Source organism: Streptomyces roseicoloratus, assembly GCF_004117935.1.
GTDB lineage: Bacteria > Actinomycetota > Actinomycetes > Streptomycetales > Streptomycetaceae > Streptomyces > Streptomyces roseicoloratus.
In genome coordinates this window covers 56,866-103,960 of record NZ_SDOY01000062.1, presented here as the reverse complement: position 1 = coordinate 103,960, position 47,095 = coordinate 56,866, and the positions used below count along the sequence as shown (strand labels likewise).

Annotated in this window: 36 protein-coding genes and 1 riboswitch (1 of these 37 cut by a window edge); of the genes, 9 read left to right on the top strand and 27 right to left on the bottom strand. The window is 73.4% G+C overall.

Annotation, left to right across the window (positions count from 1 at the left end):
* Positions 1-189: 189 nt before the first annotated feature.
* Positions 190-1,017 carry a sulfurtransferase gene (locus tag ESG85_RS05630; protein WP_128976906.1) on the bottom strand — a complete coding sequence of 276 codons (828 nt, stop codon included), beginning with the start codon at positions 1,015-1,017 and terminating at the stop codon, positions 190-192.
* 240 nt (positions 1,018-1,257) lie between these two features.
* On the opposite strand from ESG85_RS05630, the gene ESG85_RS05625 reads away from it, so the two are divergent.
* Complete coding sequence (locus ESG85_RS05625; protein ID WP_128976905.1) at positions 1,258-2,079, top strand: VOC family protein; 822 nt, start codon at positions 1,258-1,260, stop codon at positions 2,077-2,079.
* 55 nt (positions 2,080-2,134) lie between these two features.
* Positions 2,135-3,145, top strand: coding sequence for a GlxA family transcriptional regulator (locus ESG85_RS05620; protein WP_128976904.1), 1,011 nt, complete (start codon positions 2,135-2,137; stop codon positions 3,143-3,145).
* Positions 3,146-3,223: 78 nt separating this feature from the next.
* Here ESG85_RS05620 and ESG85_RS05615 read toward each other — a convergent pair whose 3' ends face one another.
* From ESG85_RS05615 to ESG85_RS05600, 4 genes are all read right to left on the bottom strand, one after another.
* On the bottom strand, positions 3,224-3,874 hold the full coding sequence (locus ESG85_RS05615; protein ID WP_128976903.1) for a thymidine kinase: 651 nt from the start codon (positions 3,872-3,874) through the stop codon (positions 3,224-3,226).
* Between the two features lie 232 nt (positions 3,875-4,106).
* Positions 4,107-5,312: an alkaline phosphatase family protein gene (locus tag ESG85_RS05610; RefSeq protein ID WP_128976902.1), complete on the bottom strand. Its 1,206-nt coding sequence runs from the start codon at positions 5,310-5,312 to the stop codon at positions 4,107-4,109.
* The gene (locus ESG85_RS05605) at positions 5,312-5,905 is read right to left on the bottom strand and encodes a DUF5998 family protein (protein ID WP_128976901.1); all 594 of its coding nucleotides are present in this window, start codon (positions 5,903-5,905) and stop codon (positions 5,312-5,314) included. The genes ESG85_RS05610 and ESG85_RS05605 overlap by 1 nt, the downstream gene beginning before the upstream one ends.
* A gap of 280 nt (positions 5,906-6,185) precedes the next feature.
* The gene (locus ESG85_RS05600; RefSeq protein WP_128976900.1) at positions 6,186-9,284 is read right to left on the bottom strand and encodes a bifunctional acetate--CoA ligase family protein/GNAT family N-acetyltransferase; all 3,099 of its coding nucleotides are present in this window, start codon (positions 9,282-9,284) and stop codon (positions 6,186-6,188) included.
* A 407-nt stretch (positions 9,285-9,691) separates the two neighbouring features.
* On the opposite strand from ESG85_RS05600, the gene ESG85_RS05590 reads away from it, so the two are divergent.
* On the top strand, positions 9,692-9,973 hold the full coding sequence (locus ESG85_RS05590; RefSeq protein WP_128976898.1) for an HPr family phosphocarrier protein: 282 nt from the start codon (positions 9,692-9,694) through the stop codon (positions 9,971-9,973).
* A 266-nt stretch (positions 9,974-10,239) separates the two neighbouring features.
* On the opposite strand, the gene ESG85_RS05585 is transcribed toward ESG85_RS05590, so the two are convergent.
* The 4 genes from ESG85_RS05585 to ESG85_RS05570 form a co-directional block, all read right to left on the bottom strand.
* Positions 10,240-10,923, bottom strand: a complete 684-nt coding sequence (locus tag ESG85_RS05585) for a GntR family transcriptional regulator (RefSeq protein ID WP_128976897.1) — start codon at positions 10,921-10,923, stop codon at positions 10,240-10,242.
* Between the two features lie 189 nt (positions 10,924-11,112).
* Positions 11,113-11,883, bottom strand: a complete 771-nt coding sequence (locus ESG85_RS05580; protein ID WP_128976896.1) for a M23 family metallopeptidase — start codon at positions 11,881-11,883, stop codon at positions 11,113-11,115.
* A 12-nt stretch (positions 11,884-11,895) separates the two neighbouring features.
* Positions 11,896-12,059: riboswitch (cyclic di-AMP (ydaO/yuaA leader) on the bottom strand.
* Positions 12,060-12,262: 203 nt separating this feature from the next.
* Positions 12,263-13,630, bottom strand: a complete 1,368-nt coding sequence (locus ESG85_RS05575; RefSeq protein WP_181018971.1) for a M16 family metallopeptidase — start codon at positions 13,628-13,630, stop codon at positions 12,263-12,265.
* A 26-nt stretch (positions 13,631-13,656) separates the two neighbouring features.
* Positions 13,657-15,003 carry a M16 family metallopeptidase gene (locus ESG85_RS05570; RefSeq protein WP_128976894.1) on the bottom strand — a complete coding sequence of 449 codons (1,347 nt, stop codon included), beginning with the start codon at positions 15,001-15,003 and terminating at the stop codon, positions 13,657-13,659.
* Positions 15,004-15,188: 185 nt separating this feature from the next.
* Here ESG85_RS05570 and ESG85_RS05565 point away from each other — a divergent pair, with 185 nt between their 5' ends.
* Positions 15,189-17,645 carry a DNA gyrase/topoisomerase IV subunit A gene (locus ESG85_RS05565; protein ID WP_128976893.1) on the top strand — a complete coding sequence of 819 codons (2,457 nt, stop codon included), beginning with the start codon at positions 15,189-15,191 and terminating at the stop codon, positions 17,643-17,645.
* Between the two features lie 223 nt (positions 17,646-17,868).
* Here the strand turns inward: ESG85_RS05565 and ESG85_RS05560 are convergent, their stop codons facing one another.
* Positions 17,869-19,008, bottom strand: a complete 1,140-nt coding sequence (locus tag ESG85_RS05560) for a CobW family GTP-binding protein (protein WP_128976892.1) — start codon at positions 19,006-19,008, stop codon at positions 17,869-17,871.
* A gap of 120 nt (positions 19,009-19,128) precedes the next feature.
* Here ESG85_RS05560 and ESG85_RS05555 point away from each other — a divergent pair, with 120 nt between their 5' ends.
* Together ESG85_RS05555 and ESG85_RS05550 are read left to right on the top strand one after the other, a co-directional pair.
* Complete coding sequence (locus ESG85_RS05555; RefSeq protein ID WP_128976891.1) at positions 19,129-20,880, top strand: sensor histidine kinase; 1,752 nt, start codon at positions 19,129-19,131, stop codon at positions 20,878-20,880.
* The gene (locus ESG85_RS05550; RefSeq protein ID WP_128976914.1) at positions 20,877-21,569 is read left to right on the top strand and encodes a DUF7342 family protein; all 693 of its coding nucleotides are present in this window, start codon (positions 20,877-20,879) and stop codon (positions 21,567-21,569) included. The genes ESG85_RS05555 and ESG85_RS05550 overlap by 4 nt, the downstream gene beginning before the upstream one ends.
* A gap of 6 nt (positions 21,570-21,575) precedes the next feature.
* Here ESG85_RS05550 and ESG85_RS05545 read toward each other — a convergent pair whose 3' ends face one another.
* From ESG85_RS05545 to ESG85_RS05535, 3 genes are all read right to left on the bottom strand, one after another.
* On the bottom strand, positions 21,576-23,168 hold the full coding sequence (locus ESG85_RS05545; protein ID WP_128976890.1) for a solute symporter family protein: 1,593 nt from the start codon (positions 23,166-23,168) through the stop codon (positions 21,576-21,578).
* Positions 23,165-23,680 (bottom strand): DUF485 domain-containing protein, encoded by a 516-nt coding sequence (locus ESG85_RS05540; protein WP_128976889.1) that lies wholly within the window; start codon positions 23,678-23,680, stop codon positions 23,165-23,167. Before ESG85_RS05540 ends, ESG85_RS05545 begins: the two co-directional genes overlap by 4 nt.
* 118 nt (positions 23,681-23,798) lie before the next feature.
* Complete coding sequence (locus ESG85_RS05535) at positions 23,799-25,913, bottom strand: DNA gyrase/topoisomerase IV subunit B (protein ID WP_128976888.1); 2,115 nt, start codon at positions 25,911-25,913, stop codon at positions 23,799-23,801.
* A gap of 432 nt (positions 25,914-26,345) precedes the next feature.
* On the opposite strand from ESG85_RS05535, the gene ESG85_RS05530 reads away from it, so the two are divergent.
* Complete coding sequence (locus ESG85_RS05530) at positions 26,346-26,576, top strand: DUF7455 domain-containing protein (RefSeq protein ID WP_046910811.1); 231 nt, start codon at positions 26,346-26,348, stop codon at positions 26,574-26,576.
* Between the two features lie 153 nt (positions 26,577-26,729).
* Here the strand turns inward: ESG85_RS05530 and ESG85_RS05525 are convergent, their stop codons facing one another.
* The 8 genes from ESG85_RS05525 to ESG85_RS05490 form a co-directional block, all read right to left on the bottom strand.
* The gene (locus ESG85_RS05525) at positions 26,730-27,548 is read right to left on the bottom strand and encodes a serine protease (protein WP_128976887.1); all 819 of its coding nucleotides are present in this window, start codon (positions 27,546-27,548) and stop codon (positions 26,730-26,732) included.
* Positions 27,549-27,725: 177 nt separating this feature from the next.
* On the bottom strand, positions 27,726-29,270 hold the full coding sequence (locus ESG85_RS35710; RefSeq protein WP_281287992.1) for an RNA polymerase sigma factor: 1,545 nt from the start codon (positions 29,268-29,270) through the stop codon (positions 27,726-27,728).
* 370 nt (positions 29,271-29,640) lie between these two features.
* Entirely contained in the window at positions 29,641-30,579 is a 939-nt protein-coding gene (locus tag ESG85_RS05515) for a FadR/GntR family transcriptional regulator (RefSeq protein ID WP_281287991.1), read from the bottom strand.
* 106 nt (positions 30,580-30,685) lie between these two features.
* Positions 30,686-32,518 (bottom strand): ATP-binding cassette domain-containing protein, encoded by a 1,833-nt coding sequence (locus tag ESG85_RS05510; RefSeq protein WP_128976884.1) that lies wholly within the window; start codon positions 32,516-32,518, stop codon positions 30,686-30,688.
* 121 nt (positions 32,519-32,639) lie between these two features.
* Positions 32,640-33,410: an NUDIX hydrolase gene (locus ESG85_RS05505; RefSeq protein ID WP_128976883.1), complete on the bottom strand. Its 771-nt coding sequence runs from the start codon at positions 33,408-33,410 to the stop codon at positions 32,640-32,642.
* Positions 33,411-33,487: 77 nt separating this feature from the next.
* The gene (locus tag ESG85_RS05500; RefSeq protein WP_128976882.1) at positions 33,488-35,548 is read right to left on the bottom strand and encodes a glycogen debranching N-terminal domain-containing protein; all 2,061 of its coding nucleotides are present in this window, start codon (positions 35,546-35,548) and stop codon (positions 33,488-33,490) included.
* Positions 35,549-35,726: 178 nt separating this feature from the next.
* Positions 35,727-37,532, bottom strand: coding sequence for a DUF4192 domain-containing protein (locus ESG85_RS05495; protein ID WP_219825161.1), 1,806 nt, complete (start codon positions 37,530-37,532; stop codon positions 35,727-35,729).
* Positions 37,533-37,845: 313 nt separating this feature from the next.
* Positions 37,846-40,032, bottom strand: a complete 2,187-nt coding sequence (locus tag ESG85_RS05490) for a RecQ family ATP-dependent DNA helicase (protein ID WP_128976881.1) — start codon at positions 40,030-40,032, stop codon at positions 37,846-37,848.
* Positions 40,033-40,363: 331 nt separating this feature from the next.
* On the opposite strand from ESG85_RS05490, the gene ESG85_RS05485 reads away from it, so the two are divergent.
* Complete coding sequence (locus tag ESG85_RS05485) at positions 40,364-40,990, top strand: hypothetical protein (RefSeq protein WP_128976880.1); 627 nt, start codon at positions 40,364-40,366, stop codon at positions 40,988-40,990.
* A 149-nt stretch (positions 40,991-41,139) separates the two neighbouring features.
* Here ESG85_RS05485 and ESG85_RS05480 read toward each other — a convergent pair whose 3' ends face one another.
* From ESG85_RS05480 to ESG85_RS05470, 3 genes are all read right to left on the bottom strand, one after another.
* Positions 41,140-41,763 (bottom strand): hypothetical protein, encoded by a 624-nt coding sequence (locus ESG85_RS05480; protein WP_128976879.1) that lies wholly within the window; start codon positions 41,761-41,763, stop codon positions 41,140-41,142.
* Between the two features lie 143 nt (positions 41,764-41,906).
* On the bottom strand, positions 41,907-42,617 hold the full coding sequence (locus ESG85_RS05475; RefSeq protein WP_128976878.1) for a ribonuclease HII: 711 nt from the start codon (positions 42,615-42,617) through the stop codon (positions 41,907-41,909).
* A 303-nt stretch (positions 42,618-42,920) separates the two neighbouring features.
* Positions 42,921-44,387, bottom strand: coding sequence for a DUF4153 domain-containing protein (locus ESG85_RS05470; RefSeq protein WP_342781147.1), 1,467 nt, complete (start codon positions 44,385-44,387; stop codon positions 42,921-42,923).
* Here ESG85_RS05470 and ESG85_RS35705 point away from each other — a divergent pair.
* The gene (locus ESG85_RS35705) at positions 44,380-44,538 is read left to right on the top strand and encodes a hypothetical protein (RefSeq protein WP_246094819.1); all 159 of its coding nucleotides are present in this window, start codon (positions 44,380-44,382) and stop codon (positions 44,536-44,538) included. The two genes, ESG85_RS05470 and ESG85_RS35705, sit on opposite strands and share 8 nt — an antisense overlap.
* Before the next feature lie 790 nt (positions 44,539-45,328).
* On the opposite strand, the gene ESG85_RS05465 is transcribed toward ESG85_RS35705, so the two are convergent.
* The 3 genes in view from ESG85_RS05465 to ESG85_RS05455 are tightly spaced (at most 33 nt apart) and all read right to left on the bottom strand, a layout consistent with a single transcriptional unit that may run on beyond the window.
* On the bottom strand, positions 45,329-46,240 hold the full coding sequence (locus ESG85_RS05465) for an ADP-ribosylglycohydrolase family protein (RefSeq protein WP_128976876.1): 912 nt from the start codon (positions 46,238-46,240) through the stop codon (positions 45,329-45,331).
* Positions 46,241-46,252: 12 nt separating this feature from the next.
* Positions 46,253-46,912: a phosphoglycerate mutase family protein gene (locus ESG85_RS05460; RefSeq protein ID WP_128976875.1), complete on the bottom strand. Its 660-nt coding sequence runs from the start codon at positions 46,910-46,912 to the stop codon at positions 46,253-46,255.
* Between the two features lie 33 nt (positions 46,913-46,945).
* A protein-coding gene (locus ESG85_RS05455) for an ABC-F family ATP-binding cassette domain-containing protein (protein WP_425471162.1) crosses the window boundary here: on the bottom strand, positions 46,946-47,095 show its 3' portion. It continues 1,479 nt past the right edge of the window; only the last 150 of its 1,629 coding nucleotides appear in the window; its start codon lies beyond the right edge, outside the window — the gene reads right to left on this strand; its stop codon occupies positions 46,946-46,948.

Here is a 47,095-nt window from a genome sequence, read left to right as displayed (position 1 = left end):
GCGGGACGAATGCCCACAACGAGACGACGGGCACGGCCCCACGGGCCGAGGCCACAACGAGATGGCGGGCGGCGCACAGCGGGCGGGAGGTCCGCACGACGGGGTGGTCGAGCGGCGCCGTTCGGCTGCGCAGCGGGCCGCTCGTGAGGGGGCGGCGTTCCTGGAGGGGCGGAGGCGGAGCCTCGGGGGCTACTGGGGGTCCGGGCCCACAGCCACCGGCCGGGTGGGGTCCGAGGACCATGCGGACCAGGAGCCCGCGTAGAGGGCGGCGGGGATGCCCGCCAGCTCGAGGGCGAGGACCTCGTGCGCGCCCGAGACTCCCGAGCCGCAGTAGACGGCCACCTCCGCACCCGGCGTCGCCCCCAGCGCCGCGAAGCGCGCCGCCAGCGCCTCCGGCGCCAGGAAGCGGCCGTCAGGACCCACGTTCTCCGTGGTCGGTGCCGACACGGCGCCGGGGATGTGGCCCCCGACCCGGTCGATGGGCTCCACCTCGCCCCGGTACCGCTCGCCGGCGCGCGCGTCGAGCAGCAGACCCGACCGGGCCAGCGACGCCGCACCGTCCGCGTCCAGCAGCCCCAGCGCGCCCGGCCGCGGCTCGAAGTCGCCCGGCACGGGCTCCGGCACGTCCTTGGACAGCTCGCCGTTCCACGCGGCGAGACCACCGTCCAGCACCCGGACGTCCGGGTGCCCCGCCCAGCGCAGCAGCCACCACGCGCGCGCCGCACCCCAGCCGAGACCGCCGTCGTAGACGACGACCGGGGTGTCCGCCGAGACACCCGCACGGCGCATGGCGGCGCCGAACGCCGCCACGTCGGGCAGCGGGTGCCGACCGCCGGACCCGGGCGCACCGGCGAGCTCGGTGTCCAGGTCCACGTACACGGCGCCGGGAAGGTGCCCGGCCTCGTACTCCGGCCGTCCGGGCGGGCCGCCGAGGGACCAGCGGACGTCCAGGAGGACCGGCGGCTTCGCCCCGGCCGATTCGCTCACGAGTTCGCTTGCGGAGATGATGGGCTTCATGGGTGCCATCCTCGCGCAGCCCGCCCCGTGAACGACGGCACCCGCCCGGAAACAACGGCAGCACCCGAATCGTCCCCGGGGCGCGCGGCACGCCCCGCAGTGCAACCATCGGGAGGGGGACGTGCGCCGGCGCATGTGTACGGCGGGCGTGGCGCGGGCAGGACCCGGCCGAAAGCCCCGTACGGCCCGCCGGCCCCGCCGGCCCCTCGCGTACGGCCACTGGCGAGAAAAGAGTGACGGATGACCGAGGCGACTCGGCGTACACCCGGCACGCCCTGTTGGGTGAGCCTGATGGTGCATGGACTGGACGCGACGTGCGAGTTCTACGCGGCGCTGTTCGGCTGGGAATTCCTGCCGGGGCCGCAGCCCCTCGGCCCGTACGTGCGCGCACTGCTGGACGGCCGGGAGGTGGCCGGCATCGGCCAGCTGCCGCCGGACCGGCACCTGCCGATCGCCTGGACGACCTACCTCGCCACGGACGACGCCGACGAGACCGCGGAGACCATCCGCTGCTGCGGCGGCACGGTCGCGGTCGGCCCGCTCGACGCGGGCGAGGCCGGCCGCATGGCGATCTGCTCGGACCCGGCGGGCGCGGTCTTCGGCGTGTGGCAGGCCGACGCCCACCACGGCACGGCGGCGGCCGGACCGGCGGGCACACCGGTCTGGAACGAGTTGCTGACGTACGAGACCGCCTCGATGGGCAAGTTCTACCAGTCGATCTTCGACTACGAGATCGAACCGGTCGTCTCGGCCGACTTCGACTACCTCACCCTCCACCTCGACGGCCGCCCGGTCGCCTCGCTGCACGGCGTGGGCACGGCGCTGCCCCGGGACCGGGGGGCGCACTGGATGACGTACTTCGAGGTGGACGACGTGGACGCCTCCGCGCGGCTGGTGAGCGAGCTGGGCGGCCAGGTCCTGCGTCCGCCCCGCGAGGGCACGGCGGGACGGCTCGCCCTGGTGACGGATCCGGAGGGAGCGGTCTTCACACTCGTACGCTCGGCCGAGCGCTCCTCCTGGGCGGCCGAACGCTCTTCCCGAGCTGCCGAACGCTCCTCCTGAGCCCCCGAGCACTCGTCCGGAGCACCCGGACGCCCGGCCCGTACGATGCGGGTTCATGAGCAGCACCGTCGGTCGACTCGTCGTCATCGTTCTCTTCGAGGGCGTCGACCTGCTCGACGTCACCGGGCCACCGGAGGTGTTCGCCCTGCTGCGGCGCGAGATTGACGACCCGACCAGTTACGAGGTCGTCCTCGCCGCCGCCTCGAAGGATCCGGTCACCACCTCGGCCGGCGTCCGTGTCCTGCCCGACGTCACCTTCGAGGAGGCCGCCGCCCGGCGGATCGACACCCTGATGGTGCCGGGCTCGGTCGAGACGGACGCCGGGCGGCGGGTGCGGGCACTCGTCGACCCCGAGGTGGTCACCTGGGTGAAGACCCTGGCCGCGCGGACCCGCCGGGTCACCTCCGTGTGCGTCGGCGCGCACATCCTGGCCGCCGCCGGTCTGCTCGACGGCAGGCGGGCCACCACGCACTGGTCGACCGCGGGACAGCTGGCCGCGGAGCATCCGGCCGTGGAGGTGGACGCCGATCCGATCTTCATCCGCGACGGCGACGTGTGGACGGGCGCCGGCATCAGCTCCTGTCTCGACCTGTCCCTCGCGCTCGTCGCCGACGACTTCGGCGAGACCGCGGCGCTGCGGGTGGCCCGGCAGCTGGTGATGTACCTGAAGCGGCCGAGCGGCCAGAGCCAGTTCAGCGTGCCGCTGGAGCCGGTCTCCGCCACCCGTCGGGTGGAGGACCTGCGTCACCACATCACGCGTCATCTGGACGCCCGGCTGACCCTCGCGGACCTCGCCGAGGTCGCCCACGGCAGCGAACGTCAGCTGACCCGGATCTTCAAGGCGGAGCTCGGTACGACGCCGAGCGCGTACGTGGAGTCGGCGCGCGTCGAGCGGGCCCGCATCCTGCTGGAGTCGACGGACGCGACCCTCGAACGCATCACCACCACCTGTGGTTTCGGCAGCACGGACACGCTCGTCCGGGCCTTCCGGCGCAGGCTGGACACGACGCCGATGGAGTACCGCCGCCGGTTCCGGGCCGTCCCCGCTCAGCCGTTCCCCGGCTGACCGCACCCGGCTGACCGCACCCGGCTGACCGCACCTGGCCGACCGCACCTGGCCGACGGACCGACCGCCGCGCGAGTCCTACGAGCCGTCCGGTACCGGCAGGACGTCCGGCGACAGGGCCGCCGCGCGGGCGGTGGCGGCGGTCATGCGGCGGCGGTGGTGGCGTCGGCACAGCACCTCGTAGCCGACCTCGTCGCCCGCGTTGACGTCGCCGACCACGACCTGCTCGCCCTCGACGACCATCTCGCCGCCCACGGTGCGGGCGTTGTGCGTGGCGCGGGCGCCGCACCAGCACAGGGCCTCCACCTGGAGCACCTCGACCCGGTCGGCGAGCTCGACGAGCCGTTGCGAGCCGGGGAAGAGCTTGGACCGGAAGTCGGTGGTGATGCCGAAGGCGAAGACGTCGAGTTCGAGGTCGTCGACGACGCGGGCGAGCTGGTCGATCTGCTCGGGTGCGAGGAACTGGGCCTCGTCGGCGATGACGTAGTCGCAGCGGCCGCCCTTGGACAGATGGGCGACCAGGTACGCGTAGAAGTCGAAGCCCTCGGCGGCCTCGACGGCGTCGGTGACGAGGCCGAGCCGCGAGGACAGCTTGCCCTCGCCCGCGCGGTCGTCCCGCGTGAAGATCATGCCCTGGAGGCCGCGGGCGGAGCGGTTGTGTTCGATCTGCAGAGCGAGGGTGCTCTTTCCGCAGTCCATCGTTCCGGAGAAGAACACCAGCTCGGGCATGGGAGGTCGGAGACCTTTCGGGATCGTCGGGATCGAACGGGTCGAAGGAAGGAGGACGGGAAAGGGACGGAAGAGGGACGGGGAGAGGAACGAGGACGGGAACGGGGACGGGGACGGGAGCAGCCTGGGTGGCCGGGGCGGGACGTGGGTGTCCGGGGCCGATCGGCCGGTCCGGTCCGTCCGGCTCCCGGGCGGTGAGGGTCCCGCCGGGGCCACCGGGCCGCCCGCCGCCTCAGGAGCGTACTTCGAGCAGGGGGACGAACTGCTCCGCCGCGGTCATGGAGCCGTGCATGCCCGCCATGGCGGACTCGTTCGGCTCGTTGACGGAGGCCGTGATGGCGAGGTCGCCATGGGCGGCGGCGACCACGTCGCCGATGCGCCCGTACACCCGCTCGTCGATCCGGTCGCCGAACCAGCCGAGCGCGATGGCCTCGTCCCGGCCAGCGACCCAGAAGCGGTCGCCGAGGACCTCCCGCCAGCAGGTGAGGACGTCCGCCTCGGCGCCGCGGACGGCGTAGACGTGCCGGGCCCTGCCCTCGCCGCCGAGCAGGGCCACGCCGGCGCGCAGCTCCCAGTCCTCGTCGAAGTCGATCCGGTGGTCCTCGTCGAAGGGGATGTCGACCATGCCGTGGTCGGCGGTGACGTAGAGGGCCGCGCGCGGCGGGAGCTGCTCGGCGAGCCGCTGGACCAGCCGGTCGACGAACATCAGCTGGCCGCGCCAGGCGTCGGAGGCGACGCCGAAGCGGTGTCCGGCGCCGTCGAGCTCGCTGTAGTACGTGTAGACGAGGGAGCGGTCGCCGGCGGCCAGCTGCTCGGCGGCGACGTCCATCCGCTCCTCGCCGGAGAGCCGTCCGTGGAACGTGCCGCCGCTCAGCGCGATCTTGGTGAGCGGCGTGTCCTGGAAGGCCGGGGAGGAGACCTGGGCGGTGTGGATCCCGGCCTCGTCGGCGCGCCGGAACAGCGTCGGGTACGGCTGCCAGGCGTGCGGCGCGGTCCAGGGCTTCCAGCGGAGCTGGTTCATCAGCTCGCCGGTGTCCGGGTTCCGCACGGTGTAGCCGGGCAGGCCGTGGCTGCCGGGGAAGAGTCCGGTGCCGACCGAGGCGAGCGAGGTCGCGGTGGTGGCGGGGAAACCGGCGGTGAGCGGACGGCCGGTGCCGCCACGGCAGGTGGCGAGCAGCGAGGTCAGGTAGGGCGCCTCGTCCGGGTGGGCCTTGATCTGCTCCCAGCCGAGCCCGTCGATGAGGAAGACGCAGTTGCGGTCGGCGGGCGTGAGCTCGGCGATCCGCGGCTCGCAGCCGGGCACTCCCTGGCCGGCGACGAGCGTCGGGAGCAGGTCGCCGAGGGAACCGCTGCCGTATTCGGGGAGCGGAGCGGTGGCGGGGTCGAGCGGCTCGGGCTCGTCCGGCCAGCCCTGGGCGACGGCGGCGGGCTGGACCATCAGCGGGCGGACGGGGTCGACGCGGTGGCCTCGGAGAGCGCCTGGGCGAAGGCGAGGGTCTGCCGGACGGTGTCCGGGCCGTCGCCGGCGTCGCTGACGCGGAGGCTGAGGTCGTCGGCGGTGGAGTTGCCGGTGTAGCCGTGGTCGGCGTCGCAGTTGGGGTCGCCGCAGGCGGCGGGCTCCAGGTCGATCCGGGACACGGCGCCCCAGCCGATGGTGAGGACGACCTCGCGGGGCAGGGTGCCCGGGGTGTACGACTCGGGGTTGGAGACGACGCGGCTGACGACGACCGAGGAGATCCGGTCGAGCTTCACGGACTCGGTGGAGGTCGTGGCGTACGGCGTCGGCGAGCTGTTGTCTGCGGCCTGCTCGTCGGTGTGGCTCACGATGAACCGGTTGGCCGTGAGGACGAGGACGGTGACGTGGCGCCGGACCTCGTTCGCGTCGAAGGTCGTCTCCTGGTGGACCACGTACGACGTGACGGCCTCGCCGCCGACGGCGGACTCCACCGCCTCGGCCACGAGGGCGGGGTAGTAGCCACTGCGCTCGATCGCCGCGCGCAGCCCCTGGGTCGTCGTACCGGTCTTCGCCATGGGCTCCATCCTAATCCGTGCGTAAGGACGGCTTGGCCGATTGTGAAGCCGGTCGGGTCGTCCGAGAGCGTCAGGGCTGTGACATCCGGCTCCATCCGGGCTCGTGAAGCCTTCCCGTGAGTGCGGGTCGCCTGCGAGGCGGAGCAGGAACGGGAGTACGACCGGCATCGCCGACGACCACGAAGGCTCGGCTTGACGAGACAAGCGCCTGAGGTGTCTGCGGGGCCGCGGGGCCCCTCCGGCCCTCCTGCGGCGCTCGTCGGCTCGGTCACGGGCCTGGTCAGTAACTCGGGAGGCGGCGCGGGCCGAGGTCCGTGGTGGGCGGGGGCGGGGCGAGGCGGACGGTGGCGCCGAGGACGGAGAGGCCGCGCGCGGCGACCACGACGGGTTCGAGGGACACGGCGACGACCTCGGGGTGGTCGTCGACCAGCCGGGAGACCCGCAGCAGCAGCTCCTCGAGGGCCGGGGTGTCGACGGGCGCGGCACCGCGCCAGCCGAAGAGGAGCGGGGCGGTACGGATGGAGCGGACGAGCTCGGCGGCGTCCCGGTCGGTGGCGGGGACGAGCCGGTGGGACATGTCGCCGAGGAGTTCGGAGGCGGCGCCGGCGAGCCCGAAGGAGAGGACGGCGCCGACGGCAGGGTCGATCGCGGAGCGGACGACGGTGTCGACGCCGCGCGGGACCATCGCCTGGACGACCGGCAGGAGCTCCTCGGGCTTGCCGAGGGTGTCGGTGAGCTCCTGGTAGGCGGTGCGCAGCTGCTCCTCGGTCGCCAGGTCGAGGCGTACGCCGCCGAGGTCGGGGCGGTGGCGCAGATGGGGCGCGGTGGTCTTGAGGGCGACCGGGAAGCCGAGCCGTGCGGCGGCCCGTACGGCCTCGTCGGCACTGGGCGCGGGCAGCGTGGGCCTGACCTCGATGCCGTACCGGCCGAGCAGGTCGATGGTGTCCTCGGTGCCGAGCGTGACGCCGCGCTCGTCGGCGCCGGGCGCGCCGAGGGCCCGCTCGACGAGGGCGGCGGCGCCGGGTTCGTCGATCCGGTCGAACTCGGGGACGCGTCCGGGCTCGGCGGCCTGGCGGCGCCACTGGGCGTAGCGGACGGCCTCGGCGAGCGCGCGGACGGCGCGCTCGGCGGCGGGGTAGGCGGGGATGACGCCGGGGGCCGGGGCCTGGGGCTGGGGCGAGGTTGGGGTGGGGCCTGGGGCCGCGGTGGGGGCGGGGGTTGGCGCCGGGGAGGGCTGTGGGGCGGCTGTCGGCGTCGTGCGCGGCCGGAGCGAGGCGGCCGGGGTCGGGGGCACGGGTGCCGTGGGCGGCATGGGCGGGGCGGGCGGCGTGGTGGGTGCGGGTGCGCTCGTCGGTGCGGGCGCTTCGGGTCGGGCAGGCGCCGCAGGCCCGGCGGGCGCCGCAGGCCCGGCCGGCGTCACGGTCGTCACGCCCGACGTCACGGTCGTCGTGCCCGGCGTCACAGTTGTCACGCCCGGCGTCGGCCGGGTGCGGGTGGCCTGGGACAGGGCTTCGGCGAGAGCGCCCATCTCGACGTGGACCACGACGACCGGCTTCGCCGGTCCGGTCCCGGGTGCGGCGGTGACGGCGGAGCGGAGCGCGGCGGCCAGGACCTCGCCGTCGCCGGACTCGGTGGCGCCGTTCTCCCCCACCCACGGGATGGCGGTGACGACGACCGCGTCACTGGCGTCGTCGGCGAGCGCGGCGGTGAGCGCGGCGCGGAAGTCGGCGGGCGTGGCGCCGGTGGTGAGGTCGACGGGCCTCAGCGGGCGCAGCCCTTCGGTGAGGCAGGCGTCGTAGGTGAGCAGGCCGAGCGACTCGGAGTTGCCGAGGATCGCGACGCGCGGGCCCGCGGGCAGCGGCTGCTCGGCGAGCAGCAGGCCCGCGTCGACCAGCTCGGTGACGGTGTCGACGCGGATGACGCCGGCCTGCCGCAGCAGGGCGGAGACGGTGGCGTGCGGGATGCGGGTGACGGGGACGCGGTGGCCGGGCGGGGCGCTGCCGCTGTGCCGTGCGCCCTTGACGACCACGACGGGCTTGGCGGCGGCGGTCCGGCGGGCGAGGCGGGTGAACTTCCGCGGGTTGCCGATCGACTCCAGGTAGAGCAGGACGACGTCGGTGGCGGGGTCGTCGTACCAGTGCTGGAGGAGGTCGTTGCCGGAGACGTCGGCGCGGTTGCCGGCGGAGAGGAACGAGGAGAGTCCGGCGCCGCGCCGGTGGAGTCCGGCGAGGAGGGCGATGCCGATGGCGCCGGACTGGGTGAAGAGCCCGATCCGTCCGGTGGCCGGCATCTGCGGCGCGAGCGAGGCGTTCAGCCGTACGGGTTCGGCCGTGTTGATGACCCCGAAGGCGTTCGGCCCGATGATCCGCATGCCGTACGAGCGGGCCTGGCGGACCAGGGCGCGCTGGCGTTCGCGGCCCTCGGGCCCGCTCTCCGCGTATCCGGCGGACAGGACGACGAGGCCGCGGACGCCGTGCTCGCCGCAGTCGGCGACCGTCTCGGGGACGCGCTCGGCGGGGACGGCGACGACGGCGAGGTCGACGGGCTCGCCGATGTCGGCGACGGAGCGGACGGCGGGCACGCCCTCCAGCTCGTGGGGGCGGCCCGGCTCCAGTGCGGCGTTCACCGCGTGGACGCGGCCGGTGTAGCCGCCGTCGAGGAGGTTGCGCAGGACGGTGCGGCCGACGCCGCCGGGCGCGCGGCCGACGCCGACGACGGCGACGGAGCCGGGGGCGAGGAGCCGCTGCACGGATCGCGCCTCGGCGCGCTGTTCGCGGGCGCGCTGCACGGCGAGCGAGCGGTCGGTGGGCTCCAGGTCGAGGTGGAGCCGCACGGAGCCGTCCTCGAAGCTGCGCTTCTGGGTGTAGCCGGCGTCGGTGAAGACCTTGATCATCTTGGTGTTGGCGGGCAGCACCTCAGCGGCGAACCGCCGGATGTCGCGCTCGCGGGCGACCGCCGCGATGTGTTCGAGCAGCGCGGAGGCGACGCCGCGGCCCTGGTGGGCGTCCTGGACGAGGAAGGCGACCTCGGCCTCGTCGGCGGGTGCCGAGGCGGGGCGGCCCAGCTCGTTGATGCGGTCGTAGCGCACGGTGGCGATGAACTCGCCGCCGACGGTCGCCGCGAGCCCGACCCGGTCGACGAAGTCGTGGTGGGTGAAGCGGTGCACGTCCTTGGCGGAGAGCCGCGGGTAGGGCGCGAAGAAGCGGTAGTACTTCGACTCGTCCGAGACCTGCTCGTAGAAGCTGACCAGGCGCTCGGCGTCGTCGGCGGTGATGGGCCTGATCCGCGCGGTGCCGCCGTCCCGGAGGACCACGTCCGCTTCCCAGTGGTCGGGATAGGCGTGCTCCGGCTGCCCCGACTGTTCCGACGCGCTCTGCATGGGGCAAGCGTACGGCCGGGGTACGACGGCGGCACCGGCCGTGCGGGGCACGGTCGGACGGCACACCGGCGCATCGCTCGCGCCCGGGGTGGGCGCCGTGCAAGGTAGGGAGGGCCGTACGGCCCGTACCGCGGCGGACATCCGTTCCGGACACCCGCGCCGGACGGCTGCCGGTCCCGGGTCGGAGGTCGGTACCGGGTCGGAGGTCGGTCCCGGGTCGGAGGTCGGCACCGGTTCGGAGGTCGGTAACGGTTCGGACGGGAGGTCCGTCACCGGCACTGGGTCGGACGGCCCGCCGATCACGGGTCGGAAGTGGTCGCCCGACTCGGGCCGGAGGTCGGTAGGAGCATGACGCCACCCGTGAGAGACTGGTCTAGACAACCGCTGAAAGTTGAAGGGCAACCACCATGGCTGAGCGCCGCGTCAACGTCGGCTGGGCCGAGGGCCTGCACGCCCGCCCCGCCTCCATCTTCGTCCGTGCCGCCACGGCCGCCGGCGTCCCCGTGACGATCGCCAAGGCCGAAGGCAACCCGGTCAACGCCGCCTCCATGCTCGCGGTGCTCGGCCTGGGTGCCCAGGGCGGCGAGGAGATCGTGCTCGCTTCGGACGCCGACGGCGCCGAGGCCGCGCTCGACCGCCTGGCGAAGCTGGTGGCCGAGGGTCTCGAGGAGCTCCCCGAGACCGTCTGACCCGTCTCCTCCCCGACGACGGATCGCGAAGCGGCCGTGTCCTCCGGTTCTCCGGCGGGCACGGCCGTTTTCCTTCCCGGGGCCACGGAGCCAGGCGGAAGGAGTCCGGCGCTCGAGGCCCGGGGTCGACGGGAATCCGTGAATGCCCGAATCCGGGGAGGAATTTCCGCCCGCGCGGCCACTCTCCCACGCCTCACGGAATGGAATTCCGGGCAGCGCGAATCAGCGGGAAGAAATAGCCCGGCTCTTTGTATACGACGCTCGCGTTAATTCTTCGGTCCCGCACTGTTTACGGCATGTTGCGAAACCCTCACACGTGGCCGGTCCGTCTGTTTCAGCCGGTACAGCGGGAGGGCGCGCTCCACGTGCAGCGCGGTCAGCGCCCGGGCTCGCTCGGCGTCGCGGCGGGCGACGGCGTCCACGATCGCCCCGTGCTCCGCCCACGGCTCCGCGGGCCGCTCGGCCGGCTCGACCGCGTACATCCAGGCGATCTTGTGCCGCAGCTGGGTGAGCAGCGCCGTGAGCGGCGGGCTGCCCGAGGCCTGGGCGAGCGTCTCGTGGAACCAGCCGCCGAGCGCCGCCAGGTCCGCGCCGCGGTCGCTCCTGGCCCGCTCCTGCCCCAGTCTGACCAGGCCGCGCAGCACTTTGAGGTGGGCGTCGGTACGGCGCTGGGCGGCCCGGGCGGCTCCCAGAGGCTCCAGCAGGGAGCGCATGTCGAGCAGGTCGGCGGCCTCCTGGGCGGTGGGCTCGGCGACGTGGGCGCCGGCGTGCCGGCGGCTCACCACGAAGCCCTCCGACTCCAGGGTGCGCAGCGCCTCGCGGACCGGGACGCGGGAGACTCCGTAGCGCCGGGCGAGCTGCTCCTCGGTGAGCCTGGCGCCCCGCGCGTACACCCCGGAGACGATGTCGTCCCGGATCGCCGTGCATACCGAGTGCGCGGGAATGCGCATGTCCGACCTCCGAATTCGTCCGCGCGAAACCCCGTCGGGCGGCGCCTTTCGGGCGACTCTATTGCAGGAGGGCGGAATTTCCGATGCCGGCCGGTGACGAAGAACGCAAAAAGCCCCGGCTCGTTTCGAGCCGGGGCTTTCGTGCGTCGTGTGCGCCGGAGCGCGGGTTTCGCGCGGGGGACGCTCGCGTCAGACGTGGACGCCGCGGGCGCGCAGATAGGAGATCGGGTTGATGTCCGAGCCGTAGTCGGCGCCGGTGCGGGCCTCGAAGTGGAGGTGCGGGCCCGTGGAGTTGCCGGAGGAGCCGGAGACGCCGATCTGCTCGCCCGGGGTGACCTTCTGGCCGACGCGGACGGTGATGGCGGAGAGGTGGCCGTACTGCGTGTACGTGCCGTCGTGCATCCGGATCACGATGTTCTTGCCGTACGCGCCGCCCCAGCCGGCCTCGACGACGGTGCCGGAGCCGACGGAGACGACCTTGGTGCCGTACGCGGCGTGGAAGTCGACGCCGGAGTGACTGCCGGAGGACCAGAGGGAGCCGCCGGCCTTGTAGCCGGTGCTCACGTACGAGCCGGAGATCGGGAGCTGGAAGGAGGCGAGGCGCTTGCGCTCGGCCTCGCGGGCGGCGCGCTCCTTGGCCTCGCGGATCTCCTTGGCGCGGGCCTCGGCCTTGCGCTTCGCCTCCGCGGCGGCCCTCACGCGGGCCTCGGCCTGGGCGGCGGCCTTCTCCTGGCCGGAGGCCTGGGCGTCGACGCGCTCGGCGAGGGACTCCTCGGTGATCACCTGGATGAGGCCGGTGTCCTCGGGGGAGATGTCCTCCGGGTCGGCGGCCAGCGCCGGAGAGGCGAGGGTTCCGATGACGCCGGTGGTGGCGAGCGTCGCCACGCCGGCGATGCCGGCGCCGCGGCGCGCCATCCGGCTCGGTCCACGATGCTTCCCGGTGGCACGGGTGAACGCCATGTAGTGGCTGATCCTTTCCTTCCCTCTCGCCTACCGGGTTAGCTGACGGGTTCGGAGCAGGAAGGTCTCCTACGGGCCCCTCCGCCTGAGCGAAGGCGTCCGATTCACCCCAGGGACTGCGTGTGGGTCCCCGGCTCCCCAGGCTCGCGCCTCAGGGGACTCGGCGATGACTGCGCCGTTGCCGCGGGTGCGGCGTCGTACAGCGGTCGGGCAGCCGGGTCGACGCTAGGCCGATCTTCTGTCAATCACCAAACAGACGCGCCCTTTTGTTAGACACGCCACAGGGCAGATGATCATACCTCGCTGCAATACGGACAAACGGGAGGACCCTGACGAACCAGGTCGTCAGGGTCCTCGACGGCGTGTGACGGCGACTCAATCAGCCGGTGACGACGGTCACTTCACCGATGCCGAGTGCGCGCACCGGCTCCGCGATCTGCGCCGCGTCGCCGACCAGCACCGTCACGAGCCGGTCCACCGGGAAGGCGTTGACCACGGCCGCGGTCGCCTCCACCGTGCCCGTCTCGGCGAGCCGGGCGTACAACTGGGCCTGGTAGTCGTCCGGGAGGTGCTGCTCGACCTGGTCGGCCAGCGTCCCGGCGACGGAGGCGGCCGTCTCGTACTTCAGCGGTGCCACACCCACCAGGTTCTGCACGGCGACGTCGCGCTCGGCGTCCGTCAGACCCCCGGCCGCGAGGGTGCGCAGCACCTTCCACAGGTCGTCAAGTGCCGGGCCGGTGTTGGGGGTGTCGACCGAGCCGCTGATGGCGAGCAGCGACGCGCCGTTGCCCGCTCCGTCGGAGCGCAGCACCTGGCCGAAGGCCCGCACGCCGTACGTGTAGCCCTTCTCCTCGCGCAGGACGCGGTCCAGGCGGGACGTGAGGGTGCCGCCGAGGCAGTACGTGCCGAGCACCTGGGCCGCCCAGACGCGGTCGTGGCGGTCCGCGCCGACGCGGCCGATGAGCAGCTGCGTCTGCACGGCACCGGGCCGGTCCACGATGACGACGCGCCCGGTGTCGTCGGCCGTGACGGGCGGCATGGGGCGCGGCGCGGCCGGCTTGCCGTTCCAGGCGCCCAGGGTGTCGGCGAGGACCTTGTCCAGGTCGACGCCGGTCAGGTCGCCGACCACGACGGCGGTCGCGGCGGCCGGGCGGACGTACGCGTCGTAGAAGGCGCGGACGGCGGCGGCGTCGATCGCGGCGACGGTCTCCTCGGTGCCCTGGCGCGGCCGGGACATGCGCGAAGCGGCCGGGAACAGCTCCTTGGAGAGCTGCTTGGCGGCGCGGCGGGCCGGGTTGGCCGTCTCGTGCGGGATCTCGTCCAGCCGGTTGCGCACCAGCCGCTCGATCTCGGTCTCGGCGAACGCCGGGGCGATCAGGGCCTCGGAGAGCAGACCGAGCGCCTTCGGCAGCCGGGAGACCGGCACTTCGAGGGAGACCCGTACGCCGGGGTGGTCGGCGTGCGCGTCCAGCGTGGCGCCGCAGCGCTCCAGCTCGGCGGCGAACTCCTCCGCCGAGTGCTGGTCGGTGCCCTCGGACAGCGCCCTGGCCATGATCGTGGCGACGCCGTCCAGGCCCTCGGGCTCGGCGTCCAGCGGGGCGTCGAGGAAGACCTCGACGGCCACCACCTGCTGGCCGGGGCGGTCGCAGCGCAGCACGGTCAGGCCGTTGTCGAGCGCGCCGCGCTCCGGGGCCGGGAAGGCCCAGGGCTTCGCGTCACCCGGGGTGGGCTGCGGGTGGAAGGTCATGCTGGTCAGAGACATGGCGGCGTCGGTCACCGGTCCGCTCCCTCTTCCTCGTCGCTGTCGGTGCCGTCGGCGGTGCCGCCCACCGGCTCGTAGACCAGGACGGCGCGGTTGTCCGGGCGCAGGCGGGCCTTGGCGACCTCCTGCACCTCCTCGGCGGTGATGTCGAGGACCCGGTCGACGGCGGTCAGGGCCAGCTGCGGGTCGCCGAAGAGCACCGCGTACCGGCACAGTTCGTCGGCGCGGCCGGCGACGGTACCGAGCCGGTCCAGCCACTCGCGCTCCAACTGGGCCTGGGCGCGCTCCATCTCCTCGGGCGTCGGGCCCTCGGCGGCGAACCGGGCGAGCTCCTCGTCGACGGCCGCCTCGATCCGCGGCACCTCGACGCCGCCGGAGGTCTTGACGTCCAGCCAGCCGAGCGAGGGCGCGCCGGCGAGCCGCAGCAGGCCGAAGCCGGCGGCCACGGCCGTGCGGTCGCGGCGGACCAGCCGGTTGTGCAGGCGGGAGGACTCGCCGCCGCCCAGGACGGTCAGGGCCAGGTCGGCCGCGTCGCACGCGCGCGTGCCGTCGTGCGGCAGCCGGTAGGCGGCCATCAGGGCACGGGCCGGGACCTCCTCCTCGACGACCTCGCGGAGCTGCTCGCCGATGACCTCGGGCAGGTCGCCGGGGCGCGGCTCGGGCTTGCCGTCGTGGCCGGGGATGGAGCCGAAGTACTTCTCCACCCAGGCGAGGGTCTGCTCGGGGTCGATGTCGCCGACGACCGAGAGCACCGCGTTGTTCGGCGCGTAGTACGTGCGGAAGAAGTTCCGCGCGTCCTCCAGGGTGGCGGCGTCCAGGTCGGCCATCGAGCCGATCGGGGTGTGGTGGTACGGGTGGCCCTCCGGATAGGCGAGGGCGGTGAGGCGCTCGAACGCGGTGCCGTAGGGCACGTTGTCGTAACGCTGGCGGCGCTCGTTCTTGACGACGTCGCGCTGGTTCTCCATGGAGACGTCGTCGAGGGCGGTGAGCAGCGATCCCATGCGGTCGGCCTCCAGCCAGAGCGCGAGCTCCAGCTGGTGCGCGGGCATGGTCTCGAAGTAGTTGGTGCGCTCGAAGCTCGTCGTGCCGTTGAGCGAGCCGCCGGCACCCTGCACCAGCTCGAAGTGGCCGTTGCCGTGGACCTGCTTCGAGCCCTGGAACATGAGGTGCTCGAAGAGGTGGGCGAGGCCGGTGCGGCCCGTGACCTCGTGACGGGAGCCGACGTCGTACCAGAGGCAGACCGCCGCGACCGGGGTCAGGTGGTCCTCCGAGAGCACCACACGCAGGCCGTTGGCCAGCCGGTGCTCGGTCGCTGTCAGTCCGCCGGAGCCGGCCTCGGCCTCAGCCGTGTGACCCATGGGCGTGTGTCCCTTCGATCGCGATCGGGAAAAGTCCTGCCACTGTATGCAAGCGCGCCGACACCTGGCGAAGTTCCCGGCCGGGTCCGAAGTCCCTCTTCCGGGTCGCGGTCGGCGTTGTCGGTGCCACGGTCCACAATGGTCCGCGTCAGATCAACCTTGTTGGTGAAGGAGCCGCAGCCGCGATGGCCCGCCGCAGCACGAAGACACCGCCGCCGGACGACGCGTTCGAGGAGCGAATCCTCGACATCGACGTCGTTGACGAGATGCAGGGCTCCTTCCTCGAGTACGCGTACTCGGTGATCTACTCGCGCGCCCTGCCCGACGCCCGGGACGGCATGAAGCCCGTGCAGCGGCGCATCGTCTACCAGATGAACGAGATGGGCCTGCGGCCCGACCGGGGCTTCGTGAAGTGCGCCCGGGTCGTCGGCGAGGTCATGGGCAAGCTGCACCCGCACGGTGACGCGTCGATCTACGACGCGATGGTGCGCATGGCGCAGCCGTTCTCCATGCGCGTGCCGCTGGTCGACGGCCACGGCAACTTCGGCTCGCTCGGCAACGACGACCCGCCGGCCGCCATGCGGTACACGGAGTCGCGGATGGCGCCGGCCGCGCTGTTGATGACGGAGTCCATCGACGAGGACACCGTCGACTTCGCGCCCAACTACGACGGCCAGGAGCAGGAGCCGGTCGCGCTCCCCGCCGCGTACCCGAACCTGCTGGTCAACGGCGCGTCCGGGATCGCGGTCGGCATGGCCACCAACATGCCTCCGCACAACCTGGCCGAGGTCGTCGCGGCCGCCCGCCATCTGATCCGCCACCCCAACGCGGACCTGGAAACGCTGATGCGTTACGTGCCCGGCCCCGACCTGCCCACGGGCGGCCGGATCGTCGGGCTGTCCGGCATCAAGGACGCGTACGAGACGGGTCGCGGCACCTTCAAGATCCGCGCGACGGCCACCGTGGAGACGGTCACGGCGCGCCGCAAGGGCATCGTCGTCACCGAGCTGCCCTTCACGGTCGGCCCCGAGAAGGTCATCTCCAAGATCAAGGACCTGGTCGGCTCGAAGAAGCTCCAGGGCATCGCCGACGTCAAGGACCTCACCGACCGCAACCACGGCCTGCGCCTGGTCATCGAGGTGAAGAACGGCTTCGTGCCGGAAGCGGTCCTGGAGCAGCTCTACAAGCTGACGCCGATGGAGGAGTCCTTCGGCATCAACAACGTGGCGCTGGTCGACGGTCAGCCGCTGACGCTCGGTCTCAAGGAGCTGCTCGAGGTCTATCTGGACCACCGTTTCGAGGTGGTCCGGCGCCGCTCGGAGTTCCGCCGCGGCAAGAAGCGCGACCGGCTGCACCTGGTGGAGGGCCTGCTCGTCGCCCTGCTCGACATCGACGAGGTCATCCGGCTCATCCGGGAGAGCGAGAACTCGGCGGAGGCCAAGGAGCGTCTCGTCGAGCGCTTCTCGCTGAGCGAGATCCAGACGCAGTACATCCTGGACACGCCGCTGCGCCGGCTCACCAAGTTCGACCGCCTGGAGCTGGAGGGCGAGCGCGACCGGCTCAACGGCGAGATCGACGAGCTGACCGGCATCCTCGAGTCGGACACGGAGCTGCGCAAGCTGGTGTCGGCGGAACTGGCGGCGGTCTCGAAGAAGTTCGGCACCGACCGGCGCACGGTCCTGCTGGAGTCGGGGGGCGCGCCGACCGCGGCCGTGTCCCTGGAGGTCGCGGACGACCCGTGCCGGGTGCTGCTCTCGTCGACCGGTCTGCTGGCCCGCACGGTGACGGAGGACCTGCCGGCCGTGACGGACGGCAAGCGCAGCAAGCACGACGCGATCGTCTCGGCGGTGGCGGCGACCCAGCGCGGCGACGTCGGCGTGGTGACCTCGGCCGGCCGGCTGCTGCGGGTGGCGGTGATCGACCTGCCGCAGCTGCCCGACACGGCCGCCGCGCCCAACCTGGCGGGCGGGGCGCCGCTGGCCGAGTTCGTCACCTTGGAGGCGGACGAGACGGTGGTCTGCCTGACCTCCCTGGAGGAGGCCTCGCCGGGTCTCGCGATCGGCACGCTGCAGGGCGTGGTCAAGCGTGTGGTGCCGGACTACCCGGCCAACAAGGAGGAGCTGGAGGTCATCACCCTCAAGGAGGGGGACCGGATCGTCGGCGCGACCGAACTGCGCACGGGCGAGGAGGACCTGGTCTTCATCACGTCCGACGCCCAGCTGCTGCGTTACCCGGCCTCCCAGGTGCGGCCGCAGGGCCGTCCGGCGGGCGGTATGGCCGGAATCAAGCTGTCGGCGGGCGCCGAGGTGCTGTCCTTCACGGCGGTGGACCCGGCCGCGGACGCGGTGGTGTTCACGGTCGCCGGTTCGACCGGCACGCTGGACGCCTCGGCCGGCACGTCGGCGAAGCTGACGCCGTTCGACCAGTACCCCCGCAAGGGCCGCGCCACCGGCGGCGTGCGCTGCCAGCGCTTCCTGAAGGGCGAGGACGTGCTCGTCCTGGCCTGGGCCGGCGCCACTCCGGCCCACGCCGCGCAGAAGAACGGCACTCCGGTCGACCTGCCGGAGCCGGACCCCCGCCGCGACGGCTCGGGCACGCCGCTCCCGAAGCCGGTCGAAGTGGTGGCCGGCCCCGCGAACTAGCGCATTTCCTCGGAAGCCGGGGCGCCGCGCACGCGGCCGCGGCGCCCCGGCTTCCGTCGTGCGCACGCCCCCTGTTCCGTGCCGTCAGTCGACCGCGCGGGGCCGGGGGCGTCGTCGTGTCAGGAACGAGCGGCGTAGGCCGCCTCCATGCTGCCCGCGGTGATCAGGCGCAGCCCTTCCTCGAAGCCGCAGTCGTCCGCGGCGAAGATCTGCGCGTGTCCGGCTAGGGAAGCTCCGACTCGGAGAGCCCGGACTCGGGAAGCCCCGACTCGGAGATCCCCGACTCGGAGAGCCCGGACTCGGGAAGCCCCGGCCCGTCCTCGGTGCCGGGTACGTACCTCAGGACGCCCCACATGGCCGTCTCGTCCGGCACGTCGTCCGGGCCGTTCTGCTCACAGGTGGCGAGCTCCTTGCGCAGGGCCTCCGCGTCCACCCCGGAGCCGATCAGGACGAGCTGGGTGAGGCGCTCCTCCCCCGCCGGCCACGGCTCGGTGTAGAAGCGCAGGAAGCGGCCGACGGCGTGGACGGTGTAGCGGTTCGCCGGGTCGGCGGTGCCGAAGTCGACGAAGCCCTTGATGCGGTAGAGGCCCTCGGGGCGCGCGTCGAGGAAGGCCATCAGCCGGCGCGGATGCAGCGGGACCGACGCCGTGAGCGAGACCGTCTCGTACGCGGCGTGCGGATGGGCGTGGGCCCCGTCGCCGTCCCAACCGTCCTCGCCGTACAGGATGTCCTCGATGGACATCTGTCCCGCGATCTCGTCCTCCGGCACCACCCGGTCGAAGAGCAGCTCCGGGTCGATCCGCCCGTGCGCGCACTCCACCACGGCGGCACGTACGGCGAGCGCGGCGACCTCCTGCCGTACGGCGGCGAGCCGGTCGGCCGGCACCCGGTCGGCCTTGTTGACCACGACGAGGTCGGCGGCGGCGAGATGGCGGTCGGTCTCCGGGTGGCGGGCGCGGGTCGCGGCGAACTCGGCGGCGTCCACCACCTCGACCAGCCCGCCGTACACGATCCGCTCGTTCTCGCTGGCGAGCACCATCCGGACGAGTTCCTGCGGCTCGGCGAGGCCGCTGGCCTCGATCACGATCACGTCGAGGCGCATGTCCGGCCGGGTGAGCACCTCCAGGTACTCGTCCAGCTCGCTCGCGTCCACCGCACAGCACAGACAGCCGTTGCCGAGGGAGACCGTGGAGCCGACCTGGCCGGCCACGGTCATCGCGTCGATGCCGATGTCACCGAAGTCGTTGACCATGACCCCGATCCGCGTTCCGCGCGCGCTGCGCAGCAGATGGTTGAGCAGGGTGGTCTTCCCCGCCCCGAGAAACCCGGCCAGGACGACGACGGGGATCTGCTGGGTGGTCAAGGGTCATGCCTCCGTGCCGTCGGTACCTGTGCTTGCGAAGCCCCCAGGATAGGCAGGACCCCGCGCCGCCCCCGGCAGCGGCATTTCCGGTCGGGCCCCGGTCCCCGTACGGTTTCCGCCATGAACCCCGCATCCGCCCGCCGCTCGCGGCGCCCCGTGCGCCCGCCGGTGCGCCGGCGCGGGATCGGGTGGCCGCGGCGGGTGTTCTCGCAGGTCCTGCTGATGCAGCTGGCCATCGCGACGGGCGTGACGGTACTCGCCACCGGCCTGTTCCTGGCCCCGCTCAGCGCCCAGCTGGACGACCAGGCCATGCGCCGCGCGCTCGCCATCGCGCAGACCACGGCCTCGCCGCGGGTCGCCGCCGATCTGGCGGCCACCCGGCCGTCGCCGCAGGGTCCCGTGCAGGCGGAGGCGGAGCGGATCCGGCGCTCGACAGGTGCCGAGTACGTGGTGGTGATGGATCCGCGCGGGATCCGCTGGTCGCACACCGACCCGGCGCGGATCGGGCGGCGGGTCTCCACCGACCCGGGCGACGTGCTCGCCGGGCACGAGGTGATGGAGATCGACAGCGGCACCCTGGGCCGCTCGGCGCGGGGCAAGGCACCGCTGCGGGACCGCCGTGGCGAGATCGTCGGCGCGGTGTCCGTCGGCATCGCGTACGACAGCGTGCGCGACCGGCTGCTGGCGGCCATCCCCGGGCTGCTCCGGTACGCCGGCGGTGCCCTTGCGGCGGGCGCGCTCGCCGCGTATCTGATCTCCCGCCGCCTCCAGCGGCAGACCCACGACCTGGCCTTCTCCGACATCTCGGCGCTGCTCGCCGAACGCGAGGCGATGCTGCACGGCATCCGTGAGGGCGTCGTCGCGCTCGACGGCACCGGCCGGATCCGGCTGATGAACGACGAGGCGCAGCGGCTGCTGGGCCTCGGACCGGAGGCCACCGGCCGGCCCCTCGAGGAGGTGCTGGGTGCCGGCCGCGCCGCGGACGTGCTCGCGGGCCGCGTGACCGGCGAGGACCTGGTCACGGTGCGCGGCAGCCGGGTGCTGATCGCCAACCGGATGCCCACGGACGACGGCGGCGCCGTCGCCACCCTGCGCGACCGCACCGAGCTGGAGACGCTGGGCCGCGAGCTGGACTCCACGCGCGGACTGATCGACGCCCTGCGCGCCCAGGACCACGAACACGCCAACCGGATGCACACCCTGCTCGGCCTGCTCGAACTGGAGATGTACGACGAGGCCGTCGAGTTCGTCACCGAGGTGGCCGGCGTGCACCGGGCGACGGCCGAGCAGGTCACGGAGAAGGTCCACGACCCGCTGCTCGCCGCGCTCCTGGTCGGCAAGGCGGCCGTCGCCGCCGAACGGGGCGTCTCGCTGCGTCTCGCCCCCGGCTCGCTGCTCGCGGACCGGCTGGTCGACCCGCCCGAACTGGTCACGGTGGTCGGCAACCTCGTCGACAACGCCCTGGACGCCGCCTCCGGCAGCCTCCACGCGCGCGTGGAGGTGGATCTGCGCGCCGAGGGCCGGACGGTGGTGCTGAAGGTCACGGACAGCGGCCCCGGCGTGCCCGACGAGCGGCGCGAACTGGTCTTCACCGAGGGATGGACCACCAAGGAGCCGCCGGCCCACGGCAGGCGGGGACTGGGACTCGCCCTGGTGCGACGGCTCGCGGAGCGGCGCGGCGGCAGCGCCCGGGTCGGCTCCGGCGCGGACGGCGGCGCGGAGTTCACCGTGGTGCTGCCGGACGCGCTCGTCGAACCGGACGCCCTCGGCGGGCCTGACGCGCCGGCCGGGCCGGACGAGGAGCGCGCGGCGGGTGCGGAGCGCGCGGCCGGCGAGGGGCGCGCGCCGGTGGTCCCGGAGGAGGCGTGGTGATCGGGGTCCTGGTCGTCGACGACGACGTACGGGTGGCGAAGGTCAACGCCGCTTACGTGGCGAAGGTGCCGGGTTTCCGTGTGGTCGGCGTGACCCACTCGGCCGCGGAGGCGCTGGACCGGCTCGCCGGGGCGGAGCCTCCGGTGGACCTGGTGCTGCTCGACCACTACCTCCCGGACGGGAACGGTCTCGGGGTCGTACGCGAGCTGCGCGCCCTCGGCCGGCCGTGCGACGTGATCATGGTGACCGCGGCCCGTGACGTGGCCACCGTGCAGGCGGCGATGCGGCACGGAGCGCTGCAGTACCTGGTGAAGCCGTTCAGCTTCGCCGGACTGCGCGCCAGGCTGGAGGCGTACGCGGCGCTGCGGCGGACCCTGGACGTCGGCGGCGAGGCGGAACAGGCCGAGGTGGACCGCATCTTCGGCGCCCTGTCCGCGGGCACGGTCGAGCCGGACCTGCCCAAGGGTCATTCCCCGACGACGGCCGAGCTGGTGCGGCAGGTGCTGCTCGCGGCGGACGGGCCGCTGTCGGCGCAGGAGATCGCCGAGCGGTCCGGGGTGAGCCGGCAGACCGCCCAGCGCTACCTCAAGCTCCTGGAGCGCACCGGCCGGGTGCGGCTCTCGCTGAAGTACGGCGAGACGGGCCGCCCCGAGCACCGGTACGTGTGGGGAAGCCCGGCCGCGCCCTGACCGTCGTCACACGGCCCCTGCGCCGGTGAGCGCCCGTACCTCCGTCTCGGCGTACCGGGCGTGGTCCGGCGGCTCGGGCGAGGTGACGGTGCCGAGCCATCCCGCGAGGAAGCCGAGCGGGATGGATACCACGCCGGGGTTCTGCAGCGGGAAGAGCCGGAGGTCCACGCCGGGGAACAGGGATTCGGGGCTGCCGGAGACCACCGGCGAGACCAGCACGAGCAGGACCGCCGGGACGAGCCCGCCGTAGACCGACCAGACGGCGCCCCGGGTGGTGAAGCGGCGCCAGAAGAGCGAGTAGAGCAGGACGGGCAGGTTCGCGGAGGCCGCGACGGCGAAGGCGAGGCCGACGAGGAAGGCCACGTTGAGGTCGCGGGCGAGCAGTCCGAGACCGATCGCGACGGCCCCGATCCCGGCCGCGGCGACCCGGGCGACCGTCACCTCGCTGTAGGGCCGGGCGTTTCGGCGGCGCAGGGAGGCGTAGAGGTCGTGCGCGACGGACGCGGAGGAGGCGAGCGTGATGCCGGCGACCACCGCGAGGATGGTGGCGAAGGCGACGGCGGCGACCACCGCGAACAGCACGGTGCCCCCGGTGGATCCGGCGCCGCCGCCGAGGTCGAGCGCGAGCAGCGGTACGGCCGTGTTCCCGGCGCTGTTGGAGGCGCGGACGGTGTCGGGGCCGACGACGGCGGCGGCCCCGAAGCCGAGGACGATGGTCATCAGGTAGAAGCCGCCGATGAGGCCGATGGACCAGACGACCGAGCGGCGCGCGGCGCGGGCCGTGGGCACGGTGTAGAAGCGGGAGAGGATGTGCGGGAGGCCCGCGGTGCCGAGGACCAGGGCGAGACCGAGGCTGACGAAGTCGAGGCGGGCGGTCCAGTCGCCGCCGTAGCGCAGCCCCGGGGCGAGGAAGTCCCGCCCGTGGCCGCTGCGTTCGGCCGCGGTGGTGAGCAGCTGGTCCACGTCGAAGTGGAAGCGGACCAGGACGAGCGCGGTGAGGGCGATCGTGCCGGCCATCAGCAGCACGGCCTTGACGATCTGGATCCAGGTGGTGGCCCGCATGCCGCCGAGCGACACGTAGACGACCATCAGCGCGCCGACGCCGATCACCGTCCAGGACCGGGCGGCGTCGCTGGTGCCGCCGAGCAGCAGGGCGACCAGACTGCCGGCCCCGACCATCTGGGCCACCAGGTAGAGCACGGAGACGGTGACGGAGGAGGCTCCGGCGGCGATCCGGACGGGCCGCTCGGCCATCCGGGAGGCCACGACGTCGGCGAGGGTGAACCGGCCGCAGTTGCGGACGAGTTCGGCGACGAGGAGGAGGACGACCAGCCAGGCGACGAGGAAGCCGACGGAGTAGAGCATGCCGTCGTAGCCGAAGAGCGCGATGAGTCCGGAGATGCCGAGGAAGGAGGCGGCGGACATGTAGTCGCCGGCGATGGCGAATCCGTTCTCCATGGGCGAGAAGAGCCGCCCGCCGGCGTAGAACTCCTCCTCGGAGCCGCGGCGGTTGCGGCTGACCCAGGTGGTGATGCCGAGCGTGACCGCGACGAAGGTGCTGAACAGCAGCAGCGCGAGGGTCTGGTGGTCTCCGGTCACTGCCGCGCCCCTCTGGTCATCTCCTGGGTGTCCCAGCGCAGTTCGAGGGCGGCGCGGTCCCGGCGCAGCCTCGCGTGCCGGGCGTAGGCCCAGGTCAGCAGGAAGGTGGTGGCGAACTGGCCGAGTCCGGCGACCATCGCGACGTTGACGGCGCCGGCGACGGGCCGGGCCATCAGACCGGGCACGGCGATGGCGGCGACGACGTACGCCAGGTACCAGAGGAGGAAGGCGAGGGCGGCGGGGAAGACGAACCGGCGGTAGCGTCCGCGCACTTCCTGGAAGGCGGGGCTGCGCTGCACCTCCAGATAGATGTCGGCGGCGCTGGGGGCGGCCTGCTGCCGGGGAACGGAGCCCGGCGCAACCTCGGCGGGCGCGTCGGCCTGATCGTGCTCGCCCCAGCCGGCGGCCAGCTCGTCGTACCAGGGGTCGTCGAACCGTACCGTCGCGGGGTCGCGCCCTTCCTGCTTCTCCACGGGTGAACTCTCCTTGTCAGCGAACCGTTTCGGCCGCATGCCCAAGAATGGACAGAGCGGGAAGATCCCGGACTCTTCTCCCGCTCCTTTTCACCCCATGGTGTGAAGACGCCCCCGGCGCGCACGGCGCCGGGGGCGGTGGTCCCGCGGGTGCTCGTCAGGCGTCGATGCGCGAGCGGTCGAGGGTCGCCGCGGAGCTGGTGATGAACTCCTTGCGGGGCGCCACGTCGTTGCCCATGAGCAGGTCGAAGACCTGCTCGGCCGCCTCCAGGTCACCGATGTTGATCCGGCGCAGGGTGCGGTGGCGGGGGTCCATGGTGGTCTCCGCCAGCTGGTCGGCGTCCATCTCGCCGAGGCCCTTGTAGCGCTGGATGGAGTCCTTGTAGCGGACGCCCTTGCGCTGGAACTCGAGCAGGGTCTGGCGCAGCTCGTTGTCCGAGTACGTGTAGACGTACTTGTCCTGGCCCTTCTTGGGCTGGACGAGTTCGATGCGGTGCAGCGGCGGCACGGCGGCGAAGACGCGGCCCTGCTCGACCATGGGCCGCATGTAGCGCTGGAACAGGGTCAGCAGCAGCGTGCGGATGTGGGAGCCGTCGACGTCGGCGTCGGTCATCATGATGACCTTCCCGTACCGCGCCGCGTCGATGTCGAAGGTGCGGCCCGAGCCCGCTCCTATGACCTGGATGATCGCTCCGCACTCGGCGTTCTTGAGCATGTCCGCGACGGAGGACTTCTGGACGTTGAGGATCTTGCCGCGGATCGGCAGCAGGGCCTGGAACTCGCTGTTGCGCGCGAGCTTGGCGGTGCCGAGCGCGGAGTCTCCCTCGACGATGAAGAGCTCGCTGCGCTCGACGTCGTCGCTGCGGCAGTCGGCGAGCTTGGCGGGCAGCGAGGAGGACTCCAGGGCGGTCTTCCTGCGCTGGGCCTCCTTGTGCTGGCGGGCCGCGATGCGGGTGCGGGCGGCGGCGACCGCCTTCTCCAGGACGGCGCGGGCCTGGGCCTTGGCGTCGCGCTTGGTGGAGGTCAGGAAGGCCTTGAGCTCCTTGCCGACGACGTTGGCGACGATCCGGCGGGCCGCGGAGGTGCCGAGCACCTCCTTGGTCTGCCCCTCGAACTGCGGCTCGGCGAGGCGCACGGTGACGACGGCGGTGAGGCCTTCGAGGGCGTCGTCCTTGACGATGTCGTCCTCGGCGACGCGCAGCAGCTTCGCGGAGCGCAGCACCTCGTTGACCGTCTTGGTGATCGCCTGCTCGAAGCCGGAGACGTGGGTGCCGCCCTTGGGCGTGGCGATGATGTTCACGAAGGACCGGACGGTCGTGTCGTAGCCGGTGCCCCAGCGCAGGGCGACGTCGACGCCGAGCTCGCGGGTGACCTCGGTCGGGGTCATGTGGCCGCGGTCGTCGAGGACCGGGACGGTCTCCTTGAAGGTGCCCTGCCCGGTGAGGCGGAGCACGTCGCAGACGGCCTTGTCCTGGGCGAGGAACTCGCAGAACTCGCTGATGCCGCCGTCGAAGCGGAAGGTCTCCTCGCTCTTGCCGATGCCGTCCAGGTCGCGCTCGTCGCGGACGACGATGGTGAGGCCGGGGACGAGGAAGGCGGTCTGGCGGGCGCGCTGGTGCAGCGTCTCCAGGGAGAGCTTGGCGTCCTTGAGGAAGATCTGGCGGTCCGCCCAGTAGCGGATGCGCGTGCCGGTGCGGCCCTTGGGGACGCGCTTGCCCTTGCGCAGGCCGCTGCCCGGGTCGAAGGGCGCGTCGGGTCCCTGCTCGGTGAAGATGCCGGGGACGCCGCGGCGGAAGCTGATGCTGTGGGTGGTGCCGCGGTCGACCTCGACGTCGAGGCGGGCGGAGAGCGCGTTCACCACGGAGGCGCCCACGCCGTGCAGACCGCCGGAGGCCGCGTACGAGCCGCCGCCGAACTTTCCGCCGGCGTGCAGCTTGGTCATGACGACCTCGACGCCGGAGAGGCCGGTCTTGGGCTCGACGTCGACGGGGATGCCGCGGCCGTTGTCGTGGACCTCGACCGAGCCGTCGTCGTGGAGGATGACCTCGATGTGGTCGCAGTGGCCGCCGAGGGCCTCGTCGACGGAGTTGTCGATGATCTCCCAGAGGCAGTGCATCAGGCCACGGCTGTCGGTGGACCCGATGTACATGCCGGGGCGCTTGCGGACGGCTTCGAGCCCTTCGAGGACGAGCAGGTGCCGCGCGGTGTAGTTGGAACCGTCACGGTCTGCGGTCAGCAGCGCACTGGACGGCACGGACGTCTCGGCGGTCACGCGGTTCGCTCCTCGCTGAATTTGAAAACTGGCCCCGTGGGGTAAGGCCCGGCGTCGGTCACCGGTCAGAGGGTACCGATGCCTGGTAGAGCCGTTGCCACGCCACCCTCCTGATTCCTCATGCTAGTCCAGTGTCGTATGGATGTTCGATCCCTCGATGGGGTGACGCGAACATCACGTTCCCTTCCAGGCATGAACCATTTAGGGTTCGGGCACGTCCTCATGAACAACCGGCAACCCGCCGGAGGGACACGACCACACACAGCAATGCGAAACCCGTAGAGCGAAGCAATACGGCTCATTCGCCGCCAACCGGCAGCAGACAGCCACCTTGCGAAGAAGTTTCGAGGAAAAGCCACGAGCGGGAACGTTTTCGGCCTGGTTGGATGTTGACCCTGGTACGACAGCTCGTCGAGCTAGAGAAGAGGCGACGTGACTACTGTTCTGACCCCCGCGAGCCCCCTGACGGCCGCTGACCGCTGCGACCGCTGCGGCGCCCAGGCATACCTGCGTGTCGTTCTCACCAGCGGCGGTGACTTGCTCTTCTGCGCCCACCACGGACGCAAGTTCGAGCCGGAACTCAAGAAGATCGCCGCTGAGATACAGGACGAGACGGACCGGCTCACCGACGTGCCGGCCCGGACGATGGGTGACGAGCACTGACGCTTCGCAGCCACGACGAGCCAGGAGCCGGTTCCTGACGACCGGCCGACGGGCGGCCACTCCCGCAGCACAGGGGGGTGGCCGCCCGTTCTCGTACCGTGACGGGCCGCTGACAACGCGTCACGCTGTACTCGCCGCCCGGCGCGGACCGGCTCAGATCCGACTGGGCAGCACCGTCGGGACCCGTGTGTACACCCCGGGATTCTCCGGCTGCCCGCAGCCGCTCCCCCACGACACCAGACCGATCAGCCGCCCCCCGGCCACCAGCGGCCCTCCGCTGTCGCCCTGGCAGGCGTCGCGGCCGCCCTCGGGGTCGCCCGCGCACAGCATGGTGTCCCCGCGGTACGCGGCACCGGAACCGCTCTGGTAGGCCCGCTCACAGGCCTCGTCGGGCAGCACCCGCACCCGCGCCGACCGCAGCGACATCGCGTACGTCCCCTTGCCGGTCGTGTCGCCCCAGCCGTACACGGCGGCCGCCGTCCCCGGCGAGAGCGCGGCGTCGTCCGGGCGGGCCACCTCGATGACGTACGACTCCGGCAGCGCCTTCGCCAGCGTGAGCACCGCCAGGTCGCCCGAGTTGGTCCGCCGGTCGTACGCCGGGTTGACCCAGGTGCCGGAGACCCGGACCTCCTGGCCTCCGCGGCCGCGCAGCGAGGTGCGCCCCGCGATCACCGTGAAGTCGGAGAGCTGCCACGGCTCGCCACCCAGCACCTCACGGCCCAGGCAGTGCGCCGCCGTGAGCACCTTGGTGGGAGCCACGACGACGCCCCCGCAGAACTGCCCCGCCCGCGTACCTCCGAACCGGTCACGGCTGGAGAGGGCGACGACCCACGGCGCCTCGGTGATCCGGGTCGGCTGCCCGCCGACCACGACGCTGTCGGCGGCCGCTGGTGGTGCGGTGGCGAGCGGTCCCGCCCCCGCCGCGATCAGGCCCAGGGCACCGGTCAATGCTCGGGCGATGGGACGACGCATGGAGCCTCCTGACTCTCCGGTGATGTCGGTTCACCCAGAGTCGTCCAGTGACCCCCCTCCCGCACCCGCGCACACGCCGAGGGGCCCGGCTTCCCTACGGAAAACCGGGCCCCTCGCCCGTCGTGCGCACCTCCAGGCCCGCGCCTGGACGGTCAGGAGGTCAGCCGACGGGCAGGCTCAGTCGAGGTAGTCGCGGAGCACCTGCGAGCGCGACGGGTGCCGCAGCTTCGACATCGTCTTCGACTCGATCTGACGGATGCGCTCACGCGTCACGCCGTAGACCTTGCCGATCTCGTCGAGCGTCTTCGGCTGGCCGTCGGTCAGACCGAAGCGCATGGAGACCACGCCGGCCTCACGCTCGGAGAGCGTGTCGAGCACGGAGTGCAGCTGCTCCTGCAGCAGCGTGAAGCTGACCGCGTCGGCCGGGACGACCGCCTCGGAGTCCTCGATGAGGTCACCGAACTCGCTGTCGCCGTCCTCGCCCAGCGGGGTGTGCAGCGAGATCGGCTCGCGGCCGTACTTCTGGACCTCGATGACCTTCTCCGGGGTCATGTCGAGTTCCTTGGCCAGCTCCTCCGGGGTGGGCTCGCGGCCCAGGTCCTGGAGCATCTGGCGCTGCACGCGGGCGAGCTTGTTGATGACCTCGACCATGTGCACCGGGATGCGGATGGTGCGGGCCTGGTCGGCCATGGCGCGGGTGATCGCCTGACGGATCCACCAGGTGGCGTACGTGGAGAACTTGTAGCCCTTGGTGTAGTCGAACTTCTCGACGGCGCGGATCAGACCCAGGTTGCCCTCCTGGATCAGGTCCAGGAAGAGCATGCCGCGGCCGGTGTAGCGCTTGGCCAGCGAGACCACCAGACGGAGGTTGGCCTCCAGGAGGTGGTTCTTGGCGCGGCGGCCGTCCTCGGCGATGATCTCCAGCTCGCGCTTGAGCTTCGGGGCGATCTTGTCGGAGTTCGCCAGCTTGTCCTCGGCGAACAGGCCGGCCTCGATGCGCTTGGCGAGCTCGACCTCCTGCTCGGCGTTGAGCAGCGGGACCTTACCGATCTGCTTGAGGTAGTCCTTGACCGGGTCCGCGGTGGCACCGGCGACGGCGACCTGCTGCGCGGGCGCGTCGTCCTCGTCCTCGTCGGACAGGACGAAGCCCTTGCTCTCGCCCTCGGTCTCCTCGTCGTCCTTGCCGGGGGCGACGTCCTCGAGCAGTTCCTCGCCCTCGAGGATCTCGTCCTCGTCCTTCTTGGCGCTGGTCTTCTTGGCCGCCGTCTTCTTGGCGACGGCCTTCTTCGCCGTCGCCTTCTTGGCGACGGTCTTCTTGGCGGCCGCCTTCTTGGCCGGCGCCGCGGCCTCCTCGGCCGGGTCCGTGCTCTCGGCCGCCGGGGCCGCACCGGCGGCCGAGACGGTCTTCGTCACGGTCGTCCTGGCGGTGACGGTCTTGGTGGCGGTGCGCTTGGCCGGGCTCTTCGCGGCGACGCTCTTGCGGGCGCGCTTCGGCGACTCCGCTGCACTGACCATCAGCGTCACACCCTCTTCCTCGAGGATCTGATTGAGGCTGCGCAGAACATTCTTCCACTGGGTTGGCGGAATCTGGTCAGCCTCGAAGGCCCGACGCACGTCATCGCCGGCGATCTGCCCATCAGCCTTTCCCCGCTCGATGAGCGCCATCACAGACTCGGACTCGGCGATCTCCGGCGGGAGCGTACGGGATGTGCTGGCCGACACGAACAACCTCTCGGAACGATGGAAAACGGCTTCCGGCCCCGCCCGGGATCGGGCCGGAGCCGACGACCGTCGGCCGGGAATGTGCCGACGGCGCGGGCTGGACCGGGGAACTGCACAGCGCCCTGAGCGGCTGCTGTATTCCTTCCTCGGCTGTCACCTCTTAGGTCATCGCGCGGCTTCGAGGAGTGTTACGCCCAATCCGCGTGGCCCGAGTCACACCGCATGTGGGGCGAATCCGCCCTGAACCATCCGGAACGTCACATGATCCCACCGCCGGGCCCGGGCGCACCCGGGGACGGGGCCCCCGGGTGCCGCTCGGGTCCGGCGGCACGCGATGCGCGCGTCACGGTGCTGTCGGCCACGGCCCGCATCAGTTCCCGCGAGGAGCCGGCACGACGCGCTCCACCTCGGGGTGCACGGTCAGCAGCTGGCGCATGGCCGTCTCGGCGCCGAGGGCGTCGCCGGCGGCGAGCGCGTCGACGATCCGGGCGTGGTGCGCGAGACAGCTCTCGCTCGGGCGGTCGCAGCTGGTGGCGGAGGTCCCGGAGACCTGGAGCGCGGCGGCGACGATGCCGGAGAGGTGCTCCAGCATCCGGTTGCCGGCGAGCTGGATGAGGAGCGCGTGGAACTCGGCGTCTGCGCGGGAGAAGGTGATGCCGTCACCCTGGGCGTACGCGTGGCCCATGATCTCGACCATGTCGGAGAGCCGCTGCTGGACGTCCTCGCGGCCGTGACCGGCGGCGAGGCGGGCGGCGAGGGGCTCGATGGTCCAGCGGAGCTCGTTCAGCTCGCGGCGCTGGTCGTCGCGCTGCGGGCCGAAGGCTCGCCACTCGATGATGTCGGGGTCGAGCAGGTTCCAGTCGCTGACCGGCCGGACCCGGGTGCCGACGTTGGGGCGGGCGCTGACCAGACCCTTGGCCTCGAGCACGCGCAGCGACTCGCGGACCACGGTGCGCGACACCTCGAAGCGCTGGCCGATCTCCTCGGGGACGAGGGGGCGGTCGGCGCCGAGGTCGCCGGAGACGATCATCTGGCCGAGCTGCTGGACGAGCTGTCCGTGGAGTCCGCGGCCGCGGCTGCCGGCGGCCCGGCGGCCGACCCGGCCGAGGTCGTCCGTCGCGTCCCAGGCCGGCGGGCCGACGCGGTCGGCTCCGGGCGCCTCCGTGTAGGGGTAGCGGTCGAGGTCGCCCGGGGCGCCGAGGCCGGACTCGACGGGGCGGGCGGGGGTCATCATGGTGTGCGCAAGGGTACTCACGCATCCTTTGTCGGCGTGGCTTCCGTGCCCCTTGAGGTCTTTGGTGAAAAGCACACGAAAGGGTGATCGGCACCCCGTGCGCAATTGACGATTTTCCGGACATAAGCGGCAATTCCCAAGGGAGTTGCCGCCGAACCGAAACCCCTCGATCAGAGCTTGATCACCAACGGGCGCGGCCGTGACGGCCGGTGAGCACATAGGCGCAGAGCAGGACCGTCAACGTCAGAGCCAGCGCCACTCCCACGGGCTGCCCCACCACCCGCAACGCCCCCATCACCCAGCGGTCGGCGGCCGACGACCACTCGACGCTGGCGAACTCCCTCAGCCGGCCGGGAAGTCCCGAGACGGTACGGCGCGGCACGCCGGCGAGCAGCCGCTGCAGGGGCGGGGCGAAGACCACGGGCACGGCGAGCACGGCGGCGACTCCGGCGGCCGCGGCCCGGAAGACTCCCGCCCCGAGCAGCCCGGCCCAGGCGCAGCCGACCACCAGACCGAGCCAATTCGCACACAAAGTGGGCCAGTTCGACGGTACGGGAATCAACTCCCCGCCGTAGACGAACCGCAGGGCCTCCAGGTCGGCCACGACCACGAGTACCGCGAGGACCACGCCGACACCCGCCGAGACCGCCAGTTTGGCGAGGAGGAGGCCCAGCCTGCGCGGGACGGTGCCGCGCCCGGTGGTGAGCGCGGGGTAGCGGTACTCCTCGGCGAAGGAGAAGGCGCCGAGGAGCCCCGCGCCGAGCGCCGCGGGCGGCAGCGGGGAGATCCCGGGCCAGCCGGCGAGGAGCGCGGGCAGCGGGGTCCGGCCGCTGCGGCCGAGCAGGACGGCCAGGGTCACGGAGACCAGCAGCACACCCGCGACGACGAGCGGTGTGGACGGCACGCCGAGGAGCCGGCGGATCTCGTAGCGCAGCGGCCGGAGCGGGGACCGGCGGGGCGAACGGCGCGGGCGGCGCGGCGGGGCGGGGTGTGCCGGCCGGGCCTTGCCGTCGGCGGGCGAGGAGTCGGCTGCCGAGGAGTCGGCGGCCGAGGCCTGGGGGGAGACGGGGACGCTCAGGGCTGCTGGAGCAGGCGAGGCAGGGGCGTCCGGGGCGGGTGGGGCGGGCGGCCGCGCGGAGAGGCGGGTGTCGCCGGTCTCCTCGGCGAGTTGATGGATGAGAACCCCGTTGCGGAAGGCGCTCTCGCCGACGCTCGCGCAGTCGCTGCCGTAGACGGAGAGGCGACTGCCGCCCTCCGTGACGACTTCCACCGGGCGCCGGGCGGCGCGGGACTCCTGCGCGAGGACGGCGGCGAGGCGGGCGGCGTGCGGGGTGCGGACGGCGACCCGCGGGCGCAGCCGGGTGCGGGCGAAGTCCGCGGCGTCCTGGTCGGCGGAGAGCCGTCCGCCGTCGAGGGTGACGACCCGGTCCGCATTGCGGGCGGCGTCCTTGGGGTCGGCGGTCGTGTACAGGACGGTGCCGCCTTCGTCGGCGTGGGTGCGCAGGATCTCGTACAGCCAGGCGCTCTCGCGTACGGAGAGTCCGGCGGCGGGCTCGTCGAGGAGCAGGGTGTGCGGGTCGCCCAACAGTGCGGAGGCCAGGCCCAGTCGGCGGTCCATGCCCAGCGGCAGGGTGCCGAGGCGCTGGTCGTGGACGCCGGTGAGTCCCACGACCCGCAGCATGTCCTCGGCACGGGTGCCGGGGACGCCGGCGGCGGCGCAGAGCATGCGGAGCTGGCTGATCAGGGTGCGTGAGGGATGTCCGGGAACGTCGCCGAGCAGCACTCCCACCTCCCGGGCCGGGTGGGCGACGCGGTGCAGCGGGCGGCCCCGGAAGTAGGTGATGCCGCGGCCCGGTTCGAGCTGGAGCATGAGGCGCAAGGCCGTCGTCTTTCCGGCGCCGGCCGTTCCGAGCAGGGCGGTGACGGTGCCGGGAAGGGCCTCGAAGGTGAGGTCCTCGACGGCGGGCGGGCGGTCCCGACGGGGGGTGCTGGTGAGTCCGATGGCCTGGAGCATCGCTTCTCTCGCGGGTAGGTGAGACCGCTCCGCGGCAGGGCGGCTGTTCCCAGCAAGATAACGCCACATTTCGGACTTTTTGTGCAGGGTTGGCGGCGCGGAGCGGCCTCGCCCGCGCCTGTCAGACCTCCGGGCGAAGCATCGGCGGATTGAGCAGCGTCGCCCCACCAGCGCGGAACAGCTGTGCGGGCCGGCCGCCCTGACGGGTCGTGGTGCCACCCGCCGGAACCAGGAACCCGGGCGTGCCGGTCACCTTGCGATGGAAGTTGCGCGGATCGAGGGCGACTCCCCAGACCGCCTCGTAGACCCGGCGGAGCTCGCCGACCGTGAACTCCGGCGGACAGAAGGCCGTGGCGAGCGACGAGTACTCGATCTTGGATCGGGCGCGCTCCACTCCGTCGGCGAGGATCCGCGCGTGGTCGAAGGCGAGCGGCACGGGCTGCTCGCCCTCCCGCCCGGCGGCGCCGTCCTGGCCGATCAGCTCTTCGACCGGAGCCCAGCGGGCACTGTTGGCGTCCCCGCCGGCGCGGGGCGCGGGCAGGTCGGGGGCGAGCGCGAGGTGCGCCACGCTCACCACACGCATCCGCGGATCACGGTCCGGCGCCCCGTAGGTCGCCAGCTGCTCCAGGTGCGCGCCGTTGCCCGGCTCGGTCTGCGGGGCGCCCGGGTCGTGGACGCACAGCCCGGTCTCCTCGACCAGCTCGCGCGCCGCGGCGGCGTCGAGGTCCTCGTCGTCCCGCACGAACCCGCCCGGCAGCGCCCAGTGTCCCTGGAAGGGCGGCTCCCCCCGTTTCACGATGAGGGCGCACAGCGAGTGGCGCCGCACGGTGAGCACGACCAGATCGACGGTGACAGCGAAGGGCGGAAAGGCCGACGGGTCGTAGGGAGACATGCCCGCGATCATAGTCGTCTTCCTGACGATAAAAACCTCCGCCCGAAGGATCCGCTCCCACTTCTTCGCGGCTCCGCTCACACCCCCAGCTGCAGGCCCGGGGCCGCCTCCTCGACCATGCCCAGACCGAGCCGGCCGACGCGGGCGGCGAACGGCGCACCCGCGACCACCAGGCCTGACAGACGCACCTCGCCGAGCGGGGCCGAGCGCACGGGATCCAGCGCGACCGTACGGCCGGGGGCGTCGGGACGGATCCCGAGCACGGCCGTCAGCAGGTGCACCCCCGCCGCGGCGGCCACCGCGGCGGGACGGCACGCGGCCGGGTGCGGCACCGGCGACGCGCCGGGTGCACCCTGCGCCCGCCGCTCCCCCGCGTACATCTCGGGCAGCCGGAACTCGAAGGCCTCCGCCGCGTCGAGCGCGCCGCGCAGCAGCGTGGCGACCGCGCCCTCCTGACCGGCCGCCGCGAGCCCGGCGACGGCGACCGCCGTCTCGTGCGTCCGCACCGCGCCGGACCGGTGCCCGAACGGCTGGTAGCCGGGTTCCTTCTCACCGAGCCCGCGCAGTCCCCAGCCCGAGTCGAGAGCCGGGGAGACGAGCAGCCGGGCCAGCCGCTCCGTCCGGGCCTTGTCGAGCAGTCCCGGCGCGGGCCGTCCGGCGGCCGTGAGCCCGGTGTCGAGGAGGTGCGCGGCCCAGCCGCCCTGCTGCGGCAGCGGCCGGCCGTCGGGCATGCGGGCGAGCAGCGGGCGGCCGCCCGCCGGGTCGTCGAGCCAGAACCGGGCGCGGAACCGCTCCCTCAGGGCCCGGGCCCACTCCCGCCACGCGTCCGCGCCGGGCCGCCCGAACGCGTCGAGCAGATCGGCACCGAGTACGGCCGCGCGGTGCGCGTGCGCCTGTGTCTCGGCCCGCGCGGGGCCGGCGGGCCACGGGTCGGGAACGAATCCGTCGTCGTCGACCGCGCCGCGCAGCCAGTCGAGGCAGCGTTCCGCGGCGGGCAGCAGCTCCGCCAGGTCGGACTCCGGCAACCCCCAGCGCCAGGCCTCGGCCAGCACGGCGGGGAAGGCGAGGGTGGCCTCGACACCGGTGCACCGGGGCGGCAGGAGGGGCCCCGCGTCCCGGAGCGGCCCGGGGATGCGCCCGGCGCCTGCCCCGGTGCCGCCGAGCTGCGTCCGGGCGAGAGCCCGCAGCGTGGTCGCGGCGAGCCGCGTGCCCAGCGGGAGCGCCATGCGCGCGGCCCACAGGGCCTCGGCGGTGACAGGCCCGCAGCGCCAGGGGATGCCGGCCGCGAGATGCACATCGGCGGGATGGGCGGGGTCGCGCTGGAGAAGCGCGCGGAGATCGGCGACGCAGCTGCGCAGCAGCGGACCGAGGCGCGGGTCGTCGCCCTCGGCGACGGCGTCGGCGAGGACGTGCCCGCCGGGCCGCCCCGCACCGGCCGGCTGCGGCCGGCCGGCGCGCTCGGCACGGACGCGGAGGGTGAGGACGAACGGGGCGCCGGAGGCCGGTTCGGCGTCCCAGCGGAGCAGTCCGGCCGCCGCCAACGCCTCGCTGGGCGGCGGGTCTGCCGCGACGGTGACGGCGGTGCCGTCGACGGCCGTCCAGCGGAGTCCGGTGCCGTGGACGCTGGCGGACAGCTCCGGTCCCGGCCGACCGGCCGCCACCGCGCCCAGGTCCGCGAGATCCGTGCCCAGAGCGAGCTCCACGGGTACCCGCACCGGCCGGGGGCCGGAGCCGCGCAGGGTGATCCGCTCGGTCCCGTCCGCGTCACGGCTGCGCTCGACGACGAGGCCGGGGTCCGGCCCGAGGTCCCCGGGCGCGCGCAGGACACCCAGGAAGTCGGCCCGCTCGGCGCCGGACGAGCGGCTCTGCAGCGGGACGGGTTCGCGTCCGGCGACGCGCAGGACGCAGCGCGAGAGGAGTCTCCGTCCGGCGAGGAACACCCCTTCGAGGCCGGCGCCGGTGAGCTGTCCGTGCCGGGGGCTGACGGCCAGGGCGGGCAGGGCGACACCGACGAGGGCGTCGTGGACGGCGGGCAGCTCGCCCTGCCGGGCCACCGCGCCCGGTCCGTGCGGTGTCGCTCCCCGGTGGGGCGGGTGTCCGGCGGAGGCTCCGGGGGCCTGGGCGGTGCTGGGGGCCATGACGGGTGCGCGGCGCTCTCTGTGGGGTCCTGACGGCCCGGCAGGGCCCGGACGGGGCCGTGACCAGGCCCTGGGGGTCGGTCCCGGCGGTCCGCCGGTCCGGCCGAGGGTCGGCGGCACGGCTTCTGCGGAACCGCCACAGAGGTGAACGCCTCTGCTGCCCGCCGGGTCACGGCCCTCATGTCCCGCTCCTGGCACCGCGCCGCCCGGTCCGCCGCACCACCGCCCGCCGGGGCGACCGGAGTTCGGCGGCCCGCGGCCCCGTCCCCCGCGCTGCGCGCCGGGCCGTCTGCCGCGCCCGCTGCCGCCGCCGGGCCCGCACGGCAGCCGCGGAACTCCCCGGACGCCGCGGGCCGGTTTCCCCGCGACCGGCGGGCTCGACAGGGTCGTCACCCTCACCGGAGCCGGAGTCGGTGCCGGAGTCGGTGCCGGAGCCGGAGCCGGAGCGAGGGTGGGGAGCGGAATCAGCAACGCCACCGGCGACGCCGGCGCCGGTGGCGGTGCCCGTGCCCGTGCCGGTACCCGTGTCGGAACCAGCGGGAGCTCCAAGGTCGGAGTCGGAGACACGACGGAGCCCCGGATCGGATCCGGCGGCGAGGCCAGGACCGGAGTCGGGAGCGATGCCGGGCTCCGTGCCGCGTCCTGGGCCCGGCTCACCGCGCCGTCGTTCGGCGGCCAGGCGCGCGTCCCGCTCCTTGCGCAGGCACTCGCGCAGCGCCTCGGGGTCCAGGCCCTCGTTGCACGCCTGGTGAAGGAGCCGGGCGAAGAGGTAGTCGGAGTCGGCCTCGAGGGCGAGCCCGAGGGCGACCCGGGCGGAGGGCTCGTCGCCGAGGGACCAGGCGACCCAGCCGGCCAGCGTCAGCGGAGCCGCCGCGTACTCCTGATAGGGCGGCACGCAGCGCCGGGACAGGGCGCGCCAGAGCCGTAGCACGGGAACCGCCTCCGGGCCCTCCATCCATTCGGCGGCCTGGTCGCGGGTGTCGCGGTCCTGCAGACCGAGGATCAGTGTGGCCGCCTCGTCGGGCGTGAGCAGTTCGTCGTCCCTGGCGTCCGCCAGGGACGTGCCCGTCGGCGCGCCGGGGACGGTGAGCACCTGCCCGGCGAGCCTCGGCCGAACGGCACCCGCACCGCCGGCGGACCGGGGCGCCGGGATCTCGGGCGATCCCGCGAACCGCTCGATGAGGCGCCGGACCAGGCCGAGGGTGGTCTCGCGCGTCTCCTGCCGGCCGAGGCCGCTCGCGGGCCCCTCGAGGATCCTCGGCACGATGACCGTCGCCGCCTCGTTCAGCGCGGCCCGCTGCGCCGCTTCGCCCTCGGTCCCCGCCGGCTTCAGCCGCGCCTCCATGTCCTTGAGGGTGCCGCGCACCTGAAGGCCCGCGTAGGCCGCGGACGCCGCCATCACCGACGTACCGGAAAGGGCCAGGGGCGTGCCGTCGGGCGGACAACAGCGGAGGTCCGGGCAGCAGTAGGAGAAGTAGAGGCCGTCGGAGATGCAGAGGGCTTCGAGGACCGGGATGTCGAGTGCTCCGCAGGTGGTGCGCAGGCGCTGGGCGAACGGACGCAGCCGCTCCATCACCCGCCGACCGGTCTCGCCGGGGCCGGGCTCCTGGCAGAGGAAGACGACGATGGCGTCGGGCCGCTCGCCCCGTCGGCCGGCGCCTTCGACGAGACAGTCGGCCAGGTGCTCGGCGATGGCGGGCCATTCCCGCGGCGAGTCGGGGATGCCGACCCTGACACGGCCCCCGAAGCGTCCGTGCTCGCCGTGGAGCGCGACGAGGACGACGGAGTCGCTGGGATGGAAGCCGAGCATGAACGGCAGCGCGTCGGCCAGTTCGGCCGGGCCGCGCAGGGTGATCTGCTCGGCCGCGGACGATCCGTGGGAGCCGTGACCGCTGAGCGAGCCATGGGTGCCCGGGGAGTCGGAGGAAGCGCGGGAGTCGGAGGAGTCGTGGAAGCCGGACGAATCGTCGTGGTTCGTGTTCATGGTCACGACGGTCCCGCGATCGCCGCGATCGCGAAACCCCTGTGGATAACTACCGATTGAGGCGTTCATGCCGGAAGTGCGAGTTATCCACAGGTCTGGTGCTCCACCACGTTGTGCCGGACGATGTTGCCCACTGCGTTCACTGAGCTCAATGAGTTCACTGAGCCCCCGAAGCAGCCGAAGCCCCCGTAGCCCCCGTAGCCCCCAAGCACCGAAGCCCCTGTAGCCCCGAAGTTCCCGGAGTCCCCGAAACTTCCGGAGCCCCCCGGACTCTCAGCACCCCCACGTACGCGCCCCGTCCGCTTCCCTCGCGTCAGCCCGCCGCCGCGAGGACCAGCGGCAGGACCGGTCCGCTGCCCGCGCGGCGCAGGAGGCGGGCGGCGACCGCGAGGGTCCAGCCGGAGTCGGTCAGGTCGTCCACCAGCAGCACCGGACCGGATGCCTCGCGCAGGGCGGCGGCCAGCTCCTCGGGGACGGCGAGGGCCCCGGAGAGGGCCCGCAGCCGCTGGGCGGAGTTGCTGCGGCGTGCCGCGTAGGCGCCGTCCTCGGTGGTGTACGTCAGCGCACCCAGGAACGGGAGGCGGCCGACGGTCGCGATGCCCTGCGCCAGCGAACCCACCAGCTGCGGCCGGGACATCGACGGCAGGGCGACCACGCCCACCGGCCGGTCCTGGGCGTCCGCCGTGCCCGACGCCCAGCCGCCCGGCGACCGGGCCCAGTCGGCGAGCACCGCCACCGCGGCCCGCAGCACGTCGTCGGGCACCGGACCGTCCGGCGCGTGCTCGGCAAGCAGCGGCCGCAGCCGGTTGCCCCAGCCGATGTCGGAGAGCCGCCCCAGCGCGCGGCCGGTCGCGCACTGCTCGCCCGCCGGGATCCGCCCCTTGAGGTCGACGCCGAGGGCCGGCATCCCGGTCGGCCACATGCGGCGCGGCTCGATCTCCACGCCGGGCCGGTCCAGTTCCTTCTCCGCCGCCGTCAGGGTCTCGGCGGAGACATGGGAATCCGCCCAGGCACCCGCGCAGTTGTCGCAGCGGCCGCAGGGCGCCGCGCCCTCGTCGTCCAGCTGCCGGCGCAGGAACTCCATGCGGCAGCCGGCCGTGTCCACGTAGTCGCGCATCGCCTGCTGCTCGGCGGCCCGCTGCCGGGCCACCCAGGCGTAGCGCTCGGCGTCGTACGTCCACGGGGCACCGGTCGAGATCCAGCCGCCCTTCACGCGCTGCACCGCGCCGTCCACGTCCAGGACCTTCAGCATCGTCTCCAGCCTGCTGCGGCGCAGGTCGACGGCCGCCTCCAGGGCCGGCACGGACAGCGGCCTGCCCGCCTCGGCGAGCGCCGTCAGGGTCTGGCGGACCTGCGCCTCGGGCGGGAAGGCGGTGTCGGCGAAGTAGCGCCAGATGGCCTCGTCCTCCTTGCCCGGCAGCAGCAGGACGTCGGCGTGGTCGACGCCGCGACCCGCGCGGCCGACCTGCTGGTAGTACGCGATCGGCGAGGACGGCGAGCCGAGGTGGAGCACGAAGCCGAGGTCCGGCTTGTCGAAACCCATGCCGAGGGCGGAGGTCGCGACCAGTGCCTTGACCCGGTTGGCCAGGAGGTTGGCCTCGGCCTGCACCCGGTCCGCGTTCTCCGTGCGGCCGGTGTAGGAGGCCACGGCGAAGCCGCGCTGCCGCAGGTAGGCGGTGGCCTCCTCGGCCGCCGCCACCGTCAGGGTGTAGACGATCCCGGAGCCCGGCAGCTCGTCGAGGTGCTCGGCGAGCCAGGCGAGGCGGTGCGCGGCGTCCGGCAGCCGGACCACCCCGAGGCGCAGGCTCTCCCGCTCCAGGGTGCCGCGCAGCACGAGCGCCTCACCTGCCCCGGTGCCGAGCTGTTCGGCCACGTCGGCGGTGACCCGCGCGTTGGCGGTCGCCGTCGTCGCGAGCACCGGCACTCCGGGCCCCAGGTCGGCCAGCATCGCCCTCAACCGGCGGTAGTCGGGCCGGAAGTCGTGACCCCAGTCGGAGATGCAGTGGGCCTCGTCGACGACGAGCAGACCGGTGGTGGCGGCCAGCTTGGGCAGCAACTGTTCGCGGAAGTCCACGGAGTTGAGCCGCTCGGGGCTGACCAGGAGCACGTCGGTGGCGCCGCGCTCGACCTCCTCGTGGATGGCGTCCCACTCCTCCGGATTGGCCGAGTTGATGGTGCGTGCCCTGATGCCCGCCCGCTCGGCCGCCTCGACCTGATTGCGCATCAGGGCGAGAAGCGGCGAGACGATGACCGTGGGGCCCGCGCCACGGCGGCGCAGCAGCGCGGTGGCGACGAAGTAGACCGCGGACTTGCCCCATCCGGTGCGCTGCACCACGAGGGCCCGTCGGCGCTCCCGCACCAGCGCCGCGACGGCCTGCCACTGGTCCTCCCGGAGTCGCGCCGAGCCTCCCGGGTCGCCGACCAGCTCGGCGAGGACGGCATCGGCCTCGGCTCGCAGATCCGGGTCGTTCGGGTGGTCGAGGCGGTCCAGGTTCTCCATGCACACCATGCAACCCGATGGCACCGACAGTCGGCCACCTCACCCCCTGTGACCACCCGTAACGGCGCACACGGCGCGCACCACCCGGCGTACGCCGGCGCTGCCTGTCCGTACACGGACGAACGCGTGAACAGTAAGTAACTGGGCAGGGATATGAGAGTCATACCGGTGGATTCCGGTCAGCAGCCCCAATTGCTCGTTGCCGCCCGTGCTCGGGCCAGGGAACAATTGGAAGTCCACCCCGCACGGCCGACGTGGTCCGTTCACCGTGCCGTGGTGCGCCCTCATCCGACCCTGCCCGCGGAGCGGGCGCGTATCCGAAGGGAGGATCGTGACCCTCGGATTCGCTCCGCCCTCGACCGCTCCGGTCAACTCGTCGTCCGGGTCGGCCAGCCGCCTCGCTCGGATGCTCGAACCGGCCGAGTGGACCTCGGCCGGGATCCCGTTGCTGCGCAATCCCCGCGAGGTCGTCAGCGGTCTGCACTCACGCCACCGGCCCACGCCGTCGACCGCCGTCGTCGCCGTGCTCGACCACGAGGAACGGCTCACGGCCAGCGCCTCCTTCACCCGCTGGCCCGCTCCCGCGGACGGCTGGGAGTTCCGCAACGCGCTCCTCGCGCACCTGCGCCGGGTCATCCCGCACGACCTCCGCAGGCGGACCCCGGTGCGTACGGCCGTGCTGCTCTACTGCCGTGACGGCGACGAGCGGTGGACCGAGGAGGACGGCGCCTGGATGTGGGGCCTGCGGGACGCCTGCACGCTCCACGGGCTGCGCTGCGGTGCGTACATCACTCTGACCGGCGCGGGCTGGCAGGTGCTGGGCGAGGGCCGGGGCGGCCGCAGGCCGAGTTCGGACTCGCGGCCCACGCCGCTGGGCGAGGACCCCGAGCCGGACCGGCTGGTCCCGCGGATCGCGAGCGGCGCTCCCGAGCCGCTCCGCCGGGCCGCCGCCCGCTGAACGGACGGCGCTCGGTCCCGACGGCTCCCCGCACGTCACACGTACGTCGCTCGTACGTCACCCGTACGTCGCTCGTACGTCACCCGTACGTCGCCGCCCGGCCGCCGCGAAGGCGGCCGGGACGCCGGGTCCGGGCGGCCGTCCGAGGATCAGACCCCGGCGCCGAGCGCGGAGTTGACCCGTTCGGGGTCGCCGCAGACGATCAGCAGGGCGGTCGCCCGCCGCATCGCCTCGGGCAGTCGGCGCGCGACGGCCTCTTCGGTGCCGCCGTTGACGGCGACGACCACCACGGGCCGGGCGGCGGCCCGGGAGACGGCGGCCGCGTCCGCGAAGAACACGTCCTCGCGGGCGTCCTGCTGCGCCCAGTAGGCGTCCTCGCCGAAGGACAGCTCGTGCGCCGCCCACGGGTGCTGGTCGCCGGTGGTGAGCACGAGGACGTCACCGGGTGCGCGGCCGGACTCGAGCAGCAGGTCCACCGCTTCCTCGGCCGCGTCGAGGGCACCGTCGACGGGCGCGGGAATCAGCTGGAGCTGCGGTTCGGTCCGCTGGTCGGAACGATTCTCCGTACGGGCCGCGGGCGCGGGTCCGGCAGCGGACGGGCGGGGCGCCGGCGGTGCGGGCCTGGCCGGGCCGGGGACGGGGCGGCCCGGGCGCGGGGAGGCCGCGGAACGCGGGCCGGGTACGGGTCGGGGGGTCGGCACGGGACGGTCTGCGGCCGCGCGGGGACCCTGGGCGCTCTCGTGAATCTGAGGCTCCTCGGGATGGAGAGGCATGGGTGGATGTCTATCAAACGCCGTCGCACGGGGCTCCGGCGGGTGGGCGCACAAGGGCGCCCCGACTGCTGGAACGGCTCTGCCGGAGCGGTCCGCGAGAGGGCCGCGCCGGGGTGTCAGGACCGTGATCCAGAAGCCGGAAGTCAGAAGTCGAAGCCGAGTTGACCCCCGCTTTCGAGTGCGGCGGCCTCGGCCGGGAGACGCACCTTCTTGAGGTGCCGCCAACGGGGCATTCCGTCGAGGTAGGCCCACGAGAGCCGGTGGTACGAGGTGGGTCCCAGCTCGTGCAGCGCCGCCTTGTGGACCGGTGAAGGGTAGCCCGCGTTGTCGCCGAAGGCGTACGCGGCGCAGTCCTCCGTCTCGCTCCCGAGCGTGGCCATCAGCGTGTCCCGGCGGACCTTGGCGATCACGGAGGCGGCGGCCACGGCGACGCAGGACTGGTCGCCCTTGATCACCGTACGGACCTGCCAGGGGCTGCCGAGGTAGTCGTGCTTGCCGTCGAGGATCACCGCGTCGGGGCGCACCGGCAGGCCCTCCAGCGCACGGATCGCGGCCAGCCGGAGCGCGGCGGTCATCCCCAGCTCGTCGATCTCGGTCGGCGAGGCGTCGCCCAGCGCGTACGCCGTGACCCATTGCTCGAGTTCGGCGGCGAGTGCGGTGCGGCGCTTGGGGGTCAGCAGCTTGGAGTCGGTGAGCCCGGCGGGCGGGCGGCGCAGGCCGGTGACGGCGGCGCACACGGTGACGGGACCGGCCCACGCCCCTCGTCCGACCTCGTCGATCCCCGCAACGATCTTGGCGCCGGTGACGGCTCGGATCGATCGCTCGACGCTGTGGGTGGGTGGTTCGTACGGCATGGCGTTGTCAGACTACGCCGGTGGCCGCGTCGCCCGGTACCCGGATACCCCTCTGCCGTCCGCAGCTGCCCCGAAGACGTCCGGAACACACCGGGAAGTCGTCCTGAAGTCGTCTGGAAACCGGCAGGGAACACAGGTGGGCGCGGGACTTCCCGCGCCCACCTGCGCGTGCGACCGGGCGTGCGCGCCCGGCGCACGCCCGGTCGCCGCTGAAGACGCCGACGGCGTGCGCCCTCCCGCCCGAGGGGGGCGCGCCGGTGCGCGGAGCACCGCGGCCCGTGGCGCCCGGCCGGGCCTCCTGGCCTACGGCGCGTACGGGTCGTAGGTGTCGTACGGGTCGTAGGTGTCGTACGGATCGGCGTCCGGGTCGTACTCCTCGTCCCGGGTGGGCCTGCCGCAGGAGCCCGCGCCGCTCGCGGGCCGCTTGGCGAGGATGTCGCGGGCCTCGGCCTCGGAGAGGCTGGTGGCGTACCAGCTCTCGTCGCCCTCCTCGTCCAGCCGCTCGGCGACGTCCCGCAGGGCACAGTCGCGCAGGGCGCCGGGGAGGCGGTCGAGGGCCGGTACGGCGTCGGCCGAGAGTCCGGAGAGATAGCGCACGTCGATCTTGCCGAGCCGCTCGTAACGGTCGACGTTCTGCTGGGCGATGACCGCGTCCGGCTGGATCAGCCCGAAGACGAGGACGAAGCCGGCAGCGCTCGCCGCGAGGGCACGGGGCAGCAGCCGGGCGCCCCAGATGCCGGAGGCCATGATCAGCAGGATCGCGACGCCGAGCCAGATCTCCATGGTGGCCACCGAGATGCGCAGCCGGGTGAGTCCGTACGCGTCCACGTAGAGGTCCATCCGGCGCAGGGCGGAGGCGACCACGACCAGGGTGAGGACGCACAGCGTGCCGAGGACGGTCCGGACGAGCCGGATGTCGCCCGCGGTGCCGCGAGGCGCCCAGCGCAGCGCCAGGCCGATCACCACGAGCGTGAGGAGGGTGGCCATGAGCAGCTGCCAGAAGCCCTGACGGGCGTATTCGGCGTACGTCAGCCCGGTCTCGCTGAGAACCTTGTCGTAGCCGCCGAAGAGCACGGTGAGCTGGATGGCGTTGAACGCCGCGAACAGCAGGTTCAGGACGACGAGCGGCAGCGCCCACTCGAACCGGCCGCGGGCCCGGCCCGGGCTGAAGCTCATCCGGTCCCAGCGCAGCGGCGCCGCGGCGGTGCGCGCGACGGCCATCGCACCGAACAGCCCGAGCACGAAGCACAGGAACCGCCAGGGCGCCTGGTCCAGCGAGATGTCGGGTATGAGGGCACCGAGCAGATCGGCGAAGGCCGCGTCGGCCCCGGCGAACAGTCCGCCGAAGACCACCAGCAGGGCGAGGGCGATGAGCACCGTGCGCACCACCGGTCCCCAGCGGCCCTGCGAGCCGTTTGCACGCCGGCGCATGCCTCGCCAGGTCCATGCCATGCCCGTACCCAGGGAGTCGAAGAGTCCCACCGGCCCGAACAGCATGCTGGGCCAGCCGCTGCCGCCGTGCAGCGCGTAACCGGTGAGGCCCAGCGCGGTGACGACCGCGAGGAACGTCGGCCAGCCCGCGTCGCTGAGTACGGGCACGACGAGCAGCGCGGCTCCCCCGATCGCCCACACCAGCGTCCAGGGACGCAGCCGGCGGCCCGCCGCGCGGGCGGCGAAGGCTCCGGCGAGGGTCGCGGGCACGGCCACGAGCAGCAGGTTCGCGCCCGCGCCGCCGCTGAGCAGCAGCGAGGCCACGAGCGCGGTGGCCACGACCGCCCACAGCGTGGGAGAGGTCGGCGCTTCCGGCACCGGCGGCCTGAGCTTGCTGGGCGCCGGCTTCCGCGGCGGCGCCCACGACTGGTACGGCGCGTACGGCCCCGGGTGGTACGGCCCGGGCGGCGGCGCGACCCCGGCCGGCTGACCGCCCGCGGGCCCCGCGGCGTAAGCACGCGCGGCCCCGGCACCGCCCGGCTGTGGCCCGGTCGGAGCGACGCCGTGACTCGGCGGGGTGGCGGGAGCGCCGTGCGGAGCGGGGCCGCTCCGCGCCGCGGGAGCGCCCTGGGGCACGGGGCTGCCGGTCGGCGCGGAGGTGCTCTGGGGCACGGGGCTGCCGGTCGGCGCGGGCGCGCCCTGTGGGGCGGGGCTGCCCTGTGACACGGGAGCGCCCTGCGGGACCGAAGGGGCCTCCTGTCCGGGACTGCCCGGAGCCGTGACCTCGCCCCCGGAAGCCGGGCTCGCGGCTTGCGGACTCGTGGGAGTCGGCTTCCCCGGTGCCGGGCTTCCCGCCGCCGGACCGCCCGGCGTCGGGCTTCCCTGCGTGGGGGTCCCCGGCGTCGGGCTTCCCTGCGTGGAGGTCCCCCGTGCGGGGGTTCCCTGTGTCGGGCTGCCCGGTGGTGGGCTGTCCTTGGGCGGCTCGGCGGACGGATTGTCGGTCACGGGACCCCCTCCCGGCCCGGTCCCGCCGGCCCTGCGGCTGATCGGCGGCTCCGGTGGCTCATCGGCGCGCTGTTTTTGTCATGATCAACGCTGCGAGTGGCCGACTCTAACCGCACGGCCCCCCGCCGAACCATCCGGGCCCCGGCTGTGGCAGGACCGTGACACTCGCACCCCGGGAACGCCCGGAACGCCCCGGTACCGCCCTCCCGCGCTCCGGCCGCCCCCGCCCCGTCCCCCACCTGGGCCTCCGGTCCGGGGGACGGGTCGCGGGCCCGCTAGGGGTGGGCCGTCGTGGGTACCCAGTCGGGGAGCTCCTCGGTCTGTTCCCGCCAGGCGGCGGGGGGTGCGCCGCCCGGTCCGGCCGCGACGACTCCGCAGGCGATGGCGCACGTGGTGTCGACGTCGCCGCCCACCCCCGCGGTCGTCCAGAAGACCCGCTCGAAGTCGCCGAGCGCCCGGGCCGCGGACCACAGCGCGAACGGCACGGTGTCGTGTGCGCTGGTGCGCCGGCCGCTGCCGAGGACCGCCGCGACGGTCGCGGCGTCGCCGTAGTCGAGCATGTCGCGGGCCCTGCGGAGACCGGCCCCGACCGCACTGCGCGGCACGAGTGCGATGACGCCGTCCAGCAGCGCCTCGGGCGTGGGCGGGCCGGCCGGGTCGGCGACGAGCGCGGCCGCGGCGGCGACGGCCATCGTCCCGACGACCGCCTCGCGGTGCTGATGGGTGGTGTACGCGGAGATCTCCGCCTGGTGGGTGGCCTGTTCCGGGTCGTCGGCGTACCAGGCGCCGAGCGGCGCGATCCGCATGGCGGCGCCGTTGCCCCATGAGCCCTGCCCGTTGAAGAGGCCTGCCGCGAGCTGCCGCCAGTCCCCTCCCTCGCGGATGAGCCGGAGCATCCGGTTGACGGCGGGACCGTAGCCGCGGTCGAAGTCGTGGTGCCGGGCGAAGGACTGCGCCAGCTCGTCCTGGTCGATCCGCGCGTGGCGGGCGAGCACGGCGAGGACCGAGCAGGCCATCTCCGTGTCGTCGGTCCACTGCCAGGGACCGGCAGGCGGCTCGTGCCGCTTGAGCAGGGGATAGTTGGCGGGAACGAAGTACTGGGAGCCCAGGGCGTCTCCCACGGACAGCCCGCGCAGGCTGGCCAGGGCGCGGGTGAAGCGCCGGTCGAGTGAGGAGTCAGCGGTCATCGGTCGGCCACTCTATCCGGTGGGGCCGTACGGTTCCGGGGTACGCCAGCGTTCGAAGGGCCGGTCGAGCCGGTACTTCCCGTCCGCCCCGAGCAGCAGCATCCGGGTCTCCGCGTTGCCCGGGTTGGACAGCGATTCGAATTCGGCGACCGTCCAGTGGAACCAGCGCATGCAGAACAGGCGCATGGTCAGACCGTGGGTGACCAGCAGTACGTTGGGCGGGTGGTCGGGCGCTTCGAAGCTCCGGTAGAGGCTCTCCAGGAAGGCCCCGACCCGGTCGTACACGTCGGCGCCCGACTCGCCCTGCGCGAAGCGGTAGAAGAAGTGCCCGTAGGCGTCGCGGTACGCCTTCTGGAGGCGTACGTCCTCCCGCTCCTGCCAGTTGCCCCAGTCCTGCTCGCGCAGGCGCGGCTCCTCCCGCACGCGGACCCGGCGCGGGTCGAGCCGGAAGGCGTGCAGCGTCTCGTGGGTGCGGCGGTACGGCGACACGTAGACGCTGACCCGCTCGTCCCCGAACAGCTCCCGCAGCCGCCCGCCCGTCTCCTCCGCCTGACGCCGCCCCGTCCGGGTGAGCCGGAGCGCGTGGTCCGGCTCCCGCTCGTACACCGTGTCGTCCACATTGCCCTCGGACTCTCCGTGCCGTACGAGGACGATGCGCCGCGGTCGTGCCATGGAACGACCCTAGACGGCGTCCCGCCGACCGGCTCAGTCGAGCAGGCGTCCGGAGTCCATCCGGCGTATGTGCCCGGTGAAGCGGCGGCGCAGCTCCCGGTCGTGGGAGACGACGACCACGGCGCCCGGCCACTGCTCCAGGGCCCGCTCCAGCTCCTCGACGAGGCCGAGGGCCAGGTGGTT

What these genes read in the sequence shown, in the direction of transcription:
- ESG85_RS05630 (WP_128976906.1), bottom strand. Translation starts at nt 1,017, where the DNA reads ATGAAGCCCATCATCTCCGCAAGCGAACTCGTGAGCGAATCGGCCGGG.
- ESG85_RS05625 (WP_128976905.1), top strand. Translation starts at nt 1,258, where the DNA reads ATGACCGAGGCGACTCGGCGTACACCCGGCACGCCCTGTTGGGTGAGC.
- ESG85_RS05620 (WP_128976904.1), top strand. Translation starts at nt 2,135, where the DNA reads ATGAGCAGCACCGTCGGTCGACTCGTCGTCATCGTTCTCTTCGAGGGC.
- ESG85_RS05615 (WP_128976903.1), bottom strand. Translation starts at nt 3,874, where the DNA reads ATGCCCGAGCTGGTGTTCTTCTCCGGAACGATGGACTGCGGAAAGAGC.
- ESG85_RS05610 (WP_128976902.1), bottom strand. Translation starts at nt 5,312, where the DNA reads ATGGTCCAGCCCGCCGCCGTCGCCCAGGGCTGGCCGGACGAGCCCGAG.
- ESG85_RS05605 (WP_128976901.1), bottom strand. Translation starts at nt 5,905, where the DNA reads ATGGCGAAGACCGGTACGACGACCCAGGGGCTGCGCGCGGCGATCGAG.
- ESG85_RS05600 (WP_128976900.1), bottom strand. Translation starts at nt 9,284, where the DNA reads ATGCAGAGCGCGTCGGAACAGTCGGGGCAGCCGGAGCACGCCTATCCC.
- ESG85_RS05590 (WP_128976898.1), top strand. Translation starts at nt 9,692, where the DNA reads ATGGCTGAGCGCCGCGTCAACGTCGGCTGGGCCGAGGGCCTGCACGCC.
- ESG85_RS05585 (WP_128976897.1), bottom strand. Translation starts at nt 10,923, where the DNA reads ATGCGCATTCCCGCGCACTCGGTATGCACGGCGATCCGGGACGACATC.
- ESG85_RS05580 (WP_128976896.1), bottom strand. Translation starts at nt 11,883, where the DNA reads ATGGCGTTCACCCGTGCCACCGGGAAGCATCGTGGACCGAGCCGGATG.
- ESG85_RS05575 (WP_181018971.1), bottom strand. Translation starts at nt 13,630, where the DNA reads ATGACCTTCCACCCGCAGCCCACCCCGGGTGACGCGAAGCCCTGGGCC.
- ESG85_RS05570 (WP_128976894.1), bottom strand. Translation starts at nt 15,003, where the DNA reads ATGGGTCACACGGCTGAGGCCGAGGCCGGCTCCGGCGGACTGACAGCG.
- ESG85_RS05565 (WP_128976893.1), top strand. Translation starts at nt 15,189, where the DNA reads ATGGCCCGCCGCAGCACGAAGACACCGCCGCCGGACGACGCGTTCGAG.
- ESG85_RS05555 (WP_128976891.1), top strand. Translation starts at nt 19,129, where the DNA reads ATGAACCCCGCATCCGCCCGCCGCTCGCGGCGCCCCGTGCGCCCGCCG.
- ESG85_RS05540 (WP_128976889.1), bottom strand. Translation starts at nt 23,680, where the DNA reads ATGCGGCCGAAACGGTTCGCTGACAAGGAGAGTTCACCCGTGGAGAAG.
- ESG85_RS05525 (WP_128976887.1), bottom strand. Translation starts at nt 27,548, where the DNA reads ATGCGTCGTCCCATCGCCCGAGCATTGACCGGTGCCCTGGGCCTGATC.
- ESG85_RS05510 (WP_128976884.1), bottom strand. Translation starts at nt 32,518, where the DNA reads ATGCTCCAGGCCATCGGACTCACCAGCACCCCCCGTCGGGACCGCCCG.
- ESG85_RS05505 (WP_128976883.1), bottom strand. Translation starts at nt 33,410, where the DNA reads ATGTCTCCCTACGACCCGTCGGCCTTTCCGCCCTTCGCTGTCACCGTC.
- ESG85_RS05500 (WP_128976882.1), bottom strand. Translation starts at nt 35,548, where the DNA reads ATGGCCCCCAGCACCGCCCAGGCCCCCGGAGCCTCCGCCGGACACCCG.
- ESG85_RS05495 (WP_219825161.1), bottom strand. Translation starts at nt 37,532, where the DNA reads ATGAACACGAACCACGACGATTCGTCCGGCTTCCACGACTCCTCCGAC.
- ESG85_RS05490 (WP_128976881.1), bottom strand. Translation starts at nt 40,032, where the DNA reads ATGGAGAACCTGGACCGCCTCGACCACCCGAACGACCCGGATCTGCGA.
- ESG85_RS05480 (WP_128976879.1), bottom strand. Translation starts at nt 41,763, where the DNA reads ATGCCTCTCCATCCCGAGGAGCCTCAGATTCACGAGAGCGCCCAGGGT.
- ESG85_RS05475 (WP_128976878.1), bottom strand. Translation starts at nt 42,617, where the DNA reads ATGCCGTACGAACCACCCACCCACAGCGTCGAGCGATCGATCCGAGCC.
- ESG85_RS05465 (WP_128976876.1), bottom strand. Translation starts at nt 46,240, where the DNA reads ATGACCGCTGACTCCTCACTCGACCGGCGCTTCACCCGCGCCCTGGCC.
- ESG85_RS05460 (WP_128976875.1), bottom strand. Translation starts at nt 46,912, where the DNA reads ATGGCACGACCGCGGCGCATCGTCCTCGTACGGCACGGAGAGTCCGAG.